Raw genomic sequence first — 56,241 nt, 5'->3', positions numbered from 1 at the left:
CAGCGTCGGATCGGCGCGCAGCTCGTCCAGCTGCTCGGGGTGGCTGAGCAGGGTGAACGTACCCAGCGAGATCATGTTGGCCGTGGTCTCGTGTCCCGCGATGAGCAGGATCGCGGCCAGCGCGACCAACTCCTCCACATCGGTCTCGCCGGTCTCCAGCCGCCGCGCGATCAGCTCGTCGAGGAGACCCTCGCCCGGATGCCCGCGCTTGTGGCCGATCAGCTCGCGCAGATAGCCGTCGAGCTGCTCCCGGGCGTCCTCGACATCGGCGAGTTCGGGGCCGCGCAGCAGCCGCCGGGACTGGCTCTCGAAGAACTCGTGGTCCGCGTACGGGACTCCGAGCAGGGCGCAGATCACCATCGACGGCACCGGCAGGGCGAAGGCGCCGACCAGTTCCGCGCGGGGCCCGGCGGCGAGCATCCCGTCGATCAGCCGGTCCACGGTCTCCTGGATCCGGGGGCGCAGGGCCGCCGTGCGCCCCAGTGAGAAGCTCGGGATCAGCATCCGGCGCTGGGTGTTGTGGACGGGGTCGTCGACGCCGAGCAGGGCGGCGCGCCGGTTGCTCAGGCCTTTGAACCGCCTGGTGGGGGCGGGGAAGGAGAGGTTCTGCCGGTCGGCGGAGAGCCGGCCGTCGGAGAGCAGGGCGCGCGCCTCGGCGTGCCCGGAGACCACCCACACGGAGCGGCCGTCGAAGAGGGTGACCCGGGAGAGCGGCCGGCCCGTGCGCAGCGGTTCGTAGGCCGCCGGCGGGTGGTAGGGACAGGTTCGGTCCTGGGGGAAGGCAATGGTCTTCTCGGACATGCAGCACCTCGCACGCGATGGTTCCGTTTCGCCGGGATCCATTACATGCCTCAGGCACCTATCCGATCCATGTGACTTTCGGCCAGATCGCGCACCTTCGCCCGGACGGCTCAGAGGTGAGCGTCGAGGAAGGCTCGGAGCCCCTCCGCCGTCATGGCCCCCGCCTGTGTCGCCACCGGCTCGCCGCCCGCGATGAGTACGGCCGTCGGGGCGCCCGTCACCTCGTACCGCTTGGTCTGCGCGGGGCAGCGGGTGATGTCCACGCGCACCGCCGTCAGCCGGGTCCCGTACTCCTGCGCCAGTGCGGCCACGGCCGAGTCCATCGCGCGGCACGGCTCCAGGGCCTTGGGCCAGCTGCCGCAGAAGTAGGCGAGCACCGGCCCGTCCGTCATGCCGAGGATGAAGTCGAACTCCTGGTCCTCCAGTGGCTGGTGTACCCGACGTGCCATGGATGGTGCTCCGCTTCGTGTGCCGTGCGATCCGAACGGCTCCCATCATCGCCGTTCGGGCCCGTTGTCAGTGCCGTCTGTGAAGCTGACCGGTATGGACGACAGGATGCTCCGGCGCCGGGTCTACGGCGCCGATCACGACGACCCCGACCCGGGTCCGCTCCCGGGGCACGCCTACGGAGAGCTCGTGGGCGGGCCCCTCGACGGGCTGCTGCTCGACATCACGGGCTGGAGCGGACCGCAGCTCGCCGAGGAGGCCCGGCTCCCGACGGAGATAGGGCGCTACGGGTCCGGGGGCCGGGCCCACTACCGCCGCCGCGCGTCCGATCCCGGTCACTGGGACTGGACGGGCGACAGCCGCTGACGGCGGGGCGGCCGGAGGCTTGGGCCCGCCCTCGGCCGCCCTCAGCCTGCGCTCGGCCCGCCCTCAGCCCGCCGCGTTCCGGCCGACCTTGCGGGCCCACAACACCAGCGGGACCTGGAGCGGCAGCCGGCCCAGGGCCACGGCCCGCAGGGCGGGGGAGCGGTGGCGGGCGTCGGCGGCCATCTTGACGTTCGCGGGGAACACGCCGACGAAGAAGGCCGCCGTGGCCAGTGCCGCGACCCTGCGGGTGCGCGGGTGGGCGACCCCGGCCGCGAGCGCGAGTTCCGCCGCGCCGCTGGCGTAGGTCCACTGGCGCGGGCTGCCGGGCAGCGAGCGCGGCACGATCGCGTCGAACTGGCGGGGCGCGACGGCGTGCGCCACGGCCGCGCCGGCCAGCAGACCGGCGAGCAGGAGCGGCGAGGAAGGCATGCGCGGCATCGGGGAATCCTCTCGGAGGGGCCTGGGCCCGGCGATCCTACTCGCCGGTAGCTCCGGTGGGGGCGGCGATCGGAATCCGTGCTGCCTCGCGCGTCCCAAAAGTCGCCGAAGATTTTTCCGGGAAGCTGTCGATCCCGGCGTCTCCCGTTCGACGCAGGGGTGAGAGGCGGGGAAGGGCCCCGTCCTCCACCACCGAGGAGTCACCATGCCGCGCTTCCTTTCGCTCATCCGCATCGACGAGCAGAGCCTCACCCCCGACACCCCCTTCCCGGCCGACTTCAACGACCGCATGGGCGCCCTGATGGAGGAGATCACCAAGGCCGGGGTCATGCTCGACACCGCCGGTCTGCTCCCCACCTCCGAAGGGACCCGCGTCACCTGGTCGGGCGGGAAGCTCAGCTACACCGACGGGCCCTTCACCGAGACCAAGGAGGTCGTCGGCGGGTACGCCCTCATGCAGTGCAAGGACAAGGACGAGGCGCTGGAGTGGACCAAGCGCTTCCTGGAGATCCACCCGGAGAACTGGACGGTCGGCGCCGAGCTCCGCCAGCTCGACGGAAGCTGACCGCGCCGCGCGGCGCCGCGTCAGGCATCTAACGCCGGTTTGCCCTGCCTCGTCACGGCTGCTCTGATGGGTGGCCGTGACGGCAGTGAGTACGACCCGAGCGGTCGAAGCGGTGTTCAGGATCGAGTCCGCGCGGATCATCGCGGGCGTCGCCCGGATCGTGCGCGACGTCGGCATCGCCGAGGAGATCACCCAGGACGCGCTGGTCGCGGCGCTGGAGCAGTGGCCGGTCTCCGGCGTGCCCGACACACCAGGGGCCTGGCTGATGGCCACCGCCAAGCACCGGGCCATCGACCTCGTCCGCCGCAAGGAGACCTACGCGCGCAAGCTCGCCGAAGTGGGCCGCACCCTCGAGGACGTCCCGCCGCCGGAGGAGGAGGGCGCGCTCGCCGATCCCGAATCCATCGACGACGACCTGCTGCGGCTGATCTTCACCGCCTGCCACCCGGTCCTCGCCACCGAGGCCCGGATCGCGCTGACCCTGCGGCTGATGGGCGGCTTGACGACCCAGGAGATCGCCCGCGCCTTCCTCTGCCCCGAACCCACCGTCGCCCAGCGGATCGTCCGCGCGAAGCGGGCGCTCGCGAAGGCCGCGGTGCCCTTCGAGGTCCCGTACGGGGCCGACCGCCAAGAGCGCCTCGCCTCCGTGCTGGAGGTCATCTACCTCGTCTTCAACGAGGGCTACTCCGCGACCGCCGGCGACGACCTCGTCCGCCCCGCCCTGTGCGAGGACGCCCTGCGCCTCGCCCGGGTCCTGGCCGGGCTGATGCCCAAGGAACCCGAGGTGCACGGCCTGGCGGCGCTGCTGGAGTTCCAGGCCTCGCGCATCGCCACCCGCATCGGCCCGGACGGGGAGCCGGTGCTGCTCGCCGACCAGAACCGGTCCAAGTGGAACCGCCTGCTGATCCGGCGCGGGGTCGAGGCCCTGCACCGGGCGGGCACCGGCCCCTACTCCCTCCAGGCCGCCATCGCCGGCTGTCACGCCGACGCCGTCCGCTACGAGGACACCGACTGGCCCACGATCGCCACCCTGTACGGACGGCTCGTCCTGCTGATCCCGTCACCGGTGATCGAGCTCAACCGGGCCGTCGCCGTCTCGATGGCCGAGGGCCCGGCGGCGGCGCTGCCCCTGGTCGATGCCCTGACGGCGGAACCGGCCCTGCGCTCCTACCATTTGCTGCCGAGCGTACGGGGAGACCTGCTGGAGCGGCTCGGCCGCCCTGCGGAGGCCCGCGCGGAGTTCGAACGCGCCGCCTCGCTCACCCGCAACGCCCGGGAACAGGCCCTGCTGCGCGCCCGCGCGGCCCGGCTCTGAGGTCCGCCGTCGGAAGGCGCCACCGGGAGCCGCGGCCCGGGATCGGCCGCGGCCGTGAATCAGCCGCGGCTTTGGATCAGCCGCGGCGGGCGAACGCCGCCACGTCGAGCGGGGTCCGCTCGGGCCGGCGCGGCGGGGTCAGCGCGATGGGGCGGCGCAGCGATCCGTGGCGGGCGATCTCCCGGACCGTCTCACGCAGGGCCTCCAGGAAACCGTCCATGGTGCGGCGGGCGGCGGGGGTGTCCGAGTAGATCGAGTTCATGTGCAGCCCCTCCGCGTCCCGCTGGAACCAGGAGCAGGCGCCGTTGGCCTGGGCCGACCACACGTGGGAGGTGGGCCGCCAGTCCTCGTGGCGCTCGGCGCCCGGGACCTTGCGCATGTCGATGTACGAGAAGAAGTTCACCGGGTACGGCCAGGAACGGGCGGCGAACTCACGGGGTGCGAGCAGCTCCCAGGCGCGCACGAAGGGGACGTCGATGTGGCCGATCATCTCGTTGAAGCCGGCCCGTACCGAGGACATGACCTGCTCGAAGTCCCGGCCCGGCGAGGCGTCGAACTCGATGGGCATGGTGTTGACGAACCAGCCCACCGAGTTGCCCCACCCGGCCCGGCCGCGCTCGCTCACCGGCATGAACCCCCGGTAGACCCCCGGCCCGCCCGCTTCGCGCAGGCAGACCGCGACGGCGGCGAGCACGCCCATGAACGGCTTGCCGCCCACCTCCAGGCAGGCCTTCTCGAAGACCTCCGCCTCCGCGGCGTCCAGCAGCGGTGAGGCCTCGTTCACGATCGAGTACATCCGGCCGGGCTCCACGCCCAGTTCGAGCGGGAAGCGCGGGAAGAACTCGCCGCCGCCGCTCGCCATGAACTCCTTCCAGTAGCCGAGCCGTTCGTCGTCCGCGTCGATGGAGAGGTACCGGCCGCGCTGCTCCTCGGCGAAGTCGAGATAGCTCGGCGCGGGCGCCGTATCGGGCAACTCGCCGCGGCGCAGGGCCTCGTAGCCCTTCTCGACCTCTTGGACCACGATCGGCATCGACATGCCGTCGCAGACGATGTGGTCGAAGGCGAGGTAGACGGTCGCCGACTCCTCGCGCAGGACGGCGCCCATCGTGAACAGCGGCCAGGACAGCGTGTCGATGCTCCGCTTGAACCGCTCCACGAGGAAGGCGGTCAGTTCCTCGGTGCGGTCGAACTCGGCGACCTGGACGGTGTCCAGGGCCAGTTCGGCGGCCGGAATCGGCGCGCACGCCAACTCCCCGGCCAGGCGCCGGAACTCGCAGCGCAGCACCTCGTGGCGGCGTACGAACGCCAGCAGGGAGCCGGTCAGGGCGTCCTCGTCCAGCGGGCCCGTGACCTCGAAGGTGACGGCGATCCAGGACGCGGTCGGGTCGTCGGCCGCGCGGCTCTCCTCGGCGACGGTGAAGTGCTTGTCCTGGTTGAAGGAGGCCCTCCTGTCCGCCGTGGCGTCGGCGCCGTCCGGGCCCGGGGACTGTGCCCCGGCCGTGGACCGCAACCGCCACTCGACGACCCGGCCGGGTGCCATGTGGTGCATCTCCAGAGGAAACTGCCGCATTCCGTCATCCCTTCGACCCCCGAGTCAACCCCGAGCGCCTAACGACACCCGGGCCACGGAAGTGACGCGCGCCGGGGAGTTCACCGAAGGCGGCGCAGGAGCGCGCGCAGACCCCTCGGGCGCGGGGCGGAGTCCTGGACCGGGGGTCCGAGCGGTTCGGGGAGACCGGGGTCGTCCGGTCCGATGCCCTGCTCGACGGCGTCCGCGAGGCGGGTCAGGAACGAGCGGAACTCGGCCTCGTCGTACGGGCGCCATCCCGGATACGGCTCGAACGTCGAAGCGAGCACCTCGTCGGAGGCGACCGCCGCGCGCAGGCCCGCCGCCTGCCGCCGGAGGGGTTCGTCGCTGATGGGGCTCACCCGCAGGGCGACGGCGTAGCGGCCGACCAGATCGTCGTCGAGCGCCGAACCGTCGCTGTGGAACATCGCGTTGTACAGAATGCCGTTGACCAGACAGGTCACCCACGGCTCGACCGCCATCACAATCCCTTCTCTTTCCCGGCCCGCACTCTGGCAGACTCGGCCCATGACCACCGGTCCCGTCGTCGTCTGCGAGGTCCCCGACGGCCTCGGTCTCATAGAAGTCACCGGGGACGACGGCGCCAGCCTGCTCCTCCTCGGGGGCCGGCCCTCCGTGCTGGAGGGAAGCGACTGCTGCGGCAGCGTCGGCTGGCTGGCCTCGCGCGCCACCGGACCGGGAGCTCCGACCCCCGCGGAGGCCAAGGCCCTCACCGCCTGGCTGGCCGCCCCGGAACTCGTCGCCGACCCGCTCACCGGGGACTTCCCGCCCCCGGACCCGGAACGGCTGCGGCCCCTGCTCTCCCTCCTCGCCCCCGGCCGGTACACGATGACCGCCGCCGCGGCCCCGCACCCGCTGCGCGTGGTCCACCCGCGCGCCGAGCACGTCGAGAGCTGGTACGCGGACGAGGAGCTCGCCCTGCTCACCACCGACCACTGGCCCCCGCCCGACAGGGGCGCCGTACGCACGTACGCGGGGCGGATCCGGGCCGGAGACCGGCCCGCGCTGGTGGCCCTGAGCCCCGCCGCGGACTCCATCGCCGCCTACCTCCTGGACGGCCACCACAAGCTGGAGGCCTACCGCCAGGCAGGGATCCAGCCCGTGATCATCCGCCTGACCCCGGTCGCGCCCGCGCCCTTCCGGCTCCAGGACTGCGAACCCCTCCGCGAGGTCTTTCCCGGAGAGCCGCTGGTCCGGATGTTCCGCTACATCCGCGAGGACGCGGACGAGGCGGCCCGGATACGGCGCACGGGCTGAACGGGGCTCCGGGGAAGCCACACCGGGATCCCGGGGCGTATCAGTCCGCGGCGGACTCCCGCACGCCGTCTTCGCCGTCCGCCGGCGCGGCGGCCGCGTCGTCCGGGCGGAGTTCGATGTGGTCCGCCGCCAGGTCCACCGCCACCCGGTGTTCCATGCCCAGGGCCTCCAGGAACTTCTGCGGGAGCTGCACGCGCCCCGTGCGGTCGAGCATCACGTACTCGCGCTCGCTCACCGACTCGGCCCCGTGCTCGTCGGTGACCGTACGGCGCAGCACCTCGCTGCTGGTGCGGCCGTCGCGCATCGCCACCGTACGCCGCACCTCGCCCGCGACGAGCGGGTCGTGGGTCACGATGACGACGGTCGCGCCCAGTTCCCGGTTGACGGTGCGGAAGGCCTCGAAGATCGCCCCGCCCGTCTCCGAGTCCAGCTCGCCCGTCGGCTCGTCGGCGAGCAGCACCGCCGGATCGTTCGCCATCGCCACCGCGATGGCCACGCGCTGCTGCTGGCCGCCGGAAAGCTGGGCGGGGCGGCGGTTCGCCAGCTCGCCGATCTCCAGGGCTTCGAGGAGCTCGCCGGTCCGGACCGCGTGGCGTTTGGCGGCCGCCCGCCGCCCGCCCTTCAACTGCATCGGCAGGGCGATGTTCTGCGCCGTCGTCAGGAAGGGCAGCAGATTGCGGGCCGTCTGCTGCCAGACGAAGCCGACCGCTTCGCGCCGGTAGCGCAGCCGGTCGCGCGCCGACATCTCCAGCAGGTCGTAGCCGCCGACGCTGGCGGTGCCGGCCGTGGGCACGTCCAGCCCCGCGAGGATGTTCAGGAGGGTGGACTTCCCGCTGCCGGAGGCGCCGACCAGGGCCATCAGGTCGCCCTGCGCCACGGTCAGTTCCAGTCCTTGAAGGGCCTGTACCTCGACCCCGTCCGTGCTGAAGATCCGGACCAGGCGGTCGCAGGCGATGGCCGTGTCCGCGCCGTGCCGGCGGGGCTCGGCGGCGGCCAGGGCCTGCCGCCGGAGCTCCTCGTAGGTGGGCTGATCGCTGTTCACCGCTGGTCTCCCGCTCTCAACTCGGTCGTGATCTGCCGCCTGCCGGAGATCGCCGCCTCCGCGAGGACGGCCCCCGCGACGAGGGCGGCCAGGCCCAGTGCCTGGGTCAGTACGGGCCTGACGAGGACCGGCAGACCGGCCGGTACCTGGGTGCCGACCAGTGTCGACAGGTCCACGGCCGGGCCCAGCAGTGCGACGGCGCCCACCGCGAGCAGCGCGCCGCCGATCGCGGCGGCCAGGGCCAGGGGCACCGACTCCACCAGGATCAGCCGGACCCCCTGCCGGGGCCGCAGACCCATGGTGCGCAGCCGGGCGAGCAGTGCGGCCCGGTCGGGGGCGGCTCTGACCAGGGTCAGCAGGACCGCCAGCAGTGCGAAGCCCGCGGCCCCGGCGAGCGAGGCCCAGAACAGCCGCTCGGCGGAGCGCTGGAGCGGGTCGGAGCCCAGTTCGGCGGTCGCGGCGGAGCTGGTGCGGACGCGGTAGCGCTCCGAGCCGGCCGCCGGGTCCGCGGTGCGGACCACCTGCTCCAGCCGGTGCTGGTCGACCGCGCCGAGCGCCAACCAGGTGTTGGGCAGCCCCATCTGCGGTATGGCGGCCAGCACTTGGGGGGCGGGCAGCACCACGGTGGTGTACTTGGCGCCGGGCCGGGCGGGGGTGCCGGTGACCACTCCGACGACCGAGAGCTTCAGCGCACCGCCGTTTTCGAGCCTCAGCTGGAAGCCGGAGGTGTCGTCGTCGGCGAGATCCCGGCTGATCAGTGCGGGCACCGTCGCGCCCGAGGTCCCCGCGGCGCCGGGAGCCAGGAGAGCCGGATCGAACCGGGCGGTCCCGGCCGCCGCCGACAGTTTCGCGTACTCCACCGGGTCCGCGACGACCACGGAGATCTGGGTGCTGCCCGTTTTGGTGCCGTAGAGGAACACGTTGTCGTCCGTCCACACCTTCACGGAGGACCGTACGCCGGGCAGCGAGGCCGCCGCCGACGTCAGGGCGTCCGGGAGCGTGCCACCGGGCGCCGTGAGCTGCGCGTCGCCGCCGACGGCCGCGCGCGCCGCCTCGAGGCGGGCATCGGCCACCCCGGTCAGCACCGTGGCGCCGAAGCCGCCGGTGGTGACGGCCAGCAGCATCGCGATCAGCGGCAGTACGGACGGACGCGCCCGGCCCCCGGTGCCCCGCGCGGCGCGCGCCAGCCCGAGGAAACCGAGCAGCCCCGGCCCCCGCCCGGCCGCCCGGGCCAGGAACCCGACGAGGGCGGGCTGGATCCGGGCCAGCAGCAGGCCGCCGCAGAGCGCGAGCAGCAGCGGGGCGGCGATCAGCAGCGGGTCCACGCCGGCGCCTGCCGGGGCGACCCCGCGCGAGCGGACCTCGAACACGGCGGCCGCGGTGGCCACCAGCACGAGGAGTTCGGCGACCAGCCGCCGCCGGGGGCCCGGCGGGCGCTTCGGCGACAGCAGCACGAAGGCCCGTACGGGCACGGCCAGCAGCGCAAGGAGCGTCGCGGCCGAAGCGGCCAGCACCGTGCCCTGCGAGCGGGGCGTGGGCAGCAGGATGACGGCGAGCGCCGTCGCGAGCGCGGCGGCGGGCAGGACGGTGACGGCGTTCTCCGCGAGCAGCCGGCGCACGATGCCCGCGCGGGAACCGCCGCGGGCCAGCAACAGCCGCAGTTCGGACTCCCGCCGGTCCCCGGTGAGCCCGGCCGCCAGGCAGAACACGACGAACGCCACTCCGGCCACCCCGGCGGGACCCATCGCCGCGAGCGGCGCGGCGGCCTGGCGCCGGGCCTCGGCAAGGGTGAACTGCTCTGGCAGGTGGGAGCTGAAGCGCAGATCGTCGCGGTGGGTTTCCTGGGTGAGGCGCGCGGCGGTCGGGCCGGTCACGTACGAGGCGACGGCCTTGGCCGTGGCCGGGAGCCGGTCGGCTCGCAGCGATCCGGTGTCCACCGGGATCCGCCAGAAGTCCTTGCTGTCCGACTCGCCCCAAAAGGGGAGTCGGCCGAGCGCCTCCGCGGCGATGAGGGCGTCGGTGCTCCAGTACGCCGCCGGGGGCTGGGTCGTGGTCATGGAGAGGCAGGCGCGGAGCAGGCAGGTGAGGTCGGTCCAGTAGTCCTCGGCGTCGTCGTTCGCGGCGTACAGACCGACGACCTCGGCCTTCATCGTCTTCAGGTCCTGACCGGTGGCGGTCTCCAGCACCATGCCGACCCGGATCCGGAGGGTCTTCGCCGCGCTCTGCGACAGCGCGACGGGTACCGGACTGCCGGGTGCGGTGCCGGGCGCGCCCGGCCAGTGTCCTTCCACCAGGCGGACGTGCTCGGAGGCCGTGCGCAGGTGGTAGAGGCTCATCCGGGGCGGGACCCCGTCGGGGGCGGTCAGGCCGGGGTTGGCCAGCGGCCGGGGACCCGCGTAGGACCCGTGGACGGGGCCGGCGGGGGCGACGGTGAAACCCGGGGCGGTACGGGAGACCAGGGTCGCCAGCACCTCGTCCAGGTTCTGCGCGCTCTCCTCCCCGTAGCGCGGGCGCGCGGTGACGTTCAGGCTGGTCTGGCTCGGCCCGCGCGAGTCCAGGAAGGACCGCAGCGCTTGGTCGGTGCCCCGGTCCATGGCTCGCGGCAGGGCCGCCGCGAGCAGCACGGCGACGAAGGCCAGGGCCGCGCCGAGCAGGGCGCTCAGCGGGGTCGCGCGCAGACGGGTCCGCACCCAGGGCGCGGGCGGGGGCACGGCGCGCGGGGCGGACCTCCGCGGCGCGCGCGGTCCGGTCCCGTCCGGGGCGCGCCGGTCGGCGTCGGTCGCGGCCGGCCCGGTCATATGTCCTCCACGTGCCGCAGCCGGTCGGCCGGCTTCGAGCGGTTCTGATTGCGCCGGCCGCCGAACACCGCGGAGAGCAGCGGTACGGCGGCGATGGCGGCGGCGAGCAGCAGGGTCCGGGCCGCGGGCAGGTCCACCAGCACCGCGGGCTCCGGGCGGCCGGCGGCCGGGGTGAGCACGGTCAGCGGTACGACGAGGTGGACGATGATGACGCCCAGCCCCACCCCGACCGCGGTGCCGAGCCCCACCAGCAGACAGCTCTCGACGGTGGCCGTCCGGGCCAGGTCCCGCCTCCGGGCACCCAGCGCCATCAGCACCGAGAACTCCCGGGAGCGCTCCCGGGCGGCGGCCGCGGAGGAGGCGGCGAAGCCGATCGCCGCGAGCACCGCGCAGGCCACCGCCAGTGCGGCCAGCGCCCCCTGCGGGCCCGCGCTGAGCGGATCGTCCAGCAGTGTGGCGGCCACCTCCTCGCGCAGCCGCACCTGCTGGGAGCCGGCGCCGGAGCGAAGCTGCGCGGCGGCGCGGGCCGGCGCCGGGTCGTCGGCGGAGGCGGCCGGCAGCCACCATTCGCCGGGCGTCGGCAGCTCCCGGCCGCCCACCGCGAGCAGCCGGGCGGCGGTGTCCAGGTCGACGGCGAGGGCGGTGTCGCCGGCCACGGGCAGGGCGTCGATCGCGGCGGTGATCCGGACCGGGAGGGTGACGTCGTCCAGCTTGACCGGCACCAGATCGCCGACGGCCGCGCCGATCGCGGACAGGTACGCCCGGGTGGCGATCCCGGGAATCCCGTCGGCCGGAGCGGGCCTCGTCGTCAGGTTGGCCTGGACGCCTCCGCGTTCACCGGAACCGTCTCGGTAGCGCAGCTTGACCAGGGCCGGGCCACCCGGCGCGGTCCCGGAGCCCGCGAGCAGTTCGGTGGCGGGGGAGCCGTCGTTGAGCGGCGGGGCCGACAGCTTCCAGTCCGGTGCGGGCACCGCGACCGGCGCCGCCGCGCCGTCCCTGGTCTGCGCGACCGCGAGGCCGCGTACGGTCAGCTCGTCGAAGATCTTGACCGTCTCGCCGGGCTTGTCCGAGGTGGGTTCGGCGTCCGGATCGGCACCGGGGAGCGGTCCCTCCCGGTCGTACGAGAACACGAGCCCGGCCAGGCTGAGCGGGGTGGCGGCTGACCCGACGGGGGCACCCAGCATCCCGCCGAGGTGCACCGACACGGTGGCGTCACCGCTCTCCGGGAGCTGCACCATCGCGGCCCGGTAGGTGATGCCGAAGCGGTCGCGCAACAGCAGCCCGAGGCCGGGGCGGCCGCCCGCGCCGGTGGGGCGTACGGAGACCGAGAGGTCGATGCGCTGCGGCTGGCCGGGGAGGGGGATGCCGGTGACGGGCGCGGTGGCGGGTGTGGAGGCGGCCCCGGACGCGGGGGCCAGGGGGGCGAACAGCTCGCGCACGCTGCGCCCGTCGCGCAGGTCGGCCCGCAGGGCGAGCCGGTCGGCGGCGGCCGCCGCGTCCAGTGCCATCACCTGGCCGGTGCGCCCGCCCGGCAGGTCCTGCTGGGCGCGGAGCACCGGCAGGACGCGCTCCCCGCCGGGCAGCGCGGCGTACCGGCCGCCCCGGCCCAGCGAGGGCACGTCGCTCCCGGATATCAGCAGGCCCCCGGCGGTGGTGAAATCGGCCTGGTCACGCTGGGACGCGGACCAGGCGGTGTGCTGGCCCAGCGCCAGGACCCCGCTGGAGACGGCGAGTACGAGCAGCAGCACCGGCCCCGTGGCCCGTCCGGGCCGACGGGCCAGCTGCCAGCCGACGAGCGCCGGACCCAGCCCCCGGCCCCGGGCGGCGATCCGCGCGCCGAGCCGCGCCCCGAAGGGCAGCAGCCGCAGCACGAGCAGGGTGCCCGCGCAGAGGGCCAGCGTCGGGGCGGCGACCAGGACCGGGTCCACGCCGAACAGTCCGTCGGACCGCGAGGCCGGGCCGGAGCCGCCCGCGCCGTAGCGGGAGAGCTGCTCGTAGGCGAGTACGGCCAGGGCCACCAGCGCCAGGTCCGCGCCGGATCGCGCGGCGCCGGCGACGAGAGCCTGGCGGCGGCCGGTCCGGTGCAGGGCGGCCGAGGCGGCGCCCCGCAGGACGACCGGGACGGTGGTCAGCACGACGCAGCCGAGGGCGCAGCCCGCGGCGACGGGCCAGAGCAGCCAGCTCCGGGTGACCGTGAACGGGACGTGCGCGAGCGAGCCGTAGCCGCCGAGCAGACGCAGCAGCGGTGGGGTCAGCAGGGGCGCGAGGAGGGCCGCGGGCAGCGCCAGCAGCAGCGACTGGGCCGCGGTGAGGACACCGAGCCGGCCGCGGGAGGCGCCGCGCGCGGCGAGCAGGGAGCGCTCCCCCTCCTGGCGCTCCGTCAGCAGGTGCGAGACGAGCAACAGCGCGGCCCCCGCGAGCACGGCCAGTTGCAGCGCGCCGACCAGCAGGGTGGAGCGGGCGACGGTCAGACCCGACCGCAACTCCCCGAGGAGTGCCGGAAGCTCGGTCGCCGGGGCGAGCCCGGACTTGCCCTGGAGTTCCTTCAGGGCCCCGGCGGCCCGGCCGCGGACGGCCTCGGCCCCGGCCGCGTCCACGGTGGAGAAGTCGGCGGTGAGGAGTACGGCGCGGCTGTCCTGGATCAGTCCGCCCGTGGTGAAGGCGGAGTCGTCCACCAGCAGCGGCCCGTAGGTGGCGAATCCGGCGACCTGGAGACCGCGCGCACCGAGCGGATCGAGTCGCCAGTACGGGGCGTCCGGGTCGGCCGCCCGGTAGACGCCGGTCACCAGCACGGTCAGCGGGGAGCCGCCGTACCGGTCGTCGAGCCGCACCCGCGCGGGGAGCGCTCCCTCGGCCAGCCCGAGCCTGTCCAGCGCCGCCTTCGGCACGGCCACGGGGACGGGGGCCCGATCGGAGAGCGCTCCCGCGACGGGTTGCGGCCAGGTGCCCGCCAGAAGACGCACGCGGTCCTTGGCGAAAGCCGCCAACAGGGTCAGATCGGCGTCCTTGCCGGGGGTGTGCGGCCCGGGCAGCCCGAACGAACGGCTGCGCGCCACGCTCTCGGCGTCGGTCGGGAGGGGGCCGAACAGCCCGCGCGCGAAGCCCCGTACCGCCTCGTCGTCCTTGGCCCGGTCGGCCGCCGCGTGGGACCCGGTGACCAGGACCGTGCCGCGTGCGAGACCGGGCCCCGCGAGGGCCTGACGCAGCCCGGCGTCGCCGACTCCGCGGGTGAAGGCGAAGAGTGCGGTGAGCACGGTCGTGGTGATCAAAACGGTCAGCAGTACGGCGGCTGCGAGCGGCAATCGCCCGCGCAGCCGGCGCACGACGAAGCCGAGCATGTGCCTGTTCCTCCCCCGCACCGGACTGATAGCCCCGGATACCGGACGATGCTGCCAGATTCGAACAATGAACGGAAGGGACTTGCGTGAGTAGTGCAACGGATGAACAAATCGTGGGGGCGGGACCGAAAGAACGCCGTTCTCGGCTTCATCCGCTCATCCGCTTGGAGGGGGAACCGCAGCATGACGCAGGACCAGGAACGGCGACAGGAACCGCGGGACGAGTCGGGACAGGACGCCGGGGCGCCGCCGATGGTGGTGGTCGACGACGTGCGGCGCAGTTTCGGAACGGGTGAGCAGGCGGTGCACGCCCTGCGCGGAGTGTCCTTCGAGGTCCGCCGCGGCGAACTCACCGCGCTCAAGGGGAGGTCCGGCTCCGGCAAGACCACCCTGCTGAACCTGGTCGGCGGCCTCGACACCCCGACCGGCGGCAGCGTCGCCCTGGACGGCACCGATCTGGCCGGTCTCGACGAGGACGGCCGCCTCGCGCTGCGCCGCGACCGGATCGGCTTCGTGTTCCAGTCCTTCGGCCTGATCCCCGCCCTGACCGCCGCCGAGAACGTCGGGGTCCCGATGCGGCTGCGCAAGGTACCGGCGAAGCAGCGCGAGGAACGGGCCCGCACCCTGCTCGCCCTCGTCGGCCTCTCCGAACAGACCGAACAGCGCCCCGGCGAACTCTCCGGCGGCCAGCAGCAGCGGGTCGCCGTCGCGCGGGCCCTCGCGAACGAGCCCGATCTGATCATCGCCGACGAGCCGACGGGCCAGCTCGACTCCGACACCGGCCGGCAGATCATGCGGCTGCTGCGCGCCGTGGTGCGCAGTGAGGGGGTCACGGCGCTCGTCGCCACGCACGACCCGGCGCTGATGGAACTGGCGGACCGGGTGGTGGAGTTGCGCGACGGGCGCATCGTGGAGGCTTCGTCCGGGGACGGGGACGGGGACGGGCACCCGCAGGGCTGAGCGCCCCGCGGGACGGAAGGTCGAGGCGGACGGCGGGTCGGGCGGCGGGCGCTACTCGGTGTGCAGGGCCGCGGCGATGGTCGTCCGGGCCGCCGAGCGGGCCGGGATGAGCGCGCCCAGGACGGCGATGGCGACCCCCGCGCACAGCATTCCGGCGAGCTGCGGCGCGTGCCAGACGTCCTTCATCGACTCGGGGAAGGCGACGATGCCCACGTTGTCCACGACGAGCCGGTGCGCGACGATCCCGAGGGGGATCCCGAGCAGCCCGCCGACCAGGCCGAGTCCGGTCACCGAGGTCACCGTCATGGCGACCACCTGGCGCGGGGTCATGCCGATCGACTTGAGCATGCCCAGGTCGCGGCGGCGGTCACGGGTGTTGAGCAGGACGGTGTTGAAGACGCCGAGCGAGGCGACGAGGGCCAGCAGGGCCGAGAACACCGAGGAGAAGCCGACGACGGTGGTGGTGGCGGCGTTGACCTTTGCGGAGTCCACCACTTCGGCGCGCAGTCCGGGGTCGGCCGCGTCGACGGCCTCCGCGTAGGCGCGGGCGTCCGCTCCCGGGGCGAGCCGGACGGCGTACTCGACCGGGCGGCTGTCCGGGGCGAGTCGGCCGAGGGTCTCCCACGTGGAGTCCAGGGAGCGCGCGTCGCTGTCGATCAGCCGGCCGACGATGGTCGCGGCCGTCCGCCTCCCGTTGACCTCCAGGGTGACCCGGTCGCCCACCGCCAGCCCGCGTTCGGTGAGGAACGAGGGGCCCGCCGCGATCTCGCCGGGTCCGCTGGGCGGCCGGCCTTCGACGAAGGCCTCGGGCGGGGACGGGTTCCCTCGGTAGAAGTTCCCGAAGGCGGGCTGCGCGTACCCGACCAGCCCGACCTGGGTCAGCGCGCGGGCCTGGAACTGCTGCGCCCCCAGCGATCGCAGCCGCTCCTCGATCTGCGCGTCGGTCAGCAGCGGCTTGACGGGGTTGTTGCCGTGGCCGCCGACGGCGACGTAGACCACCGGTCCGCCGGGGCCGCGGGCAGTCTGAGCGTACGAGACCATCGTGCTGGTCAGACCGGTCGCCAGGGTCACCGTGGCGACGCCGAGGAGGATGGCCGCCGTGGTCATGAAGGCGCGGCCGGGGCGGGCGAACGGGTGGCCGAGGCCCAGGCTGACGGAGCGCGGCAGCCGTGAGGAGGCCAGCACGCGCTGGACGCGCAGCCCGCGCCCGGTGCGGGGCGCGCCGCCCGCGCTGATGGCCTGCGCGGCCGGCAGCCGGTGAGCGCGCAGGGCCGGTACGAGGGCGGTCAGCGCGACCAGGGCGGGCATCCCGGCCAGGCACGCGACGCTGACCCAGGGCGGGACGGTCCCCACGCCCGCCATCCCCGTCTCGATGCCGGAGAAGGCGATCTGCAGGATGGGCGCGGCCAGCAGGTTACCGAGCAGGGTGCCGAGGAGGCAGCCGGCCACGGCGGGGACCGAGACCATCGTCAGGTAGACGGCGGCGACTTGGTTCGGAGTGAATCCGATGGCTTTGAGGACGCCGATGTGCCGGTTGCCGGAGACCACGGCGCCGCTGACCACGTTCGCGACGATCAATGCGGAGACGAGCAGGCCCAGGACGCCGAAGAGGGAGATGAAGGGCAGATAGGCGTCCGCGCGGGCGGAGAAGGCCTTCTTGAGGGTGAGGTGGGTCTGCGCGGCCGTCAGCGCGTCCGCGGGAAGTCCGTCCGTGGCCCGGGCGAGCGAATCGCGCAGGTGGGCGTCGGTGGACGGGTCGGTGAAGCGGTAGAGCATCTGTGTGGCGGTCGGGTGGAGGGCCGCGGCCTGCTCCGGCGTCACCCAGGCGGCGGCCGACTTGCTCATGCTCGTCGCGAAACCGACGACGGTGAGCGTCGGGAGTCCCGGTACCTCGAGCTTCGTGCCGAGGAGGTCGGCGTACGGGGTGCCGTCGACCGCCCAGTTGACGACGATCTGACCGGGGCCGTGCGGCCAGTGCCCCATCAAGACGTCGACCCGGTCGACCGGGCCCGCCGGATCGGCGCGTCCCACCACGGTGAGCGGGCCGGCCGGCATCCAGAGCCAGCTCTCGGGGACGTCGACGACGGCCTGGCTGAACGGGCCCGCCGCCGCCGCGACCCCCGGACGGTCGGCCGTCCGCGCGAGTTGGGCGTCGGTGACCTTCGCCGGGTCGTACGTGGCCACGGTGTGTGCGCCGCGCTGCGCGGTGTACGCCTTGTCGAAGGGGCCCGAGGCCGCGGCGAGCAGGCCGAGCGCGAGCAGGACGGTGGTGGTGGAGCAGAGGACGACGAGGCCGATGACGAAGGTCTGGACCCGGCGGCGCTTCACGGCGGCCCGGGAGGCGCGCCATACGGCGCTCACGCGGAACGCTCCAGGGGCTTGCCGTTCGGGGTCTCGCTGTTCAGGGTCTCGCCGTTGGGGGTGGCGCCGTCCGAGGTCGTGCCGTCCAGGGATGAGCCGTCCAAGGCCCCGCCTTCCAGGGTGCGTTCGCGGGCTATGCGGCCGTCGGCCATCTCGACGAGGCGGCCGGCGCATCGGGTGGCCAGGTGCGGGTCGTGGGTGACGATCAGCAGGGTCTGGCCTATCTGGTTGAGGTCGATCAGCAGGTCCATCACCTGCTCGCCCGAGCGGCTGTCGAGGGCCCCGGTCGGCTCGTCCGCCAGGAGCAGGGCCGGACGGTTCATCAGGGCTCTTGCCACGCCGACACGTTGGCGTTCGCCGCCGCTCAGCGTCGCCGGGTAGTTGTTGCGCCGGTCGGCGACGCCGAGTTCGTCGAGGAGTTCCAGGGCGCGGCGGCGGGCCTGGCGGGCGGAAGTGCCGGTGAGCTGGGCGGCCAGCGCGACGTTGTCGAGCGCCGGCAGGTCTTCGATGAGGTTGAAGAACTGGAAGATCATGCCGACGTCGCGGCGGCGGTAGAGGGCCAGGCCCGTCTCGGTGAGGCCGCCGAGGTCCTGGCCGTGCACCTCGATCGTCCCGGCGGACGGCCGGTCCAGGCCCGCCACCATGTTGAGGAGGGTGGACTTCCCGCAGCCGGAGGGGCCCATCACGGCGACCGCTTCGCCCCGGCGAATCTCCAGGGACAGGGCGTCGAGCGCCAGGGTGTCGCCGTACTCCTTCGATACGCGGTCCAGGCGGACGACGACCCGGCCGGGGCCGTCGGCGCTGTCGGGACTGCCGACGCTGTCGTGATGAGGTGTCATGGCACGAACCTAGAAGGCCCGTCGGACGTGCCGCGTCACCCCCCGGATGTAAGGGGGAGACCACGTCATCCTGGGGATGTACGCGGGGACAGCACCCGGAGGGTGATGCGGACTACGCGGGATGCCTGCGAGGGTCGGGTAGGAGAATCTTGGAAGATCGAAAACGGTGACGGCCACCGGTGGGGGAGGGGAGTTGTCATGTCGACGGGATGGGCGTTCGCTGTCGTGGTGGCCGCGGTGTGCGTGGTGTCGGTGGGGTTCGGGCTGACGGCGGCGCTCCTGCGGGCCCGGGCGGCGCACCGGGCGGCGATCCAGGAGCGGGGGTGGCTGCTGGAGCGGGAGCGGGAGACGGCTGCCCGGACCGCGGTGGACGCGGAGCGGGCCCGGATAGCGGCGGAGCTCCACGACATAGTCAGCCACAACGTCAGCCTGATGATCGTCCAAGCCGGCGCCGCTCGCGAGGTGTTGGCGACGATGCCGATGGAGGCGACCGCCGCGATGGCCGCCGTGGAGGAGGCCGGGCGTACGACCATGACCGAACTGCGGCACCTGCTGGGACTGCTCGCGCCGGCACAGGACGGCCGCGACGAACCGTACGGGGGAGGAGCCGCCGAAACACGTGAAGCGGTAGCGGAGTTGACACCGCAGCCGAGCCTGAGGCGGCTCAGTGCGCTGATCGACCGGATAGCCTTCGCCGGGCTGCCGGTCGAAGTCCGGATATCCGGCGAGCCGCGGCCGCTGCCGGCCGGGATCGACGTCACCGCCTACCGGATCATCCAGGAGGCGCTGACCAACGCACTCAAACACGGGGATGGGGTGAAGGCCGAGGTGACGGTGAGATACGCCGATCGGGCACTGAGGGTCGAGGTGCTCAACAGCGGACCGAGCGTGCTGTCCGGAGACCGGATATCCGATTCCGCCCCGCCCGCGTCCACCGCGGCGGCGCGCCCGAAGGCGGACGGCGCGGGGCACGGACTTGTCGGACTGCGCGAGCGGGTCGCCGTGTACGGCGGGGACTTCGACGCCCGGCGCCGCCTCGGCGGGGGCTACCGGGTGCGTGCCCGCCTCCCGCTGGAGCGGCCGTGACCACCACGCACACCCCGGGCGCCGGGCCGGAGCCAAGGGCCGCCTCGCCCCGGGTGGTCATCGCGGACGACCAGGAACTCGTCCGCACCGGGTTCCGCATGATCCTCACCGCCCGGGGGATCGACGTGGTGGGGGTGGCCGCCGACGGGGTGGAGGCCGTCTCGGAGGTCCGCCGGCTGCGCCCAGACGTCGTCCTCCTCGACATCCGCATGCCCCGCCTGGACGGGCTGGAGGCCGCCCGGCAGATCCTTGCCGAGGCCCCGGAATGCCGGGTGATCATGCTGACCACCTTCGACCTCGACCAGTACGTCTACGCCGCCCTCGCCGCCGGAGCCAGCGGGTTCCTGCTCAAGGACGTCACGCCCGAGCATCTCGCCAACGCCGTACGGCTCGTCGACACCGGCGACGCACTGCTCTCCCCGTCGATCACCCGACGGCTGGTGGAGCGCTGCGCCGCCGGATCGGCCGCGCGCGGCGGCCCGACTCCGGTGCCCCACCCCGACCTGGACGCCCTCACCCCGCGGGAGCGGGAGGTGCTCACGCTGATGGGCCACGGCCTCTCCAACGCCGAACTGGCCCGGGAGTTCACGCTCAGCGAGGCCACCGTGAAGACCCACGTGGCCCGGATCTTCGCGAAGCTGAGCCTGCGCGACCGCGCCCAGGCGGTCGTCCTGGCCTACGAGACGGGCCTGGTCACCCCGGGGACGGGGTAGGGCGGGGCCTTTCGGCGCAAGCGCCTGCGGCCCAGTCCCGGCTGAGTCGGTCGGCTGAGTCGGGCGCCTGAGTGGTGCGGCTCAGTTTGTGGGCGGGGCGGAGTGTGCCAGGAGGTGGAGGCGCAGGGCGAGTTGGAGCTCCAGGGCGCGGGCGGGAGTGTTCCAGTCCTCGCCCAGGAGGCGGCCGATCCGGTCGAGGCGCTGCACGACGGTGTTCACGTGGATGTGCAGCGCCTCCTTGGCCTTGGAGAGGCTCGCTCCGTGGACGTAGTACGCCTGGAGGGTGCGGACCAGTTCGGTGCCGCGCTGCGCGTCGTAGTCGATGACGGGGCCGAGCACCTGGTCGACGTACCCGCCGACGTCACCGTGGTCCCCGAGCAGCAGGCCGACGAAGCCAAGGTCCGGCAGGGCGGCCCCGTGGCCGGTGTGGCCCAGCGCGTGCAGGGCACGCAGGCAGCGCACCGCCTCGGCGTACACGCCGGGCAGCCCGCCAGGGTCGCCGGCCGGACCGGCCGAGCCCACGGTCACGGGCGTGCCCAGCGCCTGGCCCAGTTCCGCCGCGAGGGACCGCGCCAGGTGTCCGGACCTCTCGGCCGGGGCGAGCAGCACGACATGCCCCTCGTGCAGCCCGGCCAGGCCGTCGAGGGCACGGGCGCGGCGTGCCGCCTCCGCCGACAGCCGGGTCCGCTGCGCCGCGTCGCAGTGGAGCACCAGCAGGGAGTGCGGGCGGGCGAGGTCGACGCCGAGCTTGCGGGCCCGGATCGTCCGGCTGCCGCTGTCGGGGGTGTGCCCCGGGGTCCGCGGGGTCAGCAGGTCGCTGAGGAGCTCGCCGCGCACCCGGTCCTCGGTGTGGGCCACCGAGCGGCGCAGCAGCAGGAGGAGCGCGGTGACCAGGCCGGTGCGTTCGAACAGCCGCCGGTCGTTGTCCGACAGCTCGGCCCGGCCCGTCAGGGCGATGCTGCCCAGGAGTTCGTGGCCGGCCAGGACGGCGCAGACCCACACCCCGTCGACCGGCACGGCCCGGCCGCCGGAACGGGAGGCCGCCACCCCCTTGACGGGCGCGCCGATCGGTTCGGTGGCGACCCGGGCCAGCTCGGCGCCCTCGGCATCGTGCACCACCAGCCCGCCCCGCAGCAGCGCGGCCACCTCCCGGGCCACATCGGTGACGTCCCCGCCGCGCAGGACCAGGTCGGTGAGCCGGTCGTGGGTCTCGGTGGCCAGCCGCGTGGCTTCGCTGTGGGCCCGGGCGGTCTCGGTGGCGGCGTTCAGCTCGACCAGCGCCGTACGGGTCTCCTCCAGCAGCCGCGCCCCGTCGATGGCGACGGCGGCGTGGTCGGCCAGCGAGGACAGCAGCGCCACCGCGTCGGGGGTGAAGGCGCGCACCGATCGGTCGGCGGCGTAGAGCACCCCGATGACGTGCGAGGCCACGCGCAGCGGCACCCCGAGGATGCCCCGCAGCCCCTCTTCGCACACCCCGGCGTCGATGGTGCTGGTGTGCCGGAAGCGGTCGTCGGTGCGGTAGTCGGAGCTGGCGTACGGCCGGGCCGTCTGCGCGACGAGACCTCCGAGGCCCTCGCCCATGCCGAGGCGCAACTGCTGGAAGGCGGCGGAGACGGAGCCGTCGGTGACCCGCATGAACGTGTCGCCGGCGACGGGGTCGTTGAGGGTGAGGTAGGCGCAGTCCGTGCCGAGCAGGGTCCGGGCCCGCCGCACGATGGCCCGTAGCACCGCGTCGAGATCGCGCAGGGCCGCGAGGTCGCCGGCCGTGTCGAACAGGGCGGTGAGTTCCGCCTCGCGCCTGCGGTGCTGGTCGAGGGTGCGCCGGATGTCGAGGGCGACCCGGGTGGCCTCCTCGACGAGGGCCTGCTCGGCGGCCCCGGCCCCGGCGGTACGGGCCTGCGCGCCGGGCCGCGCGAAGTGCTCGACGGGCGCGCCCTGGGCGAGCAGGTCGAGGAGCTGACGCAGCGCGGCCGCGGGCGCGGCGGGATCGTTCACGGGGGCCATGCTGGCAGCCCTTCGCTCCGGGGTGGCGAGCGGGTCCGCCCGCCGGACCGGAGGCACCGGTCACGGCGGGCGGCCCGGGGGTCGGTGAGGCTCAGGCGGAATCGGAGACCGCGGCGGCGTACCCGTTCCCCGCGGCCGACGCGCCCGCTCTCTCCGCCCCTGCCGCTCCCTTCGGGACGGACAGGTCGCGGCCCCGGGTCTCCCGGGCGAGGAGGACGGTGAGGGTGGTGACGAGGGCGGCGCCCGACAGGTAGACGGAGACCGGCACGGAGGAGTCGTAGTCCTTCAGGAGCTCGACCGCGATGATCGGGGCCAAGGCCCCCGCGATGATCGAGGCGAGCTGGGAGCCCATCGAGGCGCCCGAGTAGCGGACCTTGGTGTCGAACATCTCCGAGATGAAGGCGGCCTGCGGCCCGTACATGGCCCCGTGCAGCAGCAGCCCGGCGGTGACGGCGAGGGTGATCACGCCGAACGACTTCGAGTCCACCAGCGCGAAGAACGCGAACGCCCACACCGCCATGCCGACCGAGCCGATCAGCGTCACCGGCCGGCGCCCGATCCGGTCCGACAGCGCGCCCCAGGCCGGGATGGTCAGGAAGTGGACGGCCGAGCCGATCAGGAGCGCGTTGAGCGCGGTGGTCTTGGGGAGCCCGAGGTGGGTGGTGACGTAGACGAGGAGGAAGGAGGTGAGGACGTAGTACGAGATGTTCTCGCCGAAGCGGGTGCCGATGGCGGTCAGCACCTGCCGCCAGTCCTTGCGGAACACCTGGACCACGGGGGCCTTCTCCTCCTCGGCCCGCCCCGAGGCCGCGGCCGCGGCCTGCGCCGCGAGGAAGACGGGCGACTCGGACACGGAGAGGCGGATCCACAGCCCGACCATCACGAGGACCCCGGAGAGCAGGAACGGGATCCGCCAGCCCCAGGACAGGAACGCCGCATCGGACTGCACGGCGGCGAGCAGCGCCAGCACCCCGGTCGCGAGCAGGTTCCCGCCGGGGGCGCCGGACTGCGGCCAGGAGGCCCAGAACCCGCGGTGCTCGGCCCCGCCGTGCTCCGACACGATCAGCACGGCCCCGCCCCACTCGCCGCCCAGCGCGAACCCCTGCACCAGGCGCAGTGCGGTCAGCAGGATCGGAGCACCGACCCCGATGCTCGCGTGGGTGGGCAGCAGCCCCATCGCGAAGGTCGCCCCGCCCATCATCAGCAGACTCAGCACCAGCAGCTTCTTGCGCCCGACCTTGTCCCCGAAATGCCCGAAGACGACCCCGCCCAACGGCCGGGCGAGGAACCCGATGGCGTAGGTGAGGAAGGCGATCAGCGTGCCCGTGAGCGGATCCGCGGTGGGGAAGAACAGCTTGTTGAAGACCAGGGCGGCGGCGGTCCCGTAGAGGAAGAAGTCGTACCACTCGATGGTGGTCCCGATGAGACTGGCGGCGACGATCCGCCGTATTCCGGATGGAGCCTTTGGGTCGGCTGCGGTGGAGGCCATGTGAACCACTTCCAGGGGTCTGCGGGGACGTCGGGTGTGGGCACAACGTAGGAGTCCGCAGGTCGGCGGCATATGTGGCGTGCCATCACAATCAACCCCACCTGGGTGTGCGGCGCCACCATACGACCCGAACCGATCCCCTCGGCCCCCTCCGGAAGCGGGCGGGAAACCCCTGTCGGAATTGCGGAGTTACGCCTGATGTGGGGGTGCGGTGCTGGTTCCCGTGCTGGTTGGGCCCGGCAGGGGCGCGTGATCCGTGGATGGAGTGTGCCTGGTTGACGTGGTCAAGATCGAAGGACAACGTCCAGGTGTTGCTGGACCGGCGTGAAGAGTCCGTACGGGATGTACTGCGGGATCTCCGACAGGGGCACCCACGCAACCTCGGCGATTTCGTCAGGATCCGCCACGCGCGCGACCCCGCCGGCCACCTTGCAGGAGGCCGCGCCCAGATGATCCCAGGCTGAGGGCGCCGGTGCCCGGTCTGCCGGGACCCGTGCTGGCTGTGGTGACAGTTCGGCAGGGCCGCTTGGTGTCGCGATAGGAGGCCCCAGCCGGCATTCGAGTGCGATGTCGAAGCCGGCGCGGATGTGCCGATACCTACCTGAAACACAGCCGTGCGGTGCTCGAAGTGGGGCCCTGATCGGCTGGAAGTGTGCCGGCGCGAATCTGTGGCGGTACCCGATCCCCGGTGTACGTGATGCCGGGAGGCCGTTGCCGTGCTGAGCACTTCGAACCGTACCGGGCCCACCGTCGAGGTGGGGTCCGACGCCGGGCCACAGGGCGCCGAAGGGGTTCGTGGGCGCCCTAGTGCCAGGGGCCGACGAGGGTGGCTGGTCGCCGCCGCCGCGCTGTGCGGGGCCTTGGTCATGGCGCTGCACGCCCACGTCCCGAACGGGTTCGGGAACCTGGGCAGTTTGTTCCAGACGTTCCTGCCCTGGGCCTGGCTGAGCGTCCCCGCGCTGCTGGCGCTGGCGGTGGTGAGACGTTCACGGCTCGCGGCGGTCGCCGTACTGGCGCCCGCGGTCGTCTGGGTCTCCCTCTTCGGCGGGATGCTCACCGACAAGCGCGCCGCGGGCGGGGACCTCACCGTGGTCAGCCACAACGTCGACGAGGAGAACCCCGACCCCCTGCGCACCGCGCGGGCCCTCGCCGGGTCGGGCGCGGACGTGCTCGCGCTGGAGGAGCTGTCCACGAAGGCGACGCCCGTGTACGAGCGCGAGCTGGCCGCCCGCTACCCGTACCACTCGGTGCACCTGGGCGTCGGGCTGTGGAGCAAGTACCCGCTGCACGGCGTGGAGCCGGTGCCGATCATGCCTTGGACGCGCGCCGTACGGGCCACGGTCGACACCCCGAGCGGGCCCGTCGCCGTGTTCGCCGCCCACCTTGCCTCGGTACGGGTGATCCCGAGCGCCGGTTTCACCACCGCGCGCCGCAACGAGTCGGCCGGGAAGCTGGCCGAGGCCGTACGGGCCGAGGTGCTGCCCCGGGTCGTCGTGATGGGCGACTTCAACGGGACGGCCGAGGACTCGGCACTGGGCCCGGTGACCGCACCGCTGCGCTCGGCGCAGGGGGAGGCCGGGGCCGGCTTCGGCTTCACCTGGCCCGCCTCGTTCCCGATGGTCCGCATCGACCAGATCCTGGTGAAGGGGGTGAGCCCGGTCTCCTCGTGGACCCTGCCGGCCACCGGCAGCGACCACCTGCCCGTCGCTGCCTCCGTCCGGCTGTGACCGGGGCCGCACGGTCCACGCACTGACTACGATGGCCGGAACGTATGTCCATGTATGAGCGAGTAGGTGGCGTGTTGGAAACCCGGGTCCCCGACCCCGTCAGTGTCCTCGTCGTCGAGGACGACGCCACCATCCGCCGCGCTGTCCAGCTGTCCCTGGAGCGCTACGGCTACCAGGTCGCGGTGGCCGCGGACGGACTCGGCGGCCTGGAGGCGTTCCGGGCCGGCGCGCACGATCTGCTGATCCTGGATGTGATGCTGCCGGAACTGGACGGCATCGGGCTGTGCCGCCGGATCCGCGAGGAGAGCCTGGTCCCGGTCCTGATGATGTCCGCGCGCGGTGACGCCCTGGACGTGGTCGCCGGGCTGGAAGCGGGCGCCGACGACTACGTCGTCAAACCCGTCGACACCTCCGTCCTCGTCGCCCGCATCCGTACGCTGCTGCGCCGCGCGACCTTCCGGCCGGCCGAGCCCGAGGCGGGTTCGGCGGAGTCGCAGGCCCCCTCCGCCGACGCCCCGTCTCCCGCGAAGGCCGCCCGGGTACTGGCCTTCGGCGACCTGACCGTTGACACGCTCGGCCTGGAGGTGCGCCGGGGCGGGCGGGCCGTCCCGCTGACCCCCACCGAGCTGCGCCTGCTGTTGGAGTTCGCCGCTGCTCCCGGCGCCGTGCTGGACCGTCGCAGGCTGCTGCGCGACGTCTGGGACTACGGCTGGGAGGGCGACACCCGGGTCGTGGACCTGTGCGTGCTGCGGCTGCGCAAGAAGATCGGCGCCGACCGGATCGAGACCGTCCGCGGCTTCGGCTACAAGCTCGTCCGCACCTGAGGGGCCGGTCGGCACATGGCATTCCTCAACCCGCGCGCCCTGCGCTGGAAGATCGCCGCGCTGACTGCGGCCGCCTGCTGCGCGGTGGCCGCGGTGATCGGCGTACTCGTCCACCAGGCGATGGCCGAACGCGGCGAGCGCACCGGCGACGACCGCATCGCAGCCCGGATGGCCGCCGCGGAACGCGAGTACACCCGCACGGGCACGGCGCCGCTCGACGTCGAGGTCCTGACACCGGGGCAACTCGCCGAGCCGCTCGCGAGGGCGCTGGCCGCCAAGGACAAGAACGGCCTGTACGCGACCTGGTACGACCGCAAACCCCCCAACTGGTACTGGCTGTGGGCGGCCATGCCCGTCGAGGGTGATCGGGTGCTGGTCGTCCGGACGGACATGAGTGCCGAGGTGCGCGGCCTCCAGCTCCTGGACCGCAGCATCGTCAAGGCCGTGCTGGCCGCCCTCCTGGTCGTCGTGCCGCTCGCCGCCCTGGCCACCGAGCCGATGAACCGCAGGCTGCGCCGTGGCTCCCGTACCGCCCGGGCCATCGCCGCCGGCGACCTCGACGCCCGGATCGGCCCCGGCGGCCGGGCCCGGGACGAGATCACCGAGATGTCGGCCGCCATGGACGAGATGGCCGCGGCCCTGCAGCTGAAACTGGAGGGCGAACGGCGTTTCACGGCGGACGTCGCACACGAACTGCGCACCCCGCTGATGGGCCTCTCCACCGCCGCCGGGCTCCTTCCGGAGGACGACGAGGTGGCCGGACTCGTACGCGACCGGGCCCGGGCCCTGAACGGGCTGGTCGAGGACCTCCTGGAGATCTCCCGGCTCGACGCCGGGGCCGAACAGGCCCGGACCGACGCGGTGCCGCTGGGCGAGCTGGTCGCCGATGTCGTCCGCCGGACGCAGACGCCGACCGTCGTCACGGTCGGGGCCGCCCACGTCGTCGAGACCGACCCGCGCAGGGTGGAACGGATCGTGGTCAACCTCGTGACCAACGCACACCGCCACGGAGCGGCCCCCGTCGAGGTCACCGTCACGGGCGCACGGATGGCCGTAAGGGACCACGGCCCGGGGTTTCCCGCCGCGCTGCTCGACGAGGGCCCGCAGCGTTTCCGTACGGGATCGGCCGAGCGGGGTCGCGGGCACGGTCTCGGGCTCACCATCGCGCTCGGGCAAGTCGGCGTCCTCGGGGCCCGGCTGACGTTCGCGAACGCCCCGGACGGGGGCGCGGTCGCCACCCTCGACTTGGCTCCCGGACCGGACTGAAACAGAACCGCAACGGGACCTCATGGCGGCGGAAGCAGGGGCGCACCGGTCCGGAAGCACGACTCCTCGAAGGTGAATTCGGGTGCGGGAACCGCACTCGTTCCTTTCTGGAGGTGCCCCCATGTCCGCCACCCGCCGCTCCGGCTTGCGCAGGTCGCTCGCCCTCTCGCTGTCCGCCGCCGTCCTGGTGACCGGTGCGGGCACCTGGTACGCCTTCGGCGGCGACGAGCACCCCGGCCCGAAGGCTGCCCTCGTGACCTCCCTGGCCAGGTCGATGGACCTGCCGTGGCCGACGGAAGGCCAGGCGAGCGCGGAGGTCGAGGGGATCGGCAGCCTCGGCACCAAGGGCGAACAGAAACCGGTACCGATCGCCAGCGTCACCAAGGTCATGACCGCCTACGTGATCCTCGCCGGCCACCCGATGCCCGGCGACGCACCCGGCGCGAGAGTGATCGCCGACCAGCAAGCCGCCGACGAATCGTTCTCCGCGACCGAGTCGACCGCTCCCGTCGTGGCCGGGCACGCATACACGCAGCGCCAGCTCCTGGAGCTCATGATGCTGCCCTCCGGCAACAACGTCGCCAGGCTTCTGGCCCGCTGGGACGCGGGCGGCCAGGAAGAGTTCGCCCAGAAGATGAACAAGGCCGCCGCGGCACTCGGCATGGACCGCACCACCTACACCGGGGCCTCCGGCATCGAGTCCAGCACGACGAGCACGGCGGCCGATCAGCTGAAGCTGGCCCGCGCCGTCATGAAGAACGAGGCCTTCCGTCAGATCGTGGCCACGCCCGCCGTCACGGCCCCCGGCGTCGGCGTGCAGATACACAACAGCAACAAGCTCCTCGGGCAGGACGGGGTCATCGGGTTGAAGACCGGCTCCTCCACCCCGGCCGGCGGCAACCTCATGTGGGCCGCCACCCAGGAGGTGGCGGGCGTCCCCCGCCTCATCCTCGGAGTCGTCCTCCACCAGCGGGCCGACACCAACCCCACCGCCGGCATGGCCGCCGCCTTCGACTCCAGCCGCACCCTGATCACCGCCATCCGCGCCGCCCTCCCACAGGCCCTCGCCGCACAGACCCCGCAGACCTGACCTGACCTGGCGCAGCCGCAGCAGGACTGAGTGGGGGCCGACGTGCTGTCGAGTCCGGAGAGGAGCGGCCCACTTGGATCCCGAGCTGGTTCAGACGAGCCGGCATGGGCGACAAGCACACCGGGGTTCACCAGGCCGCCAGCCCCGTCGCGTGGCCCTCTTCGTCGCGCGCGATCTCCATCATTCCGTCGACCGCTTCACGGTTGATGCGTCCGAACACGTGGGGGAACAGCGTGTCGGGTGCCACTCCCGGGGGCGGTGCGGGATCTGCGGCTTCCCACCGCACAACGACGTCGAGCTTCTGCTCGTCAATGAGCAAGGCCATGAGTGGTCCCGGGGCCGCCTGATAGAAGGCTGTGGCGACGGCGAGGGTGGTGTCCTCGTCGGGAGAGCAGTGAACGAAGCCGTCGCTTGGGAGGGATGCGGGTGAGTACGGGCGATCGGGGGCGGCAAGCCAGTCATCGAGCGTGACCACGTGATAGATCATGGCTCCGTTATAGCGACGTGCGACCTGAGGCGCAGTCAGTTTGCTGCTTTCGGAGCATGAACTCGCTCATCGGCCCTGCGCAGAGCCCCACAGTCGCCGACCAGTTGAGGTGTTGGCATCAGGCGTAGGCGCCGCCGGTGGGCGAATCCAGCGCTTCGGTGGCGTCTCGTATACCACCCACCGACTGTTCGCCGCCGAGAGCGACTTCCGCCGGAATGGCCGGACCGGCATCGCCTCTGAAGCGATCAGTTACGCAAGGGTGACGCTCCACAATTCGCGGGGGTTGTGGCACACCTCGCCTCGCATGGTGGTGCGCCGTCCGGAGACCGGCATGCGGCCGTGGCCGAACCTGTCGTTATCGATGATCACGAGATCGCGAGACTGCAGCTGAAAGCACCGGGACGCCTCACGCGCCGCGTCACACAGCGACGCAACCGATTCGGCCTCAGGTGATCCGGCATCGATGGCGCGCAAGTTGTCCAGCAGATCATACTTAAGGCGCACGCCGAGGTCGTTCTCCGTCCGGGTCTGCTCCAGGTGATAGGCGACCGGCCGCGCCGTGCCGTCTGGGAACGGAATGTCTGAGAGCAGCGTGGCACGCGTACGCTCGTATGCTTCAGGGTCCCGTGCCTGGAGGAGATCGAAGGCATCGGACCACGAGATCAGGACCGATTCGCCATTGTTCCCGAAAGGCTGATCCTGCCAACCGGAATCGACCATGAGCATGCAGAAATACTGGGGCCGCGGATCGCGGAGGGACTGGGCCGAGTGGAGATCCAGCGGGCCGTCGACGGCGTGCAGTTCGCCGCGGCTCGACCCTTCCGGATCGTAGCGAACGCGATGAATGGCTCCATGGTCGGGGTGCGATCCCTCGGTTCCCCCGTAGTAGGTCAGAGGTTTCCCGAGCTCTGAGATGAATTCGATGAATGAACCGACTTCGGCGGTGAAGCCGGATACCAGGGCGAAGTGGCGGACGGCGAGCGACCGTCGAACATTGTCGAGCAGCACGTCCGCATCGCAGTGCTCCGCCGCAAGGGCATGGGATGTGATCGAACTCATTCGAACTCCTCGCCTCGGTCCGGGTCTTCCGCACGGGGAACAGCCGACTTCACCTTGGTGTCCGATCCGCCCCAAGCGCGTGCCAACTCGAGGTCCGGCTGGTCGATGAAGCCCGAGCGCGGCTTCGGTCCCTGCCTCAGCATCATGCGGCGCAGCCAGCGGTCGGTGCCGTCGAATCTCGCCGTGAACGGCGAGCGTGAGTGCGCGGCGCGCCTGTTGTCGATGAGCAGGAGGGTGTCGGATCCCAGCCTCCCGTGGGCGGCGACGTTGTCGGCCGATGCCTCCGCGCTGTGCAGAACCCGGGAGGCCTCGACGGTGAGCGGCGTCATCAGCGCCGGCTCGAAACGGAACCGCTCGAACTGCTCCGTGGTGCTGACAACGGAGATCTCGGGCCTGGGATCTTCTCGGCCTATCTTGCGGCCTTCGTACGTGTAGGAACCGTGCAGGCCGGCCAGTTCCACGGCGAAGTCGGGCTGTCGCAGTACTTTTCGCGCAGCCGCATCGAGGCCGGCTTCAATATCGGCGAGCGACGCGATACTGGTCACCGCACGCCGATCTGGATCCGCTCGCAGGCAGTGGAGGATGAGGAAATCCGGGGCCACCGGATGAAAGAACATCTCCGTGTGGAACCCGAGTGTCACGGTCGAGCTCTGACTGGACAGTTCCTTGGTGTTCCGGCGAGTGGGGAACACGTCGTGGAAGATGTTTCCATCGCGTTGATCCGCATAGGATATCGGGTAGCCGAGTCCGACCGACAACACCATCATCAGGTATTCGCTGAGGATTCCGGCGGTCGTCCTTCCCGCACGATAAGTGGACGGGGTCGGCTCCAGAGTCTCGTTGCGGGGCAGGTTGGTGATGTATAACTCCGGCCGTCTGCTGGAGCCATCGGCCAATCCGCCCACCCGAGCTCGCGTCCGGGGCGTCAGCGCATTCCACCCCTCCAGCGCGTCTTCTGTGAACGCCGGTAGGTTTTGATAGGGATCGCTCCCGACCTTCTCGGTGAGGTGGCGCAGCGCGTCGTATTCGCTTTCGTCGAGTCGATGGGAGGCCCATGAATGCGGGCCTGCGATGTCGTGGGGTTTCGAGCCGTCAGAACCTTCAGAGCCGTCGGCGATGATCAATGATCCCCCCTGCGGTGTGGATGCTTCCATGCTCCGCTCTGCGAAGTGTGGCAGCGGATTGCGGACGACGACAGGGGTTACGCCGATTTCGTCTGTTCGGACAAGACGCGGCCGCGATGCAGGTCAGGGGTGTTGCAAAGTCTCGTGATTTTGTCGGTGTGCTGGTCAGGCTATGCCCAAGAGATCGAGTGGCGAGTTAAGGGCTCGTATGAAGTTCCTTACCCGGCCTTGGAAGTTCCCCCGTTGATCTGGACAACCTGATACCGGGAGGGACGACCCCGGAGCAGGGGCATTGAGCGATCTGGATCTGTCAGGGTGATCACATACAGGCTGTCGGAGGGGTCCGACGCCGTGGAGGCGGCAGCCTTGCGGTGTGCCTGCCGCCGCGCACGGCCGCGACCGGACCCCGGGCCGGTCAGCAGGTGAGGGTGCCCCTGCGGAGGGCGTGGCTACCGGTGTTGCCGTCGTCGGACCAGGTGACCGGCTTGGTGCCGCCCACGCACTGGTCGGCGCCGGCCACCGCGAAGCCCTCGTTGTTGAGGTCGGACATCCCGCCGGGCCGGTTGTAGACGGCGACGGTGGCGAAGGCTCCGCCGGTGTCGACCTTCAGAGTGCGGTGCTGGCCGCCGCAGGTGTCGTCGCAGACCGCCCACAGGCGGGCGGCCTGCGGTTCCCACTGGAGTTCCATGACGCCGGACATCCCGCTGGAGACGGTGGCCACCTTGGTGAAGACGCCGGAGTCCAGCAGGACGTAGCCGTAGACCGTGCCGCTGCCCTCGACGCCGACGAAGAACACCCCACCGGTGTGGGCGGCGTAGCGGGCCGGGTCGTAAGCGGCGCCGGTCGACGCGTCCTTGAAGCCGGCGGCGGTCAGGGAGCTGTCGGGCACCCAGGTGACCGCCTCCAGACCCTCGTTGGAGCCGGTCGCCGGCAGGTCGGGGGTGAGGTTCCACTCCTTGGTGGCGGTCAGCGTGGTGGAGCTGCCGCTCACGTCGTAGCGCAGGACGGAGAGCCGACTGGTGCCGGACGAACCGCTGTTGCGTTCGCTGGCGACGAAGACGCCGCCCGCGGCGCCACTGCCGGTCACGGTGACGCCCTCGGAGTCGGGGCTGCCGGAGCCGCCGCCGGGGAAGCGCAGGGACTTGCCGGAGGACCAGCCGCCGGCGGTGTCGGGGGTCCAGCCGGAGCCGTTGGGCAGCAGCCGCCACAGCTTTCCGGAGTTCTGGGCGGCCCACAGCACCCCGCCCTCCTGGTACAGGCCGCTGAGGTCCTGGCCGAAGACGTTGGTGCCGTCGGCGGTGGACACCGAACTGCCGCCGGGCCAGGCGACGGGTGTCGTGCCGCCCCCGCCGCCGGAGCCGCAGGCGTTGGCCGCGCCCAGGGTCAGCGCGGCCTTCTTGAACGCGCCGGTGCCGTCGGCGCAGCGGGACCACGAGGGGTCGGAATGGTCGCTCCAGGTGAAGCTGTCGACCAGGGTGCTGCCGTCCGCCAGGTAGAGCCGGGCCTTGTCCCCTGAGCCCAGGCCGAAGGAGCCGTGCACGTCGAAGGCCCGGAACGCGCCGGGGGCCAGGGTGGTCCCCGAGGAGATCTTGTACTTGGAGCTGTTGCTCTCGTCCTTCAGGATCCAGCCGGACAGGTCGACGGCCGAGGTGCCCTTGTTGTACAGCTCGACCGAGTCGGAGACGTCCCCGGTGGTCACCACCTCGTTGATGCGGATGTCGTCGACCGGCGCGGCCTGCGCCGGGGCGGCGACGAGCGTACCCGCGGCGAGCGCAGGCACGGCGGCGAGGACGAGGGCGAGACGGTGGCGCCGGCGGGGGGCGCGCGATGCGGTCATGGGGGACATCCCTGGGGTCGTTGCGGTGCGAAGAGGCACGAGGCTCGCGGCCCGCAACGAACCGCCACTCTCCGTGAGGGGGTCCTTCCCTGAACGGCGGCCGAATGCTGTGCGACGTACCGGTCACAGGTCCGGACATGCCCGACAAGCATCTCCGGCGACCTCACCCATCGCGGCTCCTGGAATTGCACGCAGGTTTCGTACCTGTCGCAGCGGTCGGCGTTCCACGGCGCCGCGGAGCCGGTGCGGTCGGCCGCCCTTAGCGGCCCAGGGCTCCGCGCAGGGTGATCCCGTACCGGGTGCGCAGCCGACCCAGCTCCCAGAAGGACAGTGCGGTCACCGACAGGGGTGCGCCCGCCAGGAAGAGGAGCCACACGCTCTGCGGGGCGTTGACCGGCGGCCCGTCGAGGGCCTGGAGGGCCGACATCACCGTGACGACGACCGGGGACAGGAGGGGCGGCAGCACTTCGTGGACATCGGCGGTCCGGAAGGAATGGTGCACCGACAGCACGGACGACGCCAGGACGAACGGGAGCAGGAACAGTGAAGCGATTCCGGTGAGCAGGCTCAGGAGGGAACCCGCGACGCCGCCTCCCGCGATGAACGATCCGTTCAGGTTGCTCTGGAAGGAGAAGACCAGCAGTGCTGCCGCACCGAAGAGGACACCGAACGCGGTCAGCGGTCCGGGCAGCCGCCGACGGTACCGGCCGCGCAGTGGCGGCCGTGCCGACCATACGAAGGCACCGACCACGAGCGGTCCCACGACCATCAGCACGGCGGCGGCGATCAGCATCTCGACGAGCTTGTCGTTGATCACACCCCCCGCCTCCCGGCGCAATGTGTACGCGAAGAACAGCCAGACCGTCGCACCCAGGCCGATGCAGGTACGGGCCACCTGCGCTCCGGAGATGGCCGGGTCGGTCAGGCGGTCCTGTCGTCCCGGCCGCTGGAAGCGGGCAGCGGCGACGAACGGCGCCAGCAGCGCCGTCGCACAACCGTGACGCCGGCGCCTCGGTGGCTGGTTCGTCGAGGTCGTCACGTAGGCTCCGGCGTCGCCCCACCCCGCTGGTGACGAGCCGTCCGGCTGCCATCCGTACCCGTTCCGACCTGCCATGCGGCGCCCCCGCCCCCCGAACCGTCAAGATCGATAGGGGACTGTACCGGTGGCGTGGCGCCCCTCGGACCCCGGGTCCGCCGTGTGCGCCCGGGCCTCGGACGGCGAAGTCGGCAGGCCGCCTCGCGGCGGTTCGGGACTCCTCGGGCCAGGGCAACCCGTCAGGGAGCCGGGGAGTCGGTCGCACGGGCGATGCCGTCGAGGCGGCCGTCGATCCACGCGTGTCGCGCCGGGTCGCGAGCGGCCGGGGGTTCGCCGGGGTGTCGGTGGGGGGTGCGGGCGTTCTCCACGACCGCCCAGCCCTTGTCGCCGTCGAAGGTCCTGAACTCGACCACGTGGTGGTCGAGGTGTCCAGTGATCATCACTGCCATGAGGGACAGGTACTCGCCCCGAAGGTCGGGGGTGAGCTCGTCCTCCTGCGGCCCTCCCAGGAGGACCTGCCGTTCCTCGGCCAGGAGCGTGCAAGTGGTCTGGACGGCTCGGACGAGCGCCTCGAACCGCTCCCCGCCCAACCGCGCCCGTAAGAACTCCAGATGGGAGCCGAGGACGTCGGCTTCCCGGCCGTCTCCCGACCCACCGGGATCCACCTGCGCCTCAGTCCCTCCAGGGACCGGCGGATGATTCTCGGTCATGCTTCCGCCCTTCCCCCAACGGCCGCTGCCCTGGGCAGTGTAGGCAGGGGCCCGCGTTCCGACGGCGCTCTTCGGCCACTCTGCCCGGTCCGTTCGCCTTCTCTGCAGTGCCTCTGGCCCCAGGCGCCCCGAACGCGATCGACTATGCCAATCGCATACTCAAAAAGAATTGCGATTTCGGCAATTCCGGGATGGATTACCCAAGTTCACTCTCTCAACGTTGACAGCGTGCTGCGTCTTGAGGGTAAATGAGTTCACAGGTGGCCTGATGTGGTCGCAGGTAGGCTGGATCAGGCCACTCCGTGACCGGTTCATTCCGCCCGCCACCTGGCGTGGCCGTGGCGATGTCGTAGTAGAGGGGCGTTTGGGTCGCGGGTGTACAGCGTGGTCGTGTAGTGAGCGGGTATTGGCGAATCAGATTCTTCCGTGGGGGATCAATGACCCAGCTCAGTTCTTTTTCCGTCCCCGATTTCCACCTCCCGTTCGGAAACTCCAAGCATCCCGGAGCCGCCCGGGCGAACGCCGAGGCGACCTCGTGGGTGTTGCAACACGAGCTCGTGACGGCCGCGGCCGAGCAGTTCTCGGGCATCGGCGTGGGCCACCTGGCCGGCCGGGTGAGCGGTGACGTCCCCTACGAGCGGGTCCTCCTGCTCGCCGAGTGGATGGCCTGGTCGTTCGTCCTGGACGACCAGCACGACCACCTCATCAGAGCGGGAAAGGTCGCGGCCTGGCGGCCCGTCACCGATGCGATCACCGGCTATCTGCGAACCGGGCGGATCGAGAGGTCGGCAGCGGGCCGAAATCCGCTGGTGACGGGATTCGTCGACCTGTGCGACCGGATCCTGGCCGGCATGTCCGAGGGGACCGCGGCCCGGTACCGCGCCCATGTCCCCCTCATGCTCCACTCCTTGGACCAGGAGGCGGGCAACCGCGCCGCCGCGAGGGGACCGGGGGTCCAGGAGTACGTCCTCATGCGCCGCCACAGCTCCCAGATCCTTCCGATGATGGACATGGTGGAGGCCGGGCTCGGGATCGACCTCCCGCAGAACGTCCACGACCTCCCCGAGTTCCAGGCTCTCGTCGCGAGCGTGCTCGACGTCATCTCCTGGGGCAACGACGTGTTCTCCCTGCCGAAGGAGCACGCCTGTGGGGACACCAACAACCTCGTCTCCCTCATCTCCTTCTGGGAGAGGTGCTCCCTCTCCGACGCCGTCCAGGCGGTCGAGGGACGCATTCAGGAGCGCATCGAGGAGTACCTGACCGAGGAAGCGCGTCTGATTCAGGCCGTCAACGCGCTCCCCGGGACGGAACCGTCGCTGGTCGACGCGGTCACCCGCTGCGTGCGCAGTTACGAGGACTGGATGATCGGCGCAGATCTGTGGCAGCGTTACGAGTGCACGCGGTACAGCGACGAACGGTTCGCGGCCGGACTGGAGTCTGCGTACACCCGCCCGGATCTTGTCTCCGCGGCGTGACGGAAAGTCAGTTCATGGCAACTGAAACGCATTCCGGTCCCGAGGTCCATGCTCCGGTCGCCCCGGGGCGGTTACCGCTCCTGGGCCACGCGCTGCAACTGTGGCGCAGGCCCATCGCGTTCCTGGAGTCGCTCCGGGAACACGGCGACATCGTACGGCTCGACATCGGCACCTGGCCCGTCCACGTGCTGACGAGACCGGAGCACGTCCACTCCGTACTGGTCCAGCAGGCGCAGCAGTTCGGCCGGGGAAGGATCTTCGACAGGCTTCGCCCGGTGTTCGGCAACGGGATCGTGACCACCGACGGCGACTTCCATCGCAAGCAGCGCCGGATGATGCAACCCGCCTTCCACCGCGCCCACATCGCCGAGTACGCCGAGGCGATGTGCCGGCAGGCGGAGGTGATGTCCTCGTCGTGGACGGCCGGCCGGGAGATCTCCATGGTCACGGAGGCGCGCGGGTACGCGATGGCTTCGGTCGCCGAGATGATCTTCTCGGGGGACCTGAGCCGGCCCGCCGTCGACGAGGTGCACCGCTCGCTGCCCATCGTCCTGGAGGGCATGCTCGTGCGGGCGGTCATGCCCAAGTCGCTCGATCGGCTGCCCATTCCGTACAACCGGCGGTTCGACGGCGCGGCCGCCCGGCTGCGCCGGACCATCGACGAGGTGATCGAGCAGTACCGCGCCGAGGAGCAGGCCGACCGGGGCGACCGCCACGACCTTCTCTCCTTGCTGCTGGCGAGCGTGGACTCCGAGACGGGCTCGACGATGGATGCCGAGCAGGTGCGGGACGAGGTCATCGCCATCATGCTCGCCGGGACCGAGACCTCTGCGACCACCCTGTCCTGGATCTTCCACGAGATGGGCCGGCACCCCGAGGTGGAGGCGCGCGTCCACGCCGAGGTCGACTCGGTGGTGGGGTCCCGGCCCGTGCGGCCCGAAGACATACCCGCGCTGACCTACACGCACGATGTCTTCCAGGAAGCCCTGCGCCTGCATTCTCCCTTGCTCTTCACCCGCAGGGCCCTGGTCCCCCTCACCCTCGGCGGCATCTCGATCCCGGCCGGCGCGGAACTGGCCTACAGTCCCTACGCGTTGCACCGGGACCCCGTGCTCTTCCCCGACCCCGGCGTCTTCGACCCGGACCGCTGGCAGAAGGGGGCGAAGGAGCGTTCCCGTGCCCATAGCTACGTCCCGTTCGGGGCCGGCCAGCACAAGTGCATCGGCGATTCCTTCGCCGTGGCGGAGATCCTGACCGCGGTGGCGACCGTCGCCTCGCGCTGGCACCTGAAGCCCGCCCCGGGCGTCACCGTGCGCGAGCTTCCCGCAGGGATCCCGCAACCCAGCGAACTGCCGATGATTCCCGTGGCGCGGAAGGTACAGCACTCTTCTCATACGAGTGATGAGATCCCGCAATAGTGTGCTGAAACAGCATCAACTCCTCCTCCGGCCCGTACACTCTGCCGCACGTGCTGGAGGGGGCAAAGGATGTCGCAGGTCACGGAACCGAGAAGCTGGAACACTCAGCCCCTGCTCGAGCGGGAGGCGGAAGTCCTCGCGATCCAACGCGCGGTGGACGTGCTCTGCGGCATCTCGGGCAACGGCTCGGCCGTCCGCAGTGGAAGTGTCCTGACCTTCGCCGGATCGGCCGGCATAGGCAAGACCACCCTGCTGAACGAGGCCCGCCGCCACGCCGCCGACCGCTCCTGCACCGTGCTCTTCGCGCGCGGCGGCGAGCAGGAGCGGCAGGTTCCCTTCCACGTGATGCGCCAGCTCATCCAGCCGGCCCTCGCCGCCATGAGCGAGGACGAACGGCGTGACGCGCTCGGCAACTGGTACGGCATCATCGCCCCCGCGCTCGGGCTGACCGCCGCCCCGAAGGGTCCGACGGGGCCCGACCCGCAGGGCGTCCGCGACGGACTCGACTGGGTGGTCACGCATTTAGCGGTGCGCAACGCCCCTGTCGTGCTGATCGTCGACGACGCGCACTGGGCGGACGCGGAGTCCCTGAGCTGGCTCACCTCCTTCGCGGCGCGCGCCGAGGAACTGGCCATGCTGATGATGGTGGCCTGCCGCCCCGACGAGATCCCCGCCGACGCCGCGGCGCTGCGCGCCCTCATGGGACGCCAGGGGACGCGCCCGCACGAGCTGGCTCCCCTGACCACGAGCGCCGTCGCGCGCATCGTGCGCGACGCCCTCGGTGAGAACGCGGACGATGTGTTCTGCCGCGAATGCTGGGCGATCACCGGCGGAAACCCCTTCGAGGTGGTCGAGCTGGCCATGAAGGGCCGCGACCGGGGGTTGAAACCGTACCAGGGCAGCATTCCCCAACTGCGCGATCTGGCTTCCGCGGTGAAGGGCAGCGGTCTGATCGACCGGCTCGAACAGCTCGGCCCGTCCACCGTCCGGCTCGCGTGGGCCGCCGCCGTGCTCGGCACCGCGGTCCCGCTCGGCATCGTCGGCGGCGTGGCCGCCCTCGGTGAGGCGCAGGCCGCCGAGGCCATCGACCGGCTGCGGGCCGCACGCATCCTGACCGTCCTCACGAGCGTACGGCGCAAGGAAGTCGTGGAGTTCTTCCACCCGCTGATCGCCACGGCCGTGTACCGCTCGATTCCGCCCGGTGTACGCGTGGCCATGCACGGGATGGCCGCCCAGGCCGTGATCGACGACGGGCAGGGTTCCGCGGCGGCCGCCCGCCACCTGCTGGAGATGCACCCTGAGGGTGACCCGTGGGTCGTACAGCAGCTGCGCCAGGCCGCGCGCGAGAGCTTCTCCGCGGGCGCTCCCGATGCCGCGCGCCGCTACCTGGCACGTGCCCTGCGCGAGCCCCCGGAGGTGGAGGACCGCGCCGAGGTCCTGTTCGAACTCGGATCCGCCAACCTCCTGCACGACCCCGCGACGACGATCAACCAGCTCAGGGCCGCGCTGGAGGAGCCCAAGACCGACCAGGCCCTGCGCGAGGCGATCACGTACCGGCTCGCCCAGGCGCTCGGCCACACGGGTCAGCTGGGTCTGGCGGCGGGGCTCCTCGCGGACGAGGCCCGGCGCGCCACGAGCTCCCGTACGCGGCTGCGCATGCAGGCCGAGCAGTTCAAATGGAACGCCGTCCGGTTCGACGAGGAGAACTCGCCGGCCCGTTCCCGGCTCCTCGCCCAGTTCGCCAAGCGGCTCACCGGCCGGGGTCTGCCCGAGCGGCACATCCTCGGTCTGCGGGCCTGGGACGCCGCGATGCGCGGCGAGTCCGCCTCCACCGCCCTGGAGTACGCGGAACAGGCGCTCGACGGGGGCATGAGCTGGACCGACCAGGACTTCGGCTTCGAGGTGCCCGCCGTCCTCGCGGTCACGCTCATGTACTGCGACCAGCCCGGCCGGGCCGAGGACCTCTTCAACACCGCGATCGTCGAGTTCGAGGGGAAGGGCTGGCGCGGCGCGCACCTGTCGTTCGTCTACACCCTGCTCGGCTACGTCCGCTACCGGCGCGGGCAGCTCGCCGAGGCCGAGGACTTCGTACGCAACGGCCTGCAGATCGCCGACCGCGTCGGCACCGGGATCCCGGCGCAGTGGTACGCGATCGGTACCCTCATCGAGACCCTGCTCGCCCGGGGGAACACCGCCGAGGCCCAGCGCATCGCCAAGGCCTACAAGCTGGCGGACGGCTTCCCCCAGGCCGTGGTCTATCCCGATCCGCAGGCCGTGTGGGGCAAACTGCTCCTGGCCCAGGGCAGGATCGAGGAGGCGGAGCACCACCTCACCGCGGCCGGCCGGCGCCTGGATCTGCGCGGAACGCGCAATCCCTCGTGGAGCCCCTGGCAACTGGACCTGGCGCTCGCGCAGGCGACGCACGCGCCCGAGCAGGCACGGGCCACGGCGGCCGAAGCGGTCGCACGGGCCCGCGCGTTCGGGACGTCCAGCGTGATCGGACACGCCCTGCGCGTCGCGGCCGCGGCCACGGACCCGTCCCAGGCGGCGGGCCTGCTGCAGGAGGCGGTGGAGCACCTCGAACAGTCTCCGGCCGCCTGCGAACTCGCGCACGCGCTCATCGACCACGGCATGGCCCTGCACGCCATCGGTGACCCGCACCAGGCGGCACAACAGATCTATCGGGGCATGGAGCTGGCCGCCGACTGCGGCGCCGACGGGCTCGTGAACCGGGCCAGGACCCAGCTGGCCTCGACAGGTCTGCGGCCCCGCCGCCTGCACACCTCCGAGCAGGACACGTTGACCGTCGCCGAGCTCGCGGTGGCCCGCCACGCCGCGGAGGGGCTGGACAACAGGGCGATCGCCGCGGCGATGCACACCAACGCCCAGGTGGTGACCGAGCTGTTGTCCGCGGTCTTCACGAAACTGGGCACCGACCGGCTCGGACTGCACCGGGCGCTCGGATCCTGAGAGGCCTCGGCGGCGTCCGAGAACCGGTCGGTGCCGAGGTTCACCCAGGTCGCGAGCAGGTCGGCGGTGGTCGAGGTACGCGTCAGCCGACCCGGAGACCGACCGCCAGCGTCAGTTCGAGGACGCGCTGCGGCGATGCGAGATCCGGGAACAGCTCCCGCAGCTGCGACATCCGGTACCGGACCGTCTGCGGGTGGACGAACAACGCCGCCGCCACCTCGTCCCGCCTGCCCTGGTGGAGCAGCCACGCCCGCAACGTCTCCTCCAGCCGCCGTGCGGTCGTGGCGGGCACGGTCCGCAGCGGTGCGAGGGCTCGGGCACGCAGGTCCGCGAACGCGTCCGCGTCGGCGCTCAGCACCAGCTCGGGCAGGTGGTCCTCGGTGTCGCGAATGTCGGAGGAGAGCGAGCGCGCGCGTACGGCTCGTGCGTACGAGGCGGACGCACGGGTCCATGGCCGGGCCGGGCCGACCACCGCGGTGCGGTCGGTCAGCTGCCGCAAGAGATGCGACCGGTCGGCATCGGGGACGAGCAGCACACCGGCAGCATCCGGCAGATCGTCGAGGACGAGGGTGCTCGAGTCGAGCGCGCGGTAGACGGGCCGGGCCTGGGCGGCGGGCAGCAGGACGACGGTCAGCGACACCGGAGGCTGCCACCCGGCCCGTTGAACGGAGGCGAGCAGCACGTCCGTGCTCGCGCCGGCGAGGAGATCGCGGGCCAGGTGTTCCAGGTGGCGCTCGTGAGCCCGGCCCCGGGCGGCCAGTTCGTCGGCGTGGCCCGCGGCGCTCGCGGCCGAGAGCTCGTCGATGTAGGCGAAGGTCAGCTCGGCGAACTTGGCGACCTCGGCGGCGGGCAGACCTGCCGGTACGGCGCCCGCTGCCAGGCACCGCCAGGCCACGCGGGCGCCGACGCGGTAGGCGCTGAGCAGGGCGTCCATCGAACGGCCGTCGCGCACCTCGCCGCGGCCCAGCTCGTAGGCCGCGTCGCCGGCGTCGCCGCCCGTGACGTTCCCGGTCGCGAGGTCCAGGTAGTGCCCCAGGGCGGTGCGGACGGATCGGCGGATGGTGGCGCCCATGCGGCCCGAAAGGGCGTTGGCGTAGGGCGGGACCTCGTCGATGATCGCCTGGACGACCTCGTCGGCAGTGCCCTTCAGCGCGGACCGAAGCGCTGTGACCGTCGTCTCATCCAGAGCCAGCTCACTGGCCCTCCGGACCGCATGCCCCATTTTTTGTTCCCTACGAACAATTCAGCCGATCAGATTCACGTCCTACGGACAGGACTTTACGCCCTGAAGCGCAGCAAGCTGGAGCCATGACGAGCACAGCCCTCCGCAGCAGGGCCTGGAAACTGCTGGAGATGGTCACGACGCCGCTGCTGCCGTCGGACTACCTCGACCTGGTCAGCCCGCTGCGTGCGGGCGCCGACCTGCGGGGGCGCATCGAGGCCGTGCAGCCCGAGACGGGGGACGCCGCGACCATCGTGATCAGGCCGGGACGCGGCTGGCGCGGCCACACGGCCGGTCAGTACGTGCGGATCGGGGTCGACGTCGACGGAGTGCGCCTGTGGCGTGCCTACTCGCTCACCTCGCCGACGAACCGCCGGGACGGCCGCGTCACGATCACCGTGAAGGCGATCCCGGACGGCAAGGTCAGCAACCACCTGGTCCGCAACGCGAAGCCGGGCACGCTGATCCAGCTCGACCAGGCGACCGGCGACTTCGTGCTGCCGCGGGCCAAGCCCGCCAAGGTCCTCTACCTGACGGCCGGCAGCGGCATCACGCCCGTGATGGGCATGCTGCGCGACTCCGAGCTCGACGACGTCGTCATGGTCCACTCCGCGCCACAGCCGCAAGACGTGATCTTCCGCGGCGAGCTGCACGACCTGGTCGCCGACAAGAAGCTGCGTCTCACCGAGCTGCACACCGACACGGACGGCATGCTCGACATCGCCCGCCTCACCGAACTCGTCCCCGACTGGGCCGAGCGCGAGACCTGGGCCTGCGGGCCCGCGGGCCTGCTCGACGCCGCCGAAGAGCACTGGACCGCACACGGCGTACGAGAGCTCCTGCACACCGAGCGCTTCCGCCCCGGCGTGGTCGTCGCCGGCGACGGCGGCGAGGTCACGTTCAGCGTCACCGGCAAGACCGTCGACGCGGACGGCGCCACGCCGTTGCTGGACATCGGCGAGGAGGCCGGCGTGCTCATGCCCTCCGGGTGCCGCATGGGCATCTGCTTCGGCTGCGTCACGCCGCTCAAGGCGGGCGCCGTCCGCGACCTGCGTACCGGCGAGATCACCGAGGCCGAGCCGGGCGTCCTCATCCAGACCTGCGTGTCCGCCGCGGCGGGCCCTTGCGACATCGAACGGTAGGAGCACCTTGACCGCCATCGACCCCACCGCCCACCTGACCGCGGAGCAGATCGAGGAGCTGGGCCGCGAGCTGGACGCGATCCGCGACGAGGTGATCGCCGACCGTGGTGAGAAGGACGCCGCCTACATCCGCAAGGTCATCTCGGCGCAGCGCAAGCTCGAGCTGGTCAGCCGGGGCGTACTGCTGTTCTCGATCTTCCCGCCCGCGTGGCTGATCGGCACCGCCGGTCTGTCCGTGGCGAAGATCATGGACAACATGGAGATCGGCCACAACATCCTGCACGGCCAGTGGGACTGGATGCGGGACCCGAAGATCCACTCCACCACCTGGGAGTGGGACCACGTGTCTCCGTCCGAGCAGTGGAAGCACTCGCACAACGAGCTGCACCACACGTACACCAACGTGATCGGCAAGGACAACGACCTCGGCTACGGCATCATGCGCGTCGACGAGGACCAGCGGTGGCACCCGTTCCACCTCGGCCAGCCGCTGTGGAACTTCCTCAACGCCTGCTTCTTCGAGTACGGCATCGCGGCGTACGACCTGGAGCTCGGCAGGAACCTGAGCAAGCGCCGCCGCAAGAACCCGGAGTTCCGCGCGCGGGCCAAGGCCGTGGGCCGCAAGATCCGCAAGCAGGTGCTCAAGGACTACGTGATCCACCCGCTGCTGTCGGGCCCGTCGTTCCTCCCGACGCTCGCCGCCACGTTCACCGCGAACCTGGTCCGCAACATCTGGACCCACTCGGTGATCATGTGCGGGCACTTCCCCGAGGGCGTGCAGGTCTTCGAGCGCCGGTCGATCAAGAACGAGACGCGCGGCCAGTGGTACCTGCGCCAGATGATGGGCTCGGCGAACATCAGCGGCAGCAAGGCCATGCACTTCATGAGCGGCAACCTGTCGCACCAGATCGAGCACCACCTGTTCCCGGACCTGCCGAGCAACCGGTACGCCGAGGTCGCGGTGAAGGTGCGCGCGCTGTTCGAGAAGTACGAGCTGGAATACGTCACCGGCCCGCTGCCCAAGCAGGTGTTCTCCGCCTGGCACAAGGTCTTCCGGCTCTCGCTGCCGAACAAGAAGCCCAAGGTCACAACGCCGGACCGCGAGAAGGAGCTCGTCGCGGCCTGATCCCCGGTACTGGTCCTCCTTCTCCGAATGCTTACGCCGTCCGGGTGGGGGACCGCCGGGCGCTCACCGTGCTCGCGGCACGCGATGCCATGCTGTGCCGATGCTGCGGCCCTTCCCTGCCGCACGGCTGCGGAAAGGCAACGGCATTGATCATTCCGGTGGCCAGGATCCTTGCACCTTTGATGGCCGTGACCGCGGTGGGGGGAGCGGCGCCCTCTTCCGTCGCCGCCACGTCGTACGACGGGCAGTCGCTGCACGGCACGGCACTGTTCAGCGTCAAAGCGACGAACAACGCGGCGGCGCAGGCCTTCACCACGGGGAACAGCCGCATCACTCGGGTGAGCGCGTACGTGGCCAGCGGCGCCGCCACCGGCCAGATCACGGCACAGATCCGCAGCAACAGGGTGGACGGGGCCTCCACCATCGCGAGCAGGACCATCAACCTGTCCTCCCTCGGCGGAGCCGGCGCGGGGTGGCTGGAGTTCCCCGTGAACGCGGCCGTCACCCCGGGCGCCACCTACTACCTCCACGTGCAGGCGACCACGACGGAGAACAAGCCGATCGCCTGGTACGGAACCGTTTCCTCGGTGCCCGGCTCCCTGACCAGCTGGAACTACGACAAGGCGTACTGGGGCGGCTGGCACGCCTACGACTCCCGGCTCGCGTTCCACGTCGAGCCCACCGGCAGCGAGCGGTGTGGCGAGACGCAGCAGTGCTACGTCCCCACCACGGCACTCGCGGCCCGAACCTCGGGGCTGCTCGGCAACCTCAGCACCACCGAAGCCGTGCTCCCCGCCTTCTCCGTCGGGGCCTCCTACGCGGGCAACAGCAACGTGCTGCGCCTGCCGTCCGGCCGCTGGCGATACCTCCCTGCCGGAGCACGGACCTCGGTCGTGGTCCCTGCCAACGACCCGGGCGCGCTCTCCCAGATCGCCGAGAGCGAGCGCTGGCTGGCCTCGGGCACGGTCCCCGGCACCACGGACAACCAGCGGGCCGCCGCACGCCGTTCACTGCTGTCGATGCGCGCCCTGCTCAAGCCCAACGGGGCCTCGGCAGCGGCCTGGTCTCCGCCGTGGGAGTACTCCTGGCCGCGTGACGGCGCCTTCGTGGCGGCGGCCTTCGCGGCCACCGGCCACGACGAAGAGGCGTACCGCATCCTCCAGTACGACGTTCGCACCCAACGGGCCGACGGGACATGGGAGGCCCGGACGAAACTGGACGGCAGCGGTCCGCCGGACGCGCGCCCCTGGCAGCTCGACGCCAACGGCTGGGTGCCCTGGGCCACATGGCAGTGGTACCAGGCGGCACCCGCCGGGGACCGGAACGCGCGGCTGGGCGCTCTCTACTCGATGGTGCGCAAGGCGGCGGACCGGGCCGCTGCCTCGCTCGGCTCCAACGGACTCCCGCCGGCCTCCCCGGACTACTGGGAACTGCCGACCGGCACCACCAACATCGGTACCGCGGCGCCGCTCCTCGCCGGTCTCAACGCGGCGGCCGACCTCGCGGGACAGCTCGGGCAGGACGCCGACCGGGCGAAGTGGACCACCGCGGCCCGCACGCTCTCGGCCGCGATCGCCCGGTACTTCGCGCCGCTGGGCTACCAGCGCACCGTCGACGGCGAACATGGGCGGGACAGCGCGGCAACGTTCATGGCGCCGCCCTTCAACAGGGCCCCGGCCGATCTGCCCGCCGCCCTGGTTTCCACGTACCGCGCCCTGCTCCTGCCCAACGGGGGACTGCTCCCGGGCAATGACCCCGACGCGCCCTGGGGTTCGTACGCCTGGACCGCGAGCACTGCCTTCTTCGCGCTGGCGTGGGCGCAACTGGCCGACACGAACCGGGCGGACGCGGTGCTGAACTGGCTCCTCGCCAAGCGCAACGGTCTCGGCGAGTTCCCCGAGACGGTCAACGGCGCGGGGAACCCCTCGTCCGTCGCGCCCCTCGGCTGGACGGACGCCCTGGTAGTCCTGGCGTTGCAGGCCAGACAGGGCGCGCCCCTGCCCACTCCTCCGCTGCGGTAGCGCGCTGGAACGTGCTGAGCGCGGCCTCCAAGTGGACGCGGGCGGCTCGACGTCGGTACGCAGACGCTCACTGGCTCGGCCGCGGGTCCCAGTCGATGTGGTGGCCGTAGGTCAGCCGGCTCTGCTCGCCGTTGGCCAGCCGCGGCAGGACCAGAGGCATCAGCAGGTCGCGGACGATCCGGCCGGCCGGGCCCGCGGCTTTGTTGCTGTTGCTCCGGGCCGCCTGCTTCGCGATCCGTTCGACGCGCGGGCGCCGCAGTGCCTCGTACGCGGTGAAGGCGCCCTCGATGGTGGACTGGTCGCGCAGGGCCTTGGCCAGCTCCACGGCGTCCTCGATGGACAGGGAGGCACCCTGCCCCGATGTCGGTGAGGGGGCGTGTGCGGCATCGCCGATGACGATCATCCGGCCGCGGTGCCAGGTGGGGAGGGTGAGGAGGGCGTGCATGGGGCCGGCCGGGGTGATCTCGTGGGCGGCACGGATCAGGGCCGCGGCGGGGCCGGTGTCCTCGGCGAAGAGGCTGGTGAGCTGGTGGCGCCACTGTTCGGAGTTGATGTTCTCCAGTTCACGGGGGGCCGGCTCGGCGGGGTGGGGAACGTTGGCGAACCACCAGACTTCGCCGTCGGGGGCCGGCACGTAGCCGAAGAAGGCGCGCTTGCCGAACATCATTCGGTAGCTGCCCGTCGGGGCGTTCACGGGTACTCCGCGGGTGTAGCCGCCGAGGCCGATGAGGCCGGAGTACGTGGGTGCGGGGGCCGCGGGGTCGATGAGACCCCGGACCGTGGAGTACAGGCCGTCGCAGCCGATGAGCAGGTCTCCGTACTCCTCGCCGCCGTCGGCGAAGACCGCGCGGACACCGTCCCCGGTGTCCTGTGCGTCGATCAGGCGCTTGCCGTGCTCGATGCGGATGCCACGGCGCTGTGCCTCGTCCCGGATGGCGCGGTAGAGGTCGGCGCGCTTGAGGGTGCGGCTGGTGATGTCCCCGTCGGGGCGGCTGGTGCGGACCCGGCCGAGTGCCTTGCCGGTGGTGGAGACCATGTCGATGGCCGGGGTCGGGAATCCGACGGCGACGGCCGGGGCGTCGGCGCCGATGGCCCGCAGGGCGTCGATGCCGTTCGAGCCCAAGGTCAGGAAGACGCCGACGCCGTCGGCGCCGCCGGGGTGGGACTCGTACACGACGGAGTCGATGCCGGCCTTCTGGAGAGCCATGGCGGTGGTGGGTCCGGCGATGCCGCCCCCGATGATCAATGCCTTCATGGTGCGTGTCCCTCTCGTGGAAATCGTTGGCTAGGCGGCGACGTCGGCGGTGGACTCTCCGCCGAGCTCCGGCCCCTTCGCCGGAACGGGTGGAGGAGATGACCGGGGTCCGCGGCAGCCATGGCGTGGTGGTGTGAGCGGTGTGGGCGAAAGGAGCGCCAGGGCGCCGGTGGCGCCTCCCGCATTGCCTCGAATCTCATGTATCTTGAAAATCAAGCAACTGATGTCCACCATGAGCGGAGATGCCTCGAATGTCAAGCGAAGGTGAGGAGGTCGGGGCGAGGCTGGGTAGGGCGGTCCAGGGCTACCAGTCGGCGGTCGATGACTACGACCGTGAGACGGCCCGCCTGCTGGGCGTCAACGAGACCGATCTGCGGTGCCTGGAGATCCTCTTGGCCGTCGAGGAGACCGTTCCCAGTGCGCTCAGCGCACAGCTCGGGCTGACCACTGGCAGCGTGACCACGATGCTCGACCGGCTGGAGAAGGCGGGCTACCTCACCCGCAGCCCGCACCCCACCGACCGGCGTCGCACGTTGGTCCGCGTCACGCCGGACGCGGCGCAGCGGACCTACGCATTGATCGCCCCGTTCATCGAGGACTCCACGCGGCAGGTCATGGAGCGCTACACCGCCGAACAGCTCGAACTCGTCGCCGACTTCCTCACCTTCAGCCAGGGCATCCAGCAGCAGCACGTCCAGCGCCTGCGCGAGACGACGGCCCCCGGCCCCGCCCGCAGCGGTGGCCGCCAGTCCTCCGGCCCCCGCCGCACCGGAGCTGCCGGGAGCGGGTGACCCGGCCCGCCGCCGGTTTGACCTTGCCGCGACGTCACGGTTTGTACTGAGTGGCATCCGGCCCGAGGCGAACCGAGCCCACCGGGCGGCGCCGAAAGGACTCCGGGATGACCACGAGCACCCCTGTCGAGAAGAACATGGCCCTGCTGCGCACCGCGTACCGATGGGTGGAGAGCGGGGACCTGGACGCGGCCGAGCAGCTGCTGAGCGAGGACTTCATCGCCAACGTCCCCGGCAGCCCCGACCCGCTGCACGGCCGGGAGACCTGGCGGACGGGCACCCAGATCATGAAGGACGCGTTCCCCGACCTGAAGATCGACGTGCAGGACATGTTCGGTGCCGGCGACAAGGTGACGGTGCTGGTGCACTTCCAGGCCACGCACCTGGGCGCGTTCCAGCAGTTCGAAGCGACCGGCCGGCGGATCGGTTACCGCAGCGTCGAGGTCTACCGCTTCGACGGCGACCGGATCGCCGAGGAATGGGTCGCTCCTGACCTGATCAGCCTCTTTCGGCAGATCTCATCCGCCCCCGCCCCCACCCCCTCTCGCTGACGCCGGCTTGGGGTCGGTGCGGGCGGCGGTGGTCGTCACCGCACGGGGGACAGGGCCGGACGTCCCGTCCGCGCCGGGTCTTCGGATGGGCCGATCGGGGGAGGACGGCGCCGGGGCGTACGGCCTAGCCTGGACCGGCAGTAGGGAAGACCGGGGGGCCGAGTCCGAAGGAAGAGCGCCTCCATGGGCATCGCCAGCAGTTCTGTCAGCCGTCTTCGGACGGGATCCGCCGTGGCGGCCGCCGTCGTCCTCGTCCTGTCGGCGGCCGCCGGCGCACCGGCCTTCGCGGCCCAGGGCGGCCGGGCTGTCCCGGCCGACGGGCCGGCCGGGCCCTCGGCGTCGGGCCTGTCATCCGCCGTGAGCGCCTACGGCCCGGCTCTGGTGCCGCCGGGCATCTCCCGGGTGGCGCAGGGCCCGGGTCGCGACATCGCCATCACCATCGACGACGGCCCGGACCCGCGCTGGACGCCGCAGGTCCTCGAGGTGTTGCGGGAGAACCACGTCAAGGCCACCTTCTGCATGATCGGTACCCGCGCCCAGCAGTATCCGGACCTGGTGCGCTCGGTCGCCGCCGAGGGGCACGACCTCTGCGACCACTCGGTCGACCACGACGTGACCATGGACCACAAGCCCGTCGCGTACCAACGGCAGCAGATCCTCGACGGCAAGTCCATGATCGAGCGGGCCGTACCGGGGGTCGCCGTACGGTACTACCGGGCTCCCGGTGGCGCCTTCACCCCCGACAGCCGGGCGATAGCCGCCGCGAGCGGGATGCGGCCGCTGGGCTGGAGCGTGGACCCCAAGGACTGGAGCAGGCCCGGCCTGCCGGCGATCGTCGCCGCCGTGGAGGGGAAGCTGCCCGCACAGCCGACGGTGCTCTTCCACGACGGGGGCGGCGACCGCAGCGAGACGGTCGAGGCGCTCAAGGAGTACCTGCCGTGGCTCAAGGCGCAGGGCTACACCTTCACCTTTCCGAAGCTCGCCACCCCGTAGCCCCGCGTCGGACGAAGCCGGAACGCCGTCCGGTTCCCTCCGCGAGTCGTGACATGCGTCACTGCCCGCATGGCGCCATGGGCCCTTGCGCTGTGATCGTTTGACGTGGACATTTCGCCGTATGTACCTGTTTGGCGTTGACATGCCGTACTCCGTCAGAAACGGAAGTCGGCGATCTGGTTTCCTCGTCTTCAACACGGCTGGCGGGAGGGGGTTCTGTCGGTGGGACAGGCGGGCGCGGCGCCCGCCGCGACGGGGGATGCACGATCTTGCGGCCGTTTCAAGGCACCTCCCGAACGCCCTGCGCGGCTGAACGGCGGCGGCTTGCCAGGCTGTCGGCGGGCTTCTAAGAATGGCGATTCCTCCGGCGCCTTCGCGGTCCGGCGCCGGAGCTTCGCGATCACCGAGTGAGGTCCCGCATGAAGAAGCACCGTAGGAAGACGCACCACCGGAAGATATCCGTCGCCATCGGGGTACTGGCACTCGTGGCCATACCCACCACGGCCATGGCATGCCTCGACCCGCAGGGGACCGGCCCGACGCGGTCCATCGCCGCCGAGCAGGAGAGCGCTCCCTGGTACGCCGACTCGCAGGGCGACCCCTACGGCGATCCCTACGGCGACCCCGGCGCGCAGCAGCCGGCGGAGGTCCCGGTTCAGGTCGGCGGCCCCGCCGAGATCGTCGAGCCGCCGCCCGTGGAGCCGCCGGTCGTCCAGCCGCCCGCAGAGCCGGCCGGGACGCCCGCGCCTTCGGACTCCGCGGCGCCCTCCGGTGCTTCGGCCGAGGTCCTCGCGCTCGTCAACACGGAGCGCGCCGCGGTCGGGTGCCCCGCGCTGACCGTCAACGCGAAGCTGACGAAGGCCGCGCAGGACCACAGCGAGGACATGGCGGCCCACTCCAACATGTCCCACACCGGCTCCGACGGATCCGATCCGGGTCAGCGGATCACCCGTGCCGGGTACCAGTGGAGCACCTACGCGGAGAACGTCGCGTACGGATACGACACCGCCGCCAAGGTCATGGAGGGCTGGATGAACAGCCCGGGCCACAAGCGGAACATCCTCGACTGCGGCGTCAAGGAGATCGGGATCGGCCTCGCGCAGCCCGGCCACTACTGGACGCAGGACTTCGGCGCCACCCGCTGATCCGGCCGCTTCCGCAGCCGACGTACGACGAGTGGGGGCGGCCGGCCGGCATCCGTCCGCCTTCGCCGGCGTGCACGTGGGCACCGTGCTCCATGCCGCGGTGGCCGACTCCCGGTGCGGCCGCTCTCGCGGGCAGCCCCGACACCTTCGGCCGGACCCCCAAGGCCGCGTTCAGTCCGTGCCGGGGCCCGTGCCGGTTACCGGTTCGAGCCCCGGCTCGACGAGCTGCTCGCGCAGGTACCTCCACACGACCCCGATCAGCGCCGCGGCCGGAACCGCCAGCAGGCTGCCGACCACTCCGGCCAGACTGCCCCCCAGCGTCACCGCCAGCAGGACCACCGCCGCGTGGAGCCCGAGGCCGCGACTCTGGATCATCGGCTGGAAGACGTTGCCCTCCAGCTGCTGCACCACGACGATGATCACCAGCACGATCAGCGCGTCCGTCAGACCGTTCGAGACCAACGCGATGAGCACCGCGACCAGGCCGGCGAACAAGGCTCCCACGATCGGGACGAACGCGGACACGAAGGTCAGCACCGCCAGGGGCAGCACCAGGGGAACGCCGACGATCCACAGCCCGAGCCCGATGAAGACGGCGTCGAGCAGACCGACGAACGCCTGGGAGCGCACGAACGAACCGAGGGTCTCCCAGCCGCGCTCGGCGACGACGGGGACGTCGGTGGCGAGCCGGCCGGGGAGTTGGCGGGTGAGCCACGGCAGGAACCGCGGGCCGTCCTTGAGGAAGAAGAACATCAGGAAGAGCGCCAGCACGGCGGTGACCAGACCGCTGAAGATGGTGCTCACGCCGGTGACGACCGTCGAAACCGTGGTGCCGACGCTGTGCTGGACCCGGTCGACCGCGCTGTCGAACGCGGCTGTGATCTGGGCGTCGCCGATGTTCAGCGGCGGCCCGGCGGCCCACCCGCGCAGCTGCTGGATCCCCTTGACCACGCCGTCGCCCAGCTCGCCGGCCTGCGAGGCCACCGGCACGGCGATGAGCGCCACGACGCCCGCGGCGACCACGAGGAACAGCACGGTCACCAAGGACGCGGCCACAGCGGGAGGCCACCCGCGCCGACGGAGGTAGGCGACCAGGGGCCACGTCAGTGTGGTGAGCAACAGGGCGACGACCAGCGGCCAGAGCACCGACCACATCCGCCCCAGGAGCCACAACGTCACGGCAGCCATGACGAAGACCAGCAGCAACTCGGCGCAGACCCGTGCGGACGCCCGCAGCGCGGACGCGGTCCTTCTCGAACTCAGCGTGTCAGACATGGGCCCACCCTATGGAACGCTCCCACGTCTACGTTCCCGGGCCCGGGGGTCGGCTCACGACGGTGAGACACCGGCGGAGAAAGCAACTCCCGCGCTGCTCCTGCGGCTTTGGTCCTCCCCGCGGGCAAGGGTGCGGGGTGCCGGCAGCCCCGGACCGCACACCCGTGCCCGTGGCTGCCCGGGCCGGGCATGCTGCGGGGAATCCCGGGTATTCGCGGGGCATGACGGTTGGCGGAGCGGTACGCGAGGGTGTGGAGACCGCATCGAGCGGCGGCAGGGCGCGGGGGGTGCTGGCCCGGTGTGGCCTGGCGACCCGTGGGCTGCTGTACGTGCTCATCGGTGTCATTGCGGTGCGTGTGGCCTTCGGTGTGAGCGGCGGCGGGGAGGCGGACCGGACGGGGGCACTGCAGGAGCTCGCGGAGAAACCCTTCGGCGGTGTCCTCGTATGGGCCGTAGGCATCGGCCTGGTCTGCATGACGCTGTGGCGGCTTTCGGAGGCGGCGCTGGGCGCGGCCGGGCCCGACGGGGACAAGCCCGGCAAGCGACTGGCGGCGTTTGCCCGGGCCGTGTTCTACGGAGTCGCCGCGTTCTCCGTGCTCTCCTTCGCCGCGGGTACCGGCGGCGGCCAGTCCGGCGACGAGCAGTCGCGTGACGTGACGGCCCGGGCGCTCGATGTGCCCGGTGGTCCGTGGTGGGTGGCGATCGTGGGTCTGGGGATAGCCATCGGTGGTGTCGTGATCGCCGTGCAGGCGGCGCGGCGCACCTTCCGCAAGCACTTGGCGATGGGCCGACAGCCCGAGGGGGTCCGCAAGGCGGTCGAGGTCCTCGGGGTGGTGGGCGGTATCGCGCGAGGCGCCGTCTTCGCCGCGGCCGGCGCCTTCGCCGTGCACGCCGCCCTGAGCTACGACCCGGCGAAGGCGAAGGGGGTCGACGACACGCTCCGTGCGTTCGCCCAGACCCCCGCCGGCCCGTGGCTCCTCGTGGTGATCGCCGTCGGGCTCGTGCTGTTCGGGTTGTTCTCCTGGGCCATGGCCTGTTGGCGCCGGGTCTGAGCAGGCCGGTGGGGGAGCGGAGCCGGGGTGGCTGCGGCCGCCGCCGGCCCATCGCCGGGGGGCTGCCGGGAGACGGCAGCCCCCCGCCCCCGGATCTCAGGACCTGGCGCCGACCGCTTCGACCAGCGTGACCATGACCTGGACCGCCTCACCGTCCGTGAGCCCTTCCTTCCGGCACAGGGAACGCCACGAGGAGAACGCCGCGGCATGTCCGATCACCGCGCGCAGGACCGGGTCGCGGGCCTCCGGCCAGGCGTCGGCCAGTACCTCGACGTACTGCCGGCCCATCTCGGCCCTGGCCTCGCGGATCGGCTCGGGCACGGAACGCTCGTCGCGGATGACCAGCGCCAGCATCTGCTCGCCCGCGCGATAGAAGCGGTAGAGGTCGGCGAGCCCGGTCGACAGCCGCTCGACGGGGTTCTCGATCGCACCCCACTCTTCGGGTCGGGGCAGCTGCTGCTGGGACAGCCAGTGTCCCGAGCAGGCCTCGAACAGCGCGGTCTCATCCGGGAAATGCCGGTAGACGGTCAGCCGGGTGACCCCGGAGCGCTCGGCGATCGCCGAGATGGTCGTCCACGCGGGGCCCGCGGTGCCGTGCAGATGCACCGCGGCCTCGACGATGCGCTGCCGCGTCCGGCCCACGTCCTCGGCGCGCTTCCGCATCTCGTAGCCGCGCGGTTTCGGTGAACGTCGCTGCTCACTCAACTCTTGACATCCCGGGATCCGCGGTGAAGCCTTTTAATGGAACACCAGTGTATCTCCAAATTCTGTCGAGGAGTGATCGCCATGACAGAGCCGCTGGCCCCACCGCTCACCATCGTCCGCCCCGGCGAGGGAACCGAGGTCTTCCTCGGCTCCATCGGGGTCGTCTTCAAGTTGTGGGGTACCGACACCGACGGCGCGGTCTCCGTCGTGGAGCACCCCTTCCCGGTGGGGGCCCTGGTGCCGCCACACCTGCATACGCGCGAGGACGAGTACTCGATCGTCACCGAGGGCGAGATCGGTTTCCGCTCCGGAGACCGCGAGACCGTACTGGGCCCCGGCGGCTACATCACCAAGCCGCGCGGGGAGCTTCACGCGATGTGGAACGCCGGCCCCGTCCCGGCCCGGATGATCGAGATCATCAGTCCGGCCGGATTCGAGCACTTCTTCCGCGAGCTGGCCGAGATGCTCGCCGACGGGCCGCCGCCGACCCAGGACGCGGTGCCGGTGCTCGCCGCCAAGTACGGGCTCGAGTTCGGACGGCCGGCCTGGCTGCCCGAGGTCATCTCGCGGTTCGATCTGACGCCGCCCGCCGTCTGACTGCGGCCCGGCCCACAACGCGAGGAGCCCGCATGACGATCGAACTCGACTTCCCGGAATTTCCCTTCGAGGAGCCCCCCGGCGGGATCACATGCGCGCAGAAGCCCTGCAACGGCATCCTCGTCGTGGTGGACCACATACGGTTCACGGCCGGCGACACCGTCACTTTCGACGTCGCGGTCTGCAGCGATCCCGACGGGCAGAACGTGACCGAGCGGACCCGGGGCGTCGTGACCGTCACCGCTGACACCACCTCCGTCAGCTACACCATCCCCTGGGACGGCGTCTTGGACGCCGTCATCGAGGGCTCGATCATCGTCTTCTACACCCGCACCCCCGCCGACGGCAGCGCGCCATCGAGCTCGCAGGAAGCCATCGCCCAGTACTCCCGCCGGCGGCCCGGTGGCGCCGTCTGTGGTCCGGACAGCCGAGAGGTCATCTCATTCGGCGAGCCCGGCACGGACGATGAGCGACCTGCGGGGGTCCTGAGGCGAAGGTGAGGAAGCTGTCTCGGCGTGCCGGAAGACCGGATAGCGTGCGGGGCCATGGGTGAGCTGATGGTGATCAGGCACGGCCAGACCGAGTGGAGCCTGTCGGGCCGGCACGCTGGACGGACCGACGTTGATCTGACCGAAGCGGGCGAGGCCGCGGCCGTTGCTCTTGCTCCGAGACTGGCCCGTCGCCGTCTGGTCGCCGTGTTCAGCAGCCCGCTGAGCCGCGCCGTGCGGACGGCCGAGCTCGCCGGACTGACCGGCGTCAAGCCCGATCCCGACCTGCTGGAGTGGGACTACGGCGGCTACGAAGGCCTGACCGCCGAGCAGATCCGCGAGGCGAGGCCAGGCTGGGACCTGTGGCGCGACGGCGTCGTTCCCGGTGACGCCGACCACCCCGGCGAGGAGCTCGCGCAGGTGGCCGCGCGCACGGACGCGGTGCTGGACCGCATCCGCCCGCTGCTGAGCGAGGGCGATGTCGCCGTGGTGGCGCACGGCCACCTGGCACGCGTGCTCACCGTGCGCTGGCTCGGTCTCGACGCGTCCGCGAGCAGACTGCTCGGCCACCCGCATCCGGGCACGCTCAGCTTCCTGGCCACGGAGGACGGGCAACCCGTCATCTCCGCTTGGAACGTCCCGTAGGGCAAAAGGCCGTCGCGTCACATCCGGCGCGAAGCCGCCGGGAGGATTCGACACCCGTTAGCCGCGCGCCCGCCTGCGGCGCAGGAGGATGCCGACGGCCGCCCCTGCCAGGGCCGTTGCCGCCACTCCCGCCGTTGTCCACCAGACGGTGGATCCCTGGCGGGGTTCCCCCGGGGTCGGTGCCGGTGCCGGGGCCGATGACGGCGTCTGCGCCTGCGTCGCGGCCGGTGCGTGCGACGGGGCGGAGGGGCGGGGGTCCGGGGTGCCGGTGGCCGGGGCCGGGTCCACCACCGGTACGCCGACTTCGAGTGCGCCGTGCCCTAGGGCGGGGAAGCCCACGTCCACGCTGACCTTCCAGGTGCCGGGCGGCAGGGACTCGGCCGTGGTCCAGCCGGCCGGCTTCGCGGCGGGATCACGCACCAGCCGCCAGGGCCCCAGGGTGCGGACGCCGTCGGCGCTGACCGCGTTCACGGTGGCGGCGACCGCCTCTTCGACGGCGTCGCCGTCGTTCTCCCAGGTGACGTCCGCGGTGACGTGGCCCTCCCGCTGCCCGGTGACCACCACCTTCACGGTGTCGCCGTGGGCATGCGCCGCGGCAGGGGACAGCAGGATCAGGCCGACGGCGGTCAGGACGGCCTGGAAAGCGATTCGTATGCGCATCGTGGCGTGCTCCGGGTGGCGTGAGGGGCCGGGGGGGGGGCGCCCCCCGCCCCCCCCCCCGCCGCCCCGGGCGGCGGCGCGGGGGGGGGGGGGGCCGCCGGGCGCGCGGCGCGCACCGCCCGGCCCCCCCCCCCCCCGGGGGC

Annotated in this window: 48 protein-coding genes (1 of these 48 running past the window's edge); 25 read left to right on the top strand and 23 right to left on the bottom strand. The window is 71.9% G+C overall.

The features are described 5' to 3' along the window. Together ACFYYB_RS20750 and ACFYYB_RS20745 are read right to left on the bottom strand one after the other, a co-directional pair. A protein-coding gene (locus tag ACFYYB_RS20750; RefSeq protein ID WP_389436672.1) for a cytochrome P450 crosses the window boundary here: on the bottom strand, nucleotides 1-801 show its 5' portion. 390 nt of this gene lie to the left of the window's left edge; the window shows 801 of its 1,191 coding nt (coding positions 1-801); it begins with the start codon at nucleotides 799-801; its stop codon lies off the left edge, out of view. 110 nt (nucleotides 802-911) lie between these two features. After that, the gene (locus ACFYYB_RS20745) at nucleotides 912-1,250 is read right to left on the bottom strand and encodes a thioredoxin family protein (protein ID WP_389436671.1); all 339 of its coding nucleotides are present in this window, start codon (nucleotides 1,248-1,250) and stop codon (nucleotides 912-914) included. A 94-nt stretch (nucleotides 1,251-1,344) separates the two neighbouring features. Here ACFYYB_RS20745 and ACFYYB_RS20740 point away from each other — a divergent pair, with 94 nt between their 5' ends. Then, nucleotides 1,345-1,614, top strand: coding sequence for a hypothetical protein (locus tag ACFYYB_RS20740; RefSeq protein WP_327308412.1), 270 nt, complete (start codon nucleotides 1,345-1,347; stop codon nucleotides 1,612-1,614). Nucleotides 1,615-1,677: 63 nt separating this feature from the next. Here ACFYYB_RS20740 and ACFYYB_RS20735 read toward each other — a convergent pair whose 3' ends face one another. Then, on the bottom strand, nucleotides 1,678-2,052 hold the full coding sequence (locus ACFYYB_RS20735) for a hypothetical protein (RefSeq protein ID WP_389436670.1): 375 nt from the start codon (nucleotides 2,050-2,052) through the stop codon (nucleotides 1,678-1,680). Nucleotides 2,053-2,257: 205 nt separating this feature from the next. Here ACFYYB_RS20735 and ACFYYB_RS20730 point away from each other — a divergent pair, with 205 nt between their 5' ends. Both ACFYYB_RS20730 and ACFYYB_RS20725 read left to right on the top strand, forming a co-directional pair. Further along, nucleotides 2,258-2,617, top strand: coding sequence for a YciI family protein (locus tag ACFYYB_RS20730; RefSeq protein ID WP_389436669.1), 360 nt, complete (start codon nucleotides 2,258-2,260; stop codon nucleotides 2,615-2,617). Between the two features lie 85 nt (nucleotides 2,618-2,702). Then, the gene (locus ACFYYB_RS20725) at nucleotides 2,703-3,932 is read left to right on the top strand and encodes an RNA polymerase sigma factor (RefSeq protein WP_389436668.1); all 1,230 of its coding nucleotides are present in this window, start codon (nucleotides 2,703-2,705) and stop codon (nucleotides 3,930-3,932) included. Nucleotides 3,933-4,008: 76 nt separating this feature from the next. Here ACFYYB_RS20725 and ACFYYB_RS20720 read toward each other — a convergent pair whose 3' ends face one another. Then, complete coding sequence (locus tag ACFYYB_RS20720) at nucleotides 4,009-5,502, bottom strand: condensation domain-containing protein (protein ID WP_389436667.1); 1,494 nt, start codon at nucleotides 5,500-5,502, stop codon at nucleotides 4,009-4,011. A gap of 80 nt (nucleotides 5,503-5,582) precedes the next feature. Further along, on the bottom strand, nucleotides 5,583-5,981 hold the full coding sequence (locus tag ACFYYB_RS20715; protein ID WP_389436666.1) for a hypothetical protein: 399 nt from the start codon (nucleotides 5,979-5,981) through the stop codon (nucleotides 5,583-5,585). 46 nt (nucleotides 5,982-6,027) lie between these two features. Here ACFYYB_RS20715 and ACFYYB_RS20710 point away from each other — a divergent pair, with 46 nt between their 5' ends. Beyond that, nucleotides 6,028-6,777, top strand: coding sequence for a hypothetical protein (locus ACFYYB_RS20710; RefSeq protein WP_389436665.1), 750 nt, complete (start codon nucleotides 6,028-6,030; stop codon nucleotides 6,775-6,777). Between the two features lie 40 nt (nucleotides 6,778-6,817). On the opposite strand, the gene ACFYYB_RS20705 is transcribed toward ACFYYB_RS20710, so the two are convergent. Genes ACFYYB_RS20705 through ACFYYB_RS20695 form a run of 3 tightly spaced genes read right to left on the bottom strand, consistent with a single transcriptional unit; the run spans nucleotide 6,818 to nucleotide 13,955 of the window. Beyond that, a complete protein-coding gene (locus tag ACFYYB_RS20705; protein WP_389436664.1) occupies nucleotides 6,818-7,819 on the bottom strand; it encodes an ABC transporter ATP-binding protein in 1,002 nt (333 codons plus the stop codon). Then, entirely contained in the window at nucleotides 7,816-10,617 is a 2,802-nt protein-coding gene (locus ACFYYB_RS20700) for a hypothetical protein (RefSeq protein WP_389436663.1), read from the bottom strand. Before ACFYYB_RS20700 ends, ACFYYB_RS20705 begins: the two co-directional genes overlap by 4 nt. Continuing rightward, a complete protein-coding gene (locus ACFYYB_RS20695; protein WP_389436662.1) occupies nucleotides 10,614-13,955 on the bottom strand; it encodes an FtsX-like permease family protein in 3,342 nt (1,113 codons plus the stop codon). The genes ACFYYB_RS20700 and ACFYYB_RS20695 overlap by 4 nt, the downstream gene beginning before the upstream one ends. A 183-nt stretch (nucleotides 13,956-14,138) precedes the next feature. Here ACFYYB_RS20695 and ACFYYB_RS20690 point away from each other — a divergent pair, with 183 nt between their 5' ends. Beyond that, the gene (locus ACFYYB_RS20690) at nucleotides 14,139-14,915 is read left to right on the top strand and encodes an ABC transporter ATP-binding protein (protein ID WP_389436661.1); all 777 of its coding nucleotides are present in this window, start codon (nucleotides 14,139-14,141) and stop codon (nucleotides 14,913-14,915) included. 51 nt (nucleotides 14,916-14,966) lie between these two features. On the opposite strand, the gene ACFYYB_RS20685 is transcribed toward ACFYYB_RS20690, so the two are convergent. Together ACFYYB_RS20685 and ACFYYB_RS20680 are read right to left on the bottom strand one after the other, a co-directional pair. Next, nucleotides 14,967-17,276, bottom strand: a complete 2,310-nt coding sequence (locus ACFYYB_RS20685; protein WP_389436659.1) for an FtsX-like permease family protein — start codon at nucleotides 17,274-17,276, stop codon at nucleotides 14,967-14,969. After that, complete coding sequence (locus tag ACFYYB_RS20680; RefSeq protein WP_389436658.1) at nucleotides 17,273-18,115, bottom strand: ABC transporter ATP-binding protein; 843 nt, start codon at nucleotides 18,113-18,115, stop codon at nucleotides 17,273-17,275. The genes ACFYYB_RS20685 and ACFYYB_RS20680 overlap by 4 nt, the downstream gene beginning before the upstream one ends. Before the next feature lie 198 nt (nucleotides 18,116-18,313). Here ACFYYB_RS20680 and ACFYYB_RS20675 point away from each other — a divergent pair, with 198 nt between their 5' ends. Together ACFYYB_RS20675 and ACFYYB_RS20670 are read left to right on the top strand one after the other, a co-directional pair. After that, on the top strand, nucleotides 18,314-19,201 hold the full coding sequence (locus tag ACFYYB_RS20675) for a sensor histidine kinase (RefSeq protein ID WP_389436657.1): 888 nt from the start codon (nucleotides 18,314-18,316) through the stop codon (nucleotides 19,199-19,201). Then, on the top strand, nucleotides 19,198-19,914 hold the full coding sequence (locus ACFYYB_RS20670) for a response regulator (RefSeq protein WP_389436656.1): 717 nt from the start codon (nucleotides 19,198-19,200) through the stop codon (nucleotides 19,912-19,914). The genes ACFYYB_RS20675 and ACFYYB_RS20670 overlap by 4 nt, the downstream gene beginning before the upstream one ends. 81 nt (nucleotides 19,915-19,995) lie before the next feature. On the opposite strand, the gene ACFYYB_RS20665 is transcribed toward ACFYYB_RS20670, so the two are convergent. Both ACFYYB_RS20665 and ACFYYB_RS20660 read right to left on the bottom strand, forming a co-directional pair. Continuing rightward, nucleotides 19,996-21,918, bottom strand: a complete 1,923-nt coding sequence (locus ACFYYB_RS20665; protein WP_389436655.1) for a helix-turn-helix domain-containing protein — start codon at nucleotides 21,916-21,918, stop codon at nucleotides 19,996-19,998. 91 nt (nucleotides 21,919-22,009) lie between these two features. Continuing rightward, complete coding sequence (locus ACFYYB_RS20660) at nucleotides 22,010-23,407, bottom strand: MFS transporter (protein ID WP_389436654.1); 1,398 nt, start codon at nucleotides 23,405-23,407, stop codon at nucleotides 22,010-22,012. 755 nt (nucleotides 23,408-24,162) lie between these two features. Between ACFYYB_RS20660 and ACFYYB_RS20655 the strand changes: the two genes are divergently transcribed. From ACFYYB_RS20655 to ACFYYB_RS20640, 4 genes are all read left to right on the top strand, one after another. Then, nucleotides 24,163-25,134, top strand: a complete 972-nt coding sequence (locus ACFYYB_RS20655; protein ID WP_389437223.1) for an endonuclease/exonuclease/phosphatase family protein — start codon at nucleotides 24,163-24,165, stop codon at nucleotides 25,132-25,134. Nucleotides 25,135-25,184: 50 nt separating this feature from the next. Then, entirely contained in the window at nucleotides 25,185-25,958 is a 774-nt protein-coding gene (gene cseB / locus ACFYYB_RS20650) for a two-component system response regulator CseB (RefSeq protein WP_389436653.1), read from the top strand. 15 nt (nucleotides 25,959-25,973) lie between these two features. Continuing rightward, entirely contained in the window at nucleotides 25,974-27,224 is a 1,251-nt protein-coding gene (locus ACFYYB_RS20645; protein ID WP_389436652.1) for a sensor histidine kinase, read from the top strand. 121 nt (nucleotides 27,225-27,345) lie between these two features. Beyond that, a complete protein-coding gene (locus ACFYYB_RS20640) occupies nucleotides 27,346-28,314 on the top strand; it encodes a D-alanyl-D-alanine carboxypeptidase family protein (RefSeq protein WP_389436651.1) in 969 nt (322 codons plus the stop codon). 127 nt (nucleotides 28,315-28,441) lie between these two features. On the opposite strand, the gene ACFYYB_RS20635 is transcribed toward ACFYYB_RS20640, so the two are convergent. From ACFYYB_RS20635 to ACFYYB_RS20610, 6 genes are all read right to left on the bottom strand, one after another. Continuing rightward, nucleotides 28,442-28,801, bottom strand: a complete 360-nt coding sequence (locus ACFYYB_RS20635; RefSeq protein WP_389436650.1) for a DUF952 domain-containing protein — start codon at nucleotides 28,799-28,801, stop codon at nucleotides 28,442-28,444. Nucleotides 28,802-29,050: 249 nt separating this feature from the next. Further along, a complete protein-coding gene (locus ACFYYB_RS20630; RefSeq protein WP_389436649.1) occupies nucleotides 29,051-29,860 on the bottom strand; it encodes a TauD/TfdA family dioxygenase in 810 nt (269 codons plus the stop codon). Next, nucleotides 29,857-30,984 (bottom strand): TauD/TfdA family dioxygenase, encoded by a 1,128-nt coding sequence (locus ACFYYB_RS20625; RefSeq protein ID WP_389436648.1) that lies wholly within the window; start codon nucleotides 30,982-30,984, stop codon nucleotides 29,857-29,859. Before ACFYYB_RS20625 ends, ACFYYB_RS20630 begins: the two co-directional genes overlap by 4 nt. 415 nt (nucleotides 30,985-31,399) lie before the next feature. After that, nucleotides 31,400-32,821: a lamin tail domain-containing protein gene (locus ACFYYB_RS20620; RefSeq protein ID WP_389436647.1), complete on the bottom strand. Its 1,422-nt coding sequence runs from the start codon at nucleotides 32,819-32,821 to the stop codon at nucleotides 31,400-31,402. 259 nt (nucleotides 32,822-33,080) lie between these two features. Then, on the bottom strand, nucleotides 33,081-33,860 hold the full coding sequence (locus ACFYYB_RS20615) for a hypothetical protein (RefSeq protein WP_389436646.1): 780 nt from the start codon (nucleotides 33,858-33,860) through the stop codon (nucleotides 33,081-33,083). 236 nt (nucleotides 33,861-34,096) lie between these two features. Then, a complete protein-coding gene (locus tag ACFYYB_RS20610; protein ID WP_389436645.1) occupies nucleotides 34,097-34,567 on the bottom strand; it encodes a hypothetical protein in 471 nt (156 codons plus the stop codon). Between the two features lie 437 nt (nucleotides 34,568-35,004). Here ACFYYB_RS20610 and ACFYYB_RS20605 point away from each other — a divergent pair, with 437 nt between their 5' ends. From ACFYYB_RS20605 to ACFYYB_RS20595, 3 genes are all read left to right on the top strand, one after another. Continuing rightward, complete coding sequence (locus tag ACFYYB_RS20605) at nucleotides 35,005-36,042, top strand: lyase (protein ID WP_389436644.1); 1,038 nt, start codon at nucleotides 35,005-35,007, stop codon at nucleotides 36,040-36,042. A 14-nt stretch (nucleotides 36,043-36,056) separates the two neighbouring features. Further along, complete coding sequence (locus ACFYYB_RS20600) at nucleotides 36,057-37,460, top strand: cytochrome P450 (RefSeq protein WP_389436643.1); 1,404 nt, start codon at nucleotides 36,057-36,059, stop codon at nucleotides 37,458-37,460. A 69-nt stretch (nucleotides 37,461-37,529) separates the two neighbouring features. After that, nucleotides 37,530-40,430, top strand: a complete 2,901-nt coding sequence (locus ACFYYB_RS20595) for an ATP-binding protein (protein ID WP_389436642.1) — start codon at nucleotides 37,530-37,532, stop codon at nucleotides 40,428-40,430. 82 nt (nucleotides 40,431-40,512) lie between these two features. Here ACFYYB_RS20595 and ACFYYB_RS20590 read toward each other — a convergent pair whose 3' ends face one another. Continuing rightward, the gene (locus ACFYYB_RS20590; RefSeq protein ID WP_389436641.1) at nucleotides 40,513-41,652 is read right to left on the bottom strand and encodes a PucR family transcriptional regulator; all 1,140 of its coding nucleotides are present in this window, start codon (nucleotides 41,650-41,652) and stop codon (nucleotides 40,513-40,515) included. Nucleotides 41,653-41,738: 86 nt separating this feature from the next. On the opposite strand from ACFYYB_RS20590, the gene ACFYYB_RS20585 reads away from it, so the two are divergent. From ACFYYB_RS20585 to ACFYYB_RS20575, 3 genes are all read left to right on the top strand, one after another. Continuing rightward, nucleotides 41,739-42,794 (top strand): ferredoxin reductase, encoded by a 1,056-nt coding sequence (locus tag ACFYYB_RS20585; protein WP_389436640.1) that lies wholly within the window; start codon nucleotides 41,739-41,741, stop codon nucleotides 42,792-42,794. 7 nt (nucleotides 42,795-42,801) lie between these two features. Next, nucleotides 42,802-43,920: a fatty acid desaturase family protein gene (locus tag ACFYYB_RS20580; RefSeq protein WP_389436638.1), complete on the top strand. Its 1,119-nt coding sequence runs from the start codon at nucleotides 42,802-42,804 to the stop codon at nucleotides 43,918-43,920. Between the two features lie 188 nt (nucleotides 43,921-44,108). Next, nucleotides 44,109-45,941, top strand: a complete 1,833-nt coding sequence (locus ACFYYB_RS20575) for a hypothetical protein (protein WP_389436637.1) — start codon at nucleotides 44,109-44,111, stop codon at nucleotides 45,939-45,941. Nucleotides 45,942-46,008: 67 nt separating this feature from the next. On the opposite strand, the gene ACFYYB_RS20570 is transcribed toward ACFYYB_RS20575, so the two are convergent. After that, nucleotides 46,009-47,196 carry an FAD-dependent oxidoreductase gene (locus ACFYYB_RS20570; RefSeq protein WP_389436635.1) on the bottom strand — a complete coding sequence of 396 codons (1,188 nt, stop codon included), beginning with the start codon at nucleotides 47,194-47,196 and terminating at the stop codon, nucleotides 46,009-46,011. A 251-nt stretch (nucleotides 47,197-47,447) separates the two neighbouring features. Here ACFYYB_RS20570 and ACFYYB_RS20565 point away from each other — a divergent pair, with 251 nt between their 5' ends. The 4 genes from ACFYYB_RS20565 to ACFYYB_RS20550 all read left to right on the top strand — a co-directional run bounded on the left by ACFYYB_RS20565 (nucleotide 47,448) and on the right by ACFYYB_RS20550 (nucleotide 50,676). Beyond that, nucleotides 47,448-47,987: a MarR family winged helix-turn-helix transcriptional regulator gene (locus ACFYYB_RS20565; protein ID WP_389436634.1), complete on the top strand. Its 540-nt coding sequence runs from the start codon at nucleotides 47,448-47,450 to the stop codon at nucleotides 47,985-47,987. Between the two features lie 107 nt (nucleotides 47,988-48,094). Further along, complete coding sequence (locus ACFYYB_RS20560) at nucleotides 48,095-48,538, top strand: ester cyclase (protein ID WP_389436633.1); 444 nt, start codon at nucleotides 48,095-48,097, stop codon at nucleotides 48,536-48,538. A 183-nt stretch (nucleotides 48,539-48,721) separates the two neighbouring features. Next, nucleotides 48,722-49,531: a polysaccharide deacetylase family protein gene (locus ACFYYB_RS20555; RefSeq protein WP_389436632.1), complete on the top strand. Its 810-nt coding sequence runs from the start codon at nucleotides 48,722-48,724 to the stop codon at nucleotides 49,529-49,531. Between the two features lie 419 nt (nucleotides 49,532-49,950). Beyond that, nucleotides 49,951-50,676, top strand: coding sequence for a CAP domain-containing protein (locus tag ACFYYB_RS20550; RefSeq protein WP_389436631.1), 726 nt, complete (start codon nucleotides 49,951-49,953; stop codon nucleotides 50,674-50,676). Between the two features lie 171 nt (nucleotides 50,677-50,847). On the opposite strand, the gene ACFYYB_RS20545 is transcribed toward ACFYYB_RS20550, so the two are convergent. Beyond that, nucleotides 50,848-51,951 (bottom strand): AI-2E family transporter, encoded by a 1,104-nt coding sequence (locus ACFYYB_RS20545; protein ID WP_389436630.1) that lies wholly within the window; start codon nucleotides 51,949-51,951, stop codon nucleotides 50,848-50,850. A 221-nt stretch (nucleotides 51,952-52,172) separates the two neighbouring features. Between ACFYYB_RS20545 and ACFYYB_RS20540 the strand changes: the two genes are divergently transcribed. Further along, a complete protein-coding gene (locus ACFYYB_RS20540) occupies nucleotides 52,173-53,003 on the top strand; it encodes a DUF1206 domain-containing protein (protein WP_389436629.1) in 831 nt (276 codons plus the stop codon). A 96-nt stretch (nucleotides 53,004-53,099) separates the two neighbouring features. Here the strand turns inward: ACFYYB_RS20540 and ACFYYB_RS20535 are convergent, their stop codons facing one another. Beyond that, nucleotides 53,100-53,708 (bottom strand): TetR/AcrR family transcriptional regulator, encoded by a 609-nt coding sequence (locus ACFYYB_RS20535; RefSeq protein ID WP_389436628.1) that lies wholly within the window; start codon nucleotides 53,706-53,708, stop codon nucleotides 53,100-53,102. A gap of 81 nt (nucleotides 53,709-53,789) precedes the next feature. Here ACFYYB_RS20535 and ACFYYB_RS20530 point away from each other — a divergent pair, with 81 nt between their 5' ends. Genes ACFYYB_RS20530 through ACFYYB_RS20520 form a run of 3 tightly spaced genes read left to right on the top strand, consistent with a single transcriptional unit; the run spans nucleotide 53,790 to nucleotide 55,438 of the window. Continuing rightward, entirely contained in the window at nucleotides 53,790-54,305 is a 516-nt protein-coding gene (locus tag ACFYYB_RS20530; RefSeq protein ID WP_389436627.1) for a cupin domain-containing protein, read from the top strand. A 32-nt stretch (nucleotides 54,306-54,337) separates the two neighbouring features. Next, nucleotides 54,338-54,805 carry a hypothetical protein gene (locus tag ACFYYB_RS20525; protein WP_389436626.1) on the top strand — a complete coding sequence of 156 codons (468 nt, stop codon included), beginning with the start codon at nucleotides 54,338-54,340 and terminating at the stop codon, nucleotides 54,803-54,805. A 45-nt stretch (nucleotides 54,806-54,850) separates the two neighbouring features. Then, a complete protein-coding gene (locus tag ACFYYB_RS20520) occupies nucleotides 54,851-55,438 on the top strand; it encodes a histidine phosphatase family protein (protein ID WP_389436625.1) in 588 nt (195 codons plus the stop codon). A 57-nt stretch (nucleotides 55,439-55,495) separates the two neighbouring features. On the opposite strand, the gene ACFYYB_RS20515 is transcribed toward ACFYYB_RS20520, so the two are convergent. After that, the gene (locus ACFYYB_RS20515) at nucleotides 55,496-56,098 is read right to left on the bottom strand and encodes a hypothetical protein (protein ID WP_389436624.1); all 603 of its coding nucleotides are present in this window, start codon (nucleotides 56,096-56,098) and stop codon (nucleotides 55,496-55,498) included. Nucleotides 56,099-56,241: the final 143 nt, after the last annotated feature.

Source organism: Streptomyces sp. NPDC002886 (genome assembly GCF_042888445.1).
Taxonomy (GTDB): domain Bacteria; phylum Actinomycetota; class Actinomycetes; order Streptomycetales; family Streptomycetaceae; genus Streptomyces.
Note: the sequence above shows the minus strand (reverse complement) of the source record. Positions and strands in the feature narration are given on the sequence as shown.

Excerpts from the sequence above, each read along its gene's own strand:
- ACFYYB_RS20715 (WP_389436666.1), bottom strand. The coding sequence starts at position 5,981 with ATGGCGGTCGAGCCGTGGGTGACCTGTCTGGTCAACGGCATTCTGTAC.
- ACFYYB_RS20710 (WP_389436665.1), top strand. The coding sequence starts at position 6,028 with ATGACCACCGGTCCCGTCGTCGTCTGCGAGGTCCCCGACGGCCTCGGT.
- ACFYYB_RS20585 (WP_389436640.1), top strand. The coding sequence starts at position 41,739 with ATGACGAGCACAGCCCTCCGCAGCAGGGCCTGGAAACTGCTGGAGATG.
- ACFYYB_RS20565 (WP_389436634.1), top strand. The coding sequence starts at position 47,448 with ATGTCAAGCGAAGGTGAGGAGGTCGGGGCGAGGCTGGGTAGGGCGGTC.
- ACFYYB_RS20545 (WP_389436630.1), bottom strand. The coding sequence starts at position 51,951 with ATGTCTGACACGCTGAGTTCGAGAAGGACCGCGTCCGCGCTGCGGGCG.
- ACFYYB_RS20645 (WP_389436652.1), top strand. The coding sequence starts at position 25,974 with ATGGCATTCCTCAACCCGCGCGCCCTGCGCTGGAAGATCGCCGCGCTG.
- ACFYYB_RS20560 (WP_389436633.1), top strand. The coding sequence starts at position 48,095 with ATGACCACGAGCACCCCTGTCGAGAAGAACATGGCCCTGCTGCGCACC.
- ACFYYB_RS20640 (WP_389436651.1), top strand. The coding sequence starts at position 27,346 with ATGTCCGCCACCCGCCGCTCCGGCTTGCGCAGGTCGCTCGCCCTCTCG.
- ACFYYB_RS20525 (WP_389436626.1), top strand. The coding sequence starts at position 54,338 with ATGACGATCGAACTCGACTTCCCGGAATTTCCCTTCGAGGAGCCCCCC.
- ACFYYB_RS20730 (WP_389436669.1), top strand. The coding sequence starts at position 2,258 with ATGCCGCGCTTCCTTTCGCTCATCCGCATCGACGAGCAGAGCCTCACC.
- ACFYYB_RS20745 (WP_389436671.1), bottom strand. The coding sequence starts at position 1,250 with ATGGCACGTCGGGTACACCAGCCACTGGAGGACCAGGAGTTCGACTTC.
- ACFYYB_RS20600 (WP_389436643.1), top strand. The coding sequence starts at position 36,057 with ATGGCAACTGAAACGCATTCCGGTCCCGAGGTCCATGCTCCGGTCGCC.
- cseB (WP_389436653.1), top strand. The coding sequence starts at position 25,185 with ATGTATGAGCGAGTAGGTGGCGTGTTGGAAACCCGGGTCCCCGACCCC.
- ACFYYB_RS20605 (WP_389436644.1), top strand. The coding sequence starts at position 35,005 with ATGACCCAGCTCAGTTCTTTTTCCGTCCCCGATTTCCACCTCCCGTTC.
- ACFYYB_RS20635 (WP_389436650.1), bottom strand. The coding sequence starts at position 28,801 with ATGATCTATCACGTGGTCACGCTCGATGACTGGCTTGCCGCCCCCGAT.
- ACFYYB_RS20660 (WP_389436654.1), bottom strand. The coding sequence starts at position 23,407 with ATGGCCTCCACCGCAGCCGACCCAAAGGCTCCATCCGGAATACGGCGG.
- ACFYYB_RS20720 (WP_389436667.1), bottom strand. The coding sequence starts at position 5,502 with ATGCGGCAGTTTCCTCTGGAGATGCACCACATGGCACCCGGCCGGGTC.
- ACFYYB_RS20590 (WP_389436641.1), bottom strand. The coding sequence starts at position 41,652 with ATGGGGCATGCGGTCCGGAGGGCCAGTGAGCTGGCTCTGGATGAGACG.
- ACFYYB_RS20550 (WP_389436631.1), top strand. The coding sequence starts at position 49,951 with ATGAAGAAGCACCGTAGGAAGACGCACCACCGGAAGATATCCGTCGCC.
- ACFYYB_RS20530 (WP_389436627.1), top strand. The coding sequence starts at position 53,790 with ATGACAGAGCCGCTGGCCCCACCGCTCACCATCGTCCGCCCCGGCGAG.
- ACFYYB_RS20520 (WP_389436625.1), top strand. The coding sequence starts at position 54,851 with ATGGGTGAGCTGATGGTGATCAGGCACGGCCAGACCGAGTGGAGCCTG.
- ACFYYB_RS20555 (WP_389436632.1), top strand. The coding sequence starts at position 48,722 with ATGGGCATCGCCAGCAGTTCTGTCAGCCGTCTTCGGACGGGATCCGCC.
- ACFYYB_RS20540 (WP_389436629.1), top strand. The coding sequence starts at position 52,173 with ATGACGGTTGGCGGAGCGGTACGCGAGGGTGTGGAGACCGCATCGAGC.
- ACFYYB_RS20665 (WP_389436655.1), bottom strand. The coding sequence starts at position 21,918 with ATGGCCCCCGTGAACGATCCCGCCGCGCCCGCGGCCGCGCTGCGTCAG.
- ACFYYB_RS20620 (WP_389436647.1), bottom strand. The coding sequence starts at position 32,821 with ATGACCGCATCGCGCGCCCCCCGCCGGCGCCACCGTCTCGCCCTCGTC.
- ACFYYB_RS20610 (WP_389436645.1), bottom strand. The coding sequence starts at position 34,567 with ATGACCGAGAATCATCCGCCGGTCCCTGGAGGGACTGAGGCGCAGGTG.
- ACFYYB_RS20515 (WP_389436624.1), bottom strand. The coding sequence starts at position 56,098 with ATGCGCATACGAATCGCTTTCCAGGCCGTCCTGACCGCCGTCGGCCTG.
- ACFYYB_RS20680 (WP_389436658.1), bottom strand. The coding sequence starts at position 18,115 with ATGACACCTCATCACGACAGCGTCGGCAGTCCCGACAGCGCCGACGGC.
- ACFYYB_RS20700 (WP_389436663.1), bottom strand. The coding sequence starts at position 10,617 with ATGACCGGGCCGGCCGCGACCGACGCCGACCGGCGCGCCCCGGACGGG.
- ACFYYB_RS20675 (WP_389436657.1), top strand. The coding sequence starts at position 18,314 with ATGTCGACGGGATGGGCGTTCGCTGTCGTGGTGGCCGCGGTGTGCGTG.
- ACFYYB_RS20695 (WP_389436662.1), bottom strand. The coding sequence starts at position 13,955 with ATGCTCGGCTTCGTCGTGCGCCGGCTGCGCGGGCGATTGCCGCTCGCA.
- ACFYYB_RS20735 (WP_389436670.1), bottom strand. The coding sequence starts at position 2,052 with ATGCCGCGCATGCCTTCCTCGCCGCTCCTGCTCGCCGGTCTGCTGGCC.
- ACFYYB_RS20630 (WP_389436649.1), bottom strand. The coding sequence starts at position 29,860 with ATGAGTTCGATCACATCCCATGCCCTTGCGGCGGAGCACTGCGATGCG.
- ACFYYB_RS20740 (WP_327308412.1), top strand. The coding sequence starts at position 1,345 with ATGGACGACAGGATGCTCCGGCGCCGGGTCTACGGCGCCGATCACGAC.
- ACFYYB_RS20595 (WP_389436642.1), top strand. The coding sequence starts at position 37,530 with ATGTCGCAGGTCACGGAACCGAGAAGCTGGAACACTCAGCCCCTGCTC.
- ACFYYB_RS20570 (WP_389436635.1), bottom strand. The coding sequence starts at position 47,196 with ATGAAGGCATTGATCATCGGGGGCGGCATCGCCGGACCCACCACCGCC.
- ACFYYB_RS20690 (WP_389436661.1), top strand. The coding sequence starts at position 14,139 with ATGACGCAGGACCAGGAACGGCGACAGGAACCGCGGGACGAGTCGGGA.